Source organism: Streptomyces sp. CB09001 (genome assembly GCF_003369795.1).
Classification (GTDB): domain Bacteria; phylum Actinomycetota; class Actinomycetes; order Streptomycetales; family Streptomycetaceae; genus Streptomyces.
The window spans coordinates 6,623,928-6,681,183 of the sequence record NZ_CP026730.1; the positions used below are offsets into that span (position 1 = coordinate 6,623,928).

Here is a 57,256-nt window from a genome sequence, read left to right on the forward strand (position 1 = left end):
GGTCCGTCGTTCACGCTTTACCGCATGTCACCCGTCACGGCAACTGGTCGGCGGAGCGCCCACCACTTGCGCGATCGGAGGGCTAGGCTCAGCCTCTGTACGTCATTCGGGCGACTCGGGGAGGTAGCGGGATGACGGAGGTACGGCGGGCGGGCGCCGTCCCGGCCTCCCTCTGGGAGCGCGACGAGGAAGTCGCCACCATCACGCGTGCGGTGGACACCCTGTGCGCGGACCGCTCGTCCCCCGGCACCCTGCTGGAGGCCCGCGGGGAGGCCGGGGTCGGCAAGACGGCGCTGCTCGCCGAGACCCGCCGGATCGCCGAGGCCCGGGCCTGCACCGTCTGGTCGGCACGCGGCGGCGAGACCCTCAGGTCCGTCCCCTTCAACGTGGTGCGCCAACTGCTCCAGCCCGCCCTGGTGTCGATGCTCCCCGAGGAGGCCCGCGAGTACCTGGGCGACTGGTACGACATCGCGGGTCCCGCCCTCGGCATAGCGGACCCCGGCGAGCGGCAGGCCGACCCGCAGGGCGTGTGCGACGGACTGGTCGCCGCCGTACGCCGGCTCGCCCGCCGGGAGTGGCCGCTGGTGCTGCTGATCGACGACGCCCACTGGGCCGACCAGGAGACCCTGCGCTGGCTCGCCGCCCTCGCCGAACGGCTCGACGAGACCTCCGTCCTGGTCGTCATCGCCCGCCGTCCCGGCGACGTCAGCGGCGACAGCGCCCGTCACCTGGAGGCGGCCACCGCCGTCGGCCGGCCCCTCGCCCCGCTGAACGCCCTCACCCCGGAAGCGACGGCCGGACTCACCCGCGCCACGCTCGGCGCACACGCCGAGGCCGCGTTCTGCCGCGAGGTGTGGGCCGTCACCGGCGGCAACCCCTACGAGACCGTCGAACTCCTCGCGAAGGTCCAGGACAGCGAATTGCAACCCGTCGAGGCGGAGGCCGCCGAACTGCGTGCCCTGAACCGCTCCGCCCGCGGCGGCGGCCTCGTCGCCCGCCTGGAGCAACTCGGCGTCGACTCCACCCGGTTCGCCTGGGCCGCGGCCATCCTCGGCGGCGGCATCACCGTCGACATGGTGGCCAGGCTCGCCACCCTGGACCGCGCCGACGCCGCCCGCTGCGCCGAGTTGCTCCGGGGCGCCCGGATCCTGTCCGTACCCGACGCCACCGCCCGGCAACCGGGCGCGGGCGACCTGGAGTTCGTCCACCCACTGATCGCCACCGCCGTCTACAACTCCATCCCCGACGCGCTGCGCACGGCGATGCACGGCATAGCGGCCCAGCTCGTCGCCGACTCCGGGCTCGGCGCCGCGGCCGCCTCCCGTCACTTGCTCAAGGTGCACCCCGACGACGACCAGGAAGTCGTGGCCCAGCTGCGTGAGGCCGCCCGCGAGCACCTCGCCGTCGGAGCCCCCGACGCGGCCCGGCGCTGCCTGGAACGGGCGCTGCAGGAACCGCCGTTGCCGGAGTCCCACGCGCGCGTGCTGTTCGAACTGGGCTGCGCCACCCTCCTCACCGCGCCCGCCACCACCATCGGTCACCTGCGCACCGCGCTCGCCATGCCGGGGCTGGAGGGCGAACAGCGTGTGGACGCCGTCTTCCGGCTCTCCCAGGCGCTGCTCCACAACGACCAGTTGGAGGAGGCCGTCCGCACCGTGGAGGCGGAGGCCGCACGCAGCCCCGACCCCTCCGCGCGCCTGCGACTCCAGGCCGCCCAGTACATGTGGGAGGGCATCCACGCGGGCGAGACCTCCTCGCCGCACCGCTCCGCACGCCTGGCCGAACTCGCCGCCACCTGCACCGGCCGCGACAACGCCGAGCGCGCCCTGCTCATCCTGCGCGGCTTCGACGCCATGACCCACGGCGAGAGCGCCGAGGAGGTCGTCGAACTGTGCGACCGCGCCCTCGTCAACGGCCGGCTCGCGCCCGGACTCGGCTGGACCGACACCGAGTGGGGCCTGGAACTGCCGATGATGCTGGCCAGTTCCTATGCCTACGCCGACCGGCTCGACCGTGCCGAGGCACTGTTCACCGAGGCCCTGCGCGCCTACGAGAGTGCCGGCTGGAGCGGTGGCCACCTCTCCCTCGCGCACGCCTACGTCGGCCTCGGCCACCGCAGGAGGGGCCGCCTGAGGGAGGCCGAGCAGTCGCTGCGCGAGTCACTGCGCATCGCCGAGCGCGTCGGCCGCGGACTGCCGCTGTACTGGTCGGCGATCTGCAACCTGATCGACACCCTGCTCGCCCGCGGCCACGTCGAGGAGGCCAGGACCGTCGCCGACCAGTACGGCTTCGCACCGCCCTACCCGTCGACGATCGTGCTGCCCGATCCCCGCCCGGTGCGCGGCCGGCTGCTGCTCGCCACCGGCCGCACCAAGGAGGGCGTCAACGAACTGGAGGCCGCCGAGAAGGCGGCCGCCGCGCGTGGCCGGCACAACCCGGTGGTCGTCCCCTGGGCTACCGAACTGGCCCGGGCGCTGGCCGGCGAGGACCCCGGCCGCGCCGCCCGACTGGCCACCGACGCCCGCCGCCATGCCGAACGCTTCGGCACGGACACCGCGATAGGAGAGGCCCTGCGCTGCGCCGCCGCACTGGAGACCGGCCAGCGCGCGGTCCGGCTCGCCGCCCAGGCCGTCACCTACCTGGAGGCCTCGCCCTGCCAGTACGAGCACGCCGCCGCCCGCGTGGAGTACGGTCTCGCGGCCCGTTCGGCGGCCGAGCTCGACCGAGGACTGGCGCTGGCCGAATCCTGCGGCGCCGACGGCCTCGCGTCCCGCGCCCGCGAGGCCCTGGCGGTAGTGGGCCAAGCGGGCTGAGAGGCCGTCGGGACGAGCCGAGGGGCTTCACTCCGGCGGCGTGCCCCCGGCCTCCTCGGCCAGCACCCGCTGCGCCGTCGCGAACGCCGAGTTCGCCGCCGGCACCCCGCAGTACACCGCCGTCTGGAGCAGCACCGCCCCGATCTCTTCCGGCGTCAGCCCGTTGCGGCGCGCCGCCCGCACATGCATGGCGAGCTCCTCGTAGTGGCCGTGCGCGACCAGCGCCGTCAGCGTGACCATGCTGCGCTCGCGACGCGAGAGCGTCTCGTCGGTCCAGATCTCGCCCCACGCGTAGCGCGAGATGAAGTCCTGGAAGCGGGCGGTGAACGGCGTCTGCCGGGCCTGCGCCCGGTCCACGTGCGCGTCGCCCAGCACCTCGCGCCGCACCGCCATGCCCCGCCCGGCCGCACCGTCGAAGTGCGCCCGCAGCGCCGTCAGCACCGCTTCCGGGCGCTCGGCCGGCGCCAGGTGCGAGGCACCCGGAATCTCCGTCAGCGTCGCGCCCGGCACCGCGTCGGCGAGTTCCCGCAGGTGCGCGGGGGGAGTGGCCGGGTCCTCGCGCCCCGCGACCAGCAGTGTCGGCGCGGTGATCCCACCGACCCGGTCCCGCAGGTCGAAGGCGGCCAGCGCGTCGCAACAGGCCGCGTACGCACCGGGATCGGCCTCCCGGTGGTCCCGGACCAACCGTGGCACGGTGAATCCCGGCGTGAACCACCGCGCGTCCGCGCTGTCCGCGAGCCGTGCCAGCCCCTCCTCGCGCACCCGCGCGGCCCGCTCCTCCCACGGCTTGGCGCCGTTGAAGTGCGCCGACGAGCAGACGACCGCCAGGGACGACACCCGCTCCGGGTGGTGCACGGCCAGATGCAGGCCCACCGCGCCGCCCAGGGACACCCCGGCGTAGGCGAACCGCGCCACCCCGAGCGAGTCGGCGAGCGCCAGCACCAGATCGGCCAGGTCCCCGACGGTGGCGCCGGGCCCGATCAGGTCGGCCCGGGAACCTCCGTGCCCCGGCAGGTCCCAGCGGATCACCCGGTGCCGGACGGACAGTTCGGGCGCCACCGCGTCCCAGAGCGCGTACGACGTGCCCAGCGAGGGGCCGAGCAACAGCGGAGGAGCGGAGGCGGGGCCTTGGGACAGGTGGTTGAGCATGGTCGTCAACGTCGCTCCAGAGCACGGTCGGTAAGGGCGGCAGCCGCGCCCGTGTAACGAGCGGGGTCGGTGGCGGCGGTCAGGTCGAGTTCGCGCAACCCCGGCACCTCGGCAAGCAGTTCACCCAGGCCGCGGTCCTCGGCATAGGCACGCGACGCCAGTTCGGTGAGCAGTTCCCTGGCACGGGCCCGCCCGAGCACCGGCGCCAGTTCGGCCGAGAGCCGCTCCGAGACGATCAGCCCGTGGGTGAGGCCGAGGTGCGCCCGCATCACGTCCGGGCGCACCCGCAGCCCCTCGGCCAGCTCCGCGGCATCCCGCGCGGCGCCGCCGGTCAGCCGCAGCAGGTCCCGCAGCGGCTCCCACTCGGCGTGCCAGGCCCCGGCCGGACGCTCGTCCTCGGCGGCCAGCGAGCCGTACAGCGTGGCAGCGAGCTGCGGCGCGCGCCGGGCGGCCGCCGCGATCAGCGTGGACCGCACCGGATTGGCCTTGTGCGGCATCGCCGAGGAACCGCCCCCGCTGCCCTCGGCGACCTCGCCGATCTCGGTGCGGGACAGCGTCAGCACGTCCACGGCGATCTTCCCGAGCACCCCGGCGGCGAAGGCGAGGGCGCCGGCCAGATCGGCGACCGGAGTGCGCAGCGTGTGCCAGGGGAGTACGGGTGCCCGCAGCCCCAGTTCACGGGCGTAGGCGGCAGGCAGCGCGGTCGGGTCCGTCGAGCCGTACGCCTCGAAGGCGGCCAGGGTGCCCGCCGCGCCGCCGAGTTGGGCGGGCAGTGCGTCCCGCACCGTCGTGATCCGGTCCCGCGCGTCCAGCACCAGCGCGCGCCATCCGGCCGCCTTCAGTCCGAACGTCGTCGGCACGGCGTGCTGGGTGAGCGTCCGGCCCGGCATCGGCGTGTCCCGGTGCTCGGCGGCCAGCCGGGCCAGCGCCCGTTCCGTACGGGCGAGATCGGGCCGCAGCAGGTCCAGGGCGCGGGCGGCGACCAGCATCGTCGCCGTGTCCAGGATGTCCTGGCTGGTCGCGCCCCGGTGCACGTACGGTCCGTACGGCTCGCCGACCGCCTTCGTCAGCTCGGCCACCAGGGGAATGACCGGGTTCCCGCCGCCCCGCGCGCGCTCGGCGAGGGAGCGCGGGTCGAAGGCGGCCGGGTCGGCGGCGGCCGTGCTCACCGCGTCCGCCGCCTCCGCGGGGGCGAGCCCCAGCGCGGCCTGGGCGCGGGTCAGCGCCGCCTCCGCGTCGAGCAGGGCCCGCAGATAGGCGCGTTCGCCGGTCGTCGACGCGGCCGGCGAGCCCGCCCACCCCGGGGCGAGCAGGCTCGTGTCGGTGTCGGTGTCGCTCCCGGCGGGGTCGGGGAGGGCAGGTGATGTCACTGAAACTCCAGGAAGACCGTCTCGCCCTCGCCCTGAAGGCGGATGTCGAAACGGTACGTCCCGTGGCCCTCGTCCGCGGCGATCAGCGTGTCGCGGCGCTCGGCCGGCACCCGGTCCAGCAGCGGGTCGGCGGTGAGCGCAGCCGTGTCGCCCGGCAGGTAGATCCGGGTGAACAGGTGCACCAGCAGCCCGCGCGCGAACAGGCACACGCTGACGTACGGCGCACTGCGCCCCCGTGCGCCCGGTCGCAGCGTCCGCGCGTACCAGTGGCCGTTCGCGTCGGTCTGGATGCGCCCGAAGCCGGTGAACTCCACGCCGTTGCGGCCCAGGAAGCCGCCGGAGGCGGGGTCGCGCCGCATCGAGCCGTCGGCGGTGGGGACATGGCCCTCGGCGTCCGGGCCCCACAGCTCCAGGAGGGCGTCGGGCAGCGGGTCGCCCGCGCCGTCGTACACGTACCCGTGCACGGTGATCGTGTCGGGGTGCCCGGCGGGCGCGATGTCCTCACCGCCGCGGAAGGGCAGGGCGTACCCGTAGAAGGGGCCGACCGTGTGCGACGGGGTCGGCAGCACCTGCTCCGGGCTGCTGGTGTCGATCTTCGTCATCTCGGGTCAGCGTCCTTCTTCGATCCAGGTGGCGTTCGGGCCGTCGAGCACGATGTCCCAGTGGTAGCCGAGCGAGAACTCCGGCACGGACAGGCTGTGGTCGTACGTCGCGATCAGCCGCTGCCGCGCCGCGTCGTCCGTCACCGACTGCAGGATCGGGTCGTACGGGAACAGCGGGTCGTTAGGGAAGTACATCTGCGTGACCAGGCGCTGGGTGAACGCCGAGCCGAAGACGGAGAAGTGGATGTGGGCCGGGCGCCAGGCGTTGACGTGGTTGCGCCAGGGGTAGGGGCCGGGCTGGACGGTGGTGAAGCGGTAGAAGCCGTCGTCGTCGGAGAGGGCGCGGCCCACGCCGGTGAAGTTCGGGTCCAGCGGCGCGTCGTGCTGCTCGCGCCGGTGCGCGTACCGCCCGGCCGAGTTGGCCTGCCAGATCTCCACGAGCTGCCCGCGGACCGGTTTCCCGTCGCGGTCCAGGAGGCGGCCGGAGACGGTGATGCGCTCGCCGACCGGCTCACCGGTGTGCTGCCGGGTCAGGTCGTTGTCGATGTCGGTGATGTCCCGCTCCCCGAAGGCGGGCGAGGCCAGCTCCACCAGCTCCGGGTCCTTGGTGACGTCGATGGCGATCGGCGGCTGCTCGGGGTGGCGCAGCACCGAGGAGCGGTACGGAGCGTAGTCGCGGCGCGGGTGGTGCTCGACGGGTGCGCCGTCCGCGACCCGCTTCTCGTAGGCGGCGTGCTCGGCCGCTATCTCCGCGTCGATGTCGTGCTGGGTGAGAGTCATGGGTGAGTCCCTGGGGTGACTAGCGGTCGAGGACCAGGGCGAGGCCCTGGCCGACGCCGATGCAGAGGGTGGCGATGCCGGTGCCGCTCCCCTTGCGGGCGAGCTGGTGGGCGACGGTGCCGGCGAGGCGGGCGCCGGAGGCGCCGAGCGGGTGGCCGAGGGCGATGGCGCCGCCCCGCGGGTTGAGGACCGCGGGGTCGAACTCGGGCCACTCGGCGACGCAGCCCAGCACCTGGGCGGCGAAGGCCTCGTTGAGTTCGAGCACGTCCAGGTCGGCGAAGGTCCGGCCGGCCCTGGCCAGCGCGCGGTTCACCGCCTCCACGGGGGCGAGGCCGAAGTACTGCGGGTCGGTCGCCGAGACGCCGGTGGCCGAGACCCGGGCGAGCGGCTCGCGTCCGGTGGCCCGCAGGCCCTCCTCGTCGACCAGGAGCAGCGCGGCGGCGCCGTCGTTGAGCGGAGAGGCGTTCCCGGCGGTCACGCTTCCGCCGGTCTTCCGGAACGACGGCTTGAGCTTCGCCATCGCATCGAGGGAGGTGTCCGGGCGCACGCACTCGTCGGCGGTGAACTCCACCGGGTCGCCCTTGCGGCGCGGCACCGGCACGGGAGCCAGCTCGGCGTCGAAGAGGCCGTCGGCCTGGGCCCGGGCGGCCTTGTGGTGGGAGGCGAGGGCGTACTCGTCCTGCTGCTCACGGGTGATCCCGTGCTGGTCCGCGATCAGCTCCGCCGACTCGCCGAGCGGAATCGTCCACTGCGGGTCCATCGCCGGGTTGACCATGCGCCAGCCCAGGGTGGTCGAGTACATCTCGGTGTGCCCGGCCGGGAAGGGCCGGTCCGACTTGGGCAGCACGTACGGCGCCCGGGTCATCGACTCCACGCCGCCCGCCAGCGCGACCGACGCGTCGCCGACCGCGATGGTACGGGCGGCCTGGATCACCGCTTCGAGGCCGGACGCGCACAGCCGGTTCACCGTGACGCCGGGGACGGTGGTGGGCAGGCCGGCCAGGAGGGCGGCCATGCGGGCGACGTTGCGGTTCTCCTCGCCCGCGCCGTTGGCGTTGCCGAAGTACACGTCGTCGATCCGCGACGGGTCCAGGCCGGGGGTCCGGCCGAGGAGTTCGCGGATCGCGTGCGCGGCCAGGTCGTCCGGGCGTACGCCCGCCAGGCCTCCGTTGTACCTGCCGAACGGGGTGCGCACCGCGTCGACGATGTAGACGTCCCTCACTTCGGTCCCTCCGCGACGACGAGCTTGGCATCGGTCCGGGCGACGACCTCGTCGACGCCCACGCCCGGGGCGGTCTCCACCAGGACCAGGCCGTCGCCGGTGACGTCGAGGACGCCGAGGTCGGTGATGACCCGGTTCACGCAGCCCTTGCCGGTGAGCGGCAGGGCGCACTCCTCGAGGATCTTGGGGGAGCCGTCCTTGGCGGTATGGGTCATGACCACGATGACGGTGCGGGCGCCGTGGACGAGGTCCATCGCGCCGCCGATGCCGGTGATCATCTTTCCGGGGACGGCCCAGTTCGCGAGGTCACCGGAGGCGGAGACCTGCATCGCGCCGAGTACCGCCACGTCGATGTGCCCGCCCCGGATCATGCCGAAGGACAGGGCCGAGTCGAAGAAGGCGGCGCCCGGCCGGACCGTGACCGTCTCCTTGCCGGCGTTGATCAGATCGGGGTCCACCTCGGCCTCGGTGGGGTACCGGCCGGTGCCCAGGATGCCGTTCTCCGACTCCAGGGTGACCTCGACGCCCTCGGGGAGGTGGTTCGGGATCAGGGTGGGCAGACCGATGCCGAGGTTGACGTACTGGCCGTCGCGCAGCTCCAGCGCGGCCCGCGCGGCCATCTGTTCACGCGTCCAGGCCATCAGGAACTCACCGTCCGCTTCTCTATTCGCTTGTCGACGGCCTGCTCACGGGTGAGTGCCACCACCCGCTGGACGAAGATCCCCGGCAGGTGCACCGCGTCCGGGTCGATCCCGCCCGGCTCGACCAGCTCCTCCACCTCGGCGATCGTCACCCGTCCGGCCATCGCGGCCAGCGGGTTGAAGTTCCGGGAGGACTTGGCGAAGACCAGGTTGCCGTGCCGGTCGCCCTTCGCCGCGCGGACCAGCGCGAAGTCCGTGCGGATGCCGCGCTCAAGGACGTACTCCGTCCCGTCGAACTCGCGGACCTCCTTCGGCGGCGAGGTCAGCGCGACGCCGCCCGACCCGTCGTACCGCCACGGCAGCCCGCCGTCGGCGACCTGGGTGCCGACCCCGGCGGGCGTGTAGAAGGCGGGGATCCCGGCGCCGCCGGCGCGCAGCCGCTCGGCCAGGGTGCCCTGCGGGATCATCTCCACCTCCAGCTCCCCGCCGAGGTACTGGCGCGCGAACTCCTTGTTCGCGCCGATGTAGGACCCGGTCACCCGGGTGATGCGCCCGGCGGAGAGCAGGACGGCCAGCCCGGAGTCCATCGCCCCGCAGTTGTTGGAGACCACCGACAGCCCGCCGGTCCCGCGCTTGTACAGCGCCTGGATCAGCACGTTCGGCACACCGCTCAGCCCGAAGCCGCCCACCGCGAGCGACGCGCCGTCGGGCACGTCGGCCACCGCCTCACCGGCCGTGGCCACCACCTTGTCCATCCGAGGAGCCCCATCTCTTCCGCGCGCCCCGGGAGCAGATAGTCAGGGCACTGAGTATTTAAGCGAGGTTGGCCACACGCTGCCACCGGACGGCCGGGGCGTCAAGGCCCCCAAAGCGCGGGGTAGATCGTATGAGGTGTTCCCGGACGTCAGTACTCGGTGCCATGTATCGTCAGTGCACCTACGAAAGTGACCACGGGGAGCGCACATGGCAGCGGTCGATCTGGCCACCCACCCCGGGCATCTGGCCCGGCGGCTGCAGCAGGCGCACTACCTGCTGTGGAACACGATCGTCTCCGAGGAGACCACCTCGCCGCAGTACGCCGTCCTCAACGCCCTCGTCGCCGAGCCGGGACTCGACCAGCGCACCGTGGGGGAGCGGGTGGGCCTGGACCGGTCCACCATCGCGGAGGTGGTCAGCCGGCTCGGCCGCCGCGGGCTGCTCGACAAGGTCCGCGACCCGCAGGACGGCCGCCGGTCCCTGCTCCGGCTCACCGATGAAGGGCTGCGCGTCCACCGCAGGCTGGGCGTGCGCATCGCCCGGATGAACCAGGTGTTCCTGGCCCCGCTCGGCGCCGACGAGCAGGCGGTGTTCTTCGACCTGATCCGCCGGGTCGCGGACGCCGCGGAGGGGCTCCGCAACCCGGCCGAGCCGACGGTGGCACCCGGCTGACCGGGGACTTCCCCCGTCAGGAGCGCCCGGCTCAGGGGCGCCCGGCTCAGGAGTGCCCGGCGAAGACCACCCACACCTGGCCCTCGGCGAAGTTCAGCGGCTTGCCGTCCTCGGTGGTGAAGGTCGTGCCGTCCGCGGCCGCCCCGCGCTTCCAGGTCGCCTCGTACGCGCGCCCGTCGCGCAGCACCTCCGCCGCCCCCGAGCCCACCGACTCGACGTAGGGCGAGTTGCTGCCGCGGAAGTCGCGGAAGTCCGACTCGCGCACCTTCACGTGCTGCACGACGACCGTGGCCGGTGCCAGCCGCCCGCCGTCGGCCGTGCGGGCCGGGCTGCCGTCCATGGAGACCAGCCACCGGTCCCGGCTGCCGGACCAGGTGAAGGCGAAGCTCGCCGAGGGGTAGCGCACCGTGTGGGAGGACTCCGCCCGGCCGCCCGCGGGAGCCTTGCCGTAGGTGAACCCGGTGGTGAGGGCCCCGGCCCCGGAGGGCTCCTGGAGCAGTTTGCCCGGCCGCACGTAGAGGTTGTGCGGGGCCTGCCGGTCTCCGGCGCGGACGTAGGCGTCGGAGTCCTCGCCGGGCGGCTCCGCACGCAGCGGGGCCCGGTCGATGAGCGGCAGCAGCTTGCTCTGCGCGCCGGAGAACGCCAGCACCGGCCGGTCGAACTGCCCGAGCAGCTCCAGGTCGGACTCGCGGGCGCTGCGCACCGGCCCCACCGACTCCGGCAGCCGGGTGGCGTAGATCGCCATCAGCCGGCTCAGTCCCGCCTCCACCGGCTCGGCGTAGACGACGTCCGCGTCCGCCAGGCCGGTCTGCGGGCGGGCCGCCGCCACGTTGTCGACCTTGACGGCGAGCACCGGTCCCGAAGCGGGGGCGGCGCTGTGCGAGCGCTCCGGTTCCGGCGCCCGCCCGTCCTCCTTCGCGCCGGGTCCCGCCGTGCAGCCCGCTGCGGCCAGCGAGACCGCCACCGCCGCCGTCAGCAGCGCGGCATACCGCCCCCTGCGCTTCCCATGTCGCATCCCGGCCATCCGTCCACCCATCTCGTGTCATTGATTGTGCGCTTCTTAAAGCATTTAGTGCCATACCTGACCGAATCCGATACGGCACACGGAACGGGGCAGATAATCCGCTGTTCGGCCGAAAAGACCACCGGGTTCGGCGACGGGAGCCCCGGGGTACCCGGCCGCCACGCAGAACCGACGCGCACGGCGACGGAGGGAGCGCGGGGCGATGAAGGCAGTGACATGGCAGGGCAAGCGGGACGTACGGGTCGAGGAGGTGCCGGACCCCAGGATCGAGGAGCCCACCGACGCGGTCATCCGCGTCACCTCCTCCGGGCTGTGCGGCTCCGACCTGCACCTCTACGAAGTGCTCACGCCGTTCATGACACCGGGCGACATCCTCGGCCACGAGCCGATGGGCATCGTGGAGGAGGTCGGTCCCGAGGTGACGGGCCTGAAACCCGGCGACCGGGTCGTGGTCCCGTTCCAGATCGCGTGCGGACACTGCTACATGTGCGACACGGGGCTGCCGACCCAGTGCGAGACCACCCAGGTCACCGGCGAGGGCATGGGCGCCCCGCTGTTCGGCTACACCCGCCTGTACGGCGCGGTGCCCGGCGGCCAGGCCGAGTACCTGCGCGTGCCCCAGGCCCAGTACGGCCCGATCAAGGTGCCCGAGGGCCCGGCCGACGACCGCTTCGTCTACCTCTCCGACGTCCTGCCCACCGCCTGGCAGGCGTTCGCCTACGCCGGCGTCCCGCAGGGCGGCAGCGTCGCCGTGCTGGGACTCGGCCCGATCGGCGACATGGCGTGCCGGATCGCCCGGCTCAAAGGGGTCGAGAAGGTGTTCGGCGTGGACCTCGTGCCCGAACGGCTGGAGCGGGTCCGCGCACGGGGCGTGGAGACCTTCGACCTGCGGTCCTTCGACAACGAGAAGGAACTCGTCGCCGCGATCCAGGACCGGACGGACGGCCGCGGCCCCGACGCCGTGATCGACGCGGTCGGCACCGAGGCACACGGCGGCGCCGTGGCCAAGCTGGTGCAGCAGACCGCCGCGGTGATGCCCCGGGCCATCGGCGGACCCCTGGCGGAGCGGTTCAGCGTCGACCGGCTCGCCGCCCTGTACACCGCGATCGACCTGGTCCGCCGCGGCGGCACCATCTCGCTGTCCGGCGTGTACGGCGGCATGGCCGACCCGATGCCGATGCTCACCCTGTTCGACAAGCAGGTCCAGCTGCGGATGGGCCAGGCCAACGTACGCCGCTGGAGCGACGAGATCGTGCCGTACCTGACCGACCAGGACCCCCTCGGTGTCGACGGCTTCGCCACCCACCGGGTGGCGCTGGCGGACGCGCCGCACGCGTACGAGATGTTCCAGAAGAAGCAGGACGGCGCGGTCAAGGTGCTGATGAAGCCGTAGGCGCGGGAGCCGTGCGTCAGGGCCCGCCCAGGATCTCCGCCAGGTCGTAGCGGACCGGCTCCTCCAGCTGTGCGTAGGTGCAGCTCTCCGGGGTCCGGTCCGGGCGCCAGCGGCGGAAGCGGGCCGTGTGCCTGAAGCGCGCCCCGTTCTCCATGTGGTCGTACGCCACCTCGACGACCCGCTCGGGACGCAGCGGCACCCAGGACAGGTCCTTCTTGCCCGACCACCGGCTGGGCGCGCCGGGCAGCCGCGCCGACTCGTGGGCGGCCTCCTCGGCCCACTTGGCCCACGGATGGCCGCCCGCGTCGTCCATGCGCAGCGGTTCCAGCTCCTCCACCAACTCGGCCCGGCGCTTCATGGTGAACGCCGCGCTCACCCCGACGTGCTGGAGGACTCCCCGGTCGTCGTACAGCCCGAGCAGCAGCGAGCCGACCACCGGGCCACTCTTGTGGAGGCGGTACCCGGCGACGACGACGTCCGCCGTCCGCTCGTGCTTGATCTTGTACATGGCCCGCTCGTCCTGCCGGTAGCGCAGATCGAGCGGCTTGGCGACCACCCCGTCCAGACCGGCCCCCTCGTACTGCTCGAACCACTGCCGGGCCACCTCGATGTCGTCCGTCGCCGGCGCCACGTGCACCGGCGGGGTCACCCCGGACAGCGCCCGCACCAGCAGCGCCCGCCGGTCGGCCAGCCCCACGTCGAGCAGCGACTCGTCATCCAGCGCCAGCAGGTCGAAGGCCACCAGCGAGGCCGGTGTGCGCTCCGCGAGCGTCCGCACCCGGGAGTCGGCCGGATGGATCCGCTCGGTGAGCGCGTCGAAGTCCAGATGCCCGTCCCGCGCGATCACGATCTCTCCGTCCACCACGCACCGCTCGGGCAACCGCTCCCGCACCGCCCCCACCAGCTCCGGAAAATACCTGGTCAGCGGCTTGCCCGTGCGGCTTCCCAGCTCCACCTCGGCCCCGTCGCGAAACACGATCGCCCGAAAGCCGTCCCACTTCGCCTCGTAGTGCATCCCCGGCGGGATCTTCGCCACGGACTTGGCGAGCATCGGCTTCACGGGCGGCATGACGGGGAGGTCCATGCTCCGATTCTGTACGCCGCGGACGGCGTCCCGCCTGTCGAGCCGGACACCCGGAGGTCTCCGTCGGCAGGGCAGGGAGCGCGGCTCCTGGCCAGGTGGTCTGGACGCTCCTGGTCCTGCTGATCATCACCGTGGCCACCCACACCGCGCTCCTCGACGACGAAAGGATCAGCATCGGCAAGCAGGCGCCGGCGGCCGCGGCGGCCGCGCAGGCCGCGCAGGACCGAGGGACGCCCCTCCCGCCGCCCGATATGCGAAGCAGAGGCGCTGCGCCTACCGTGGCTCGCATGGCGGAAGCGGTGGAACTGGAGGCGGGCGGGCGGACCGTGCGGCTGTCCAGCCCGGGGAAGGTGTTCTTCCCGGAGCACGGGTACACCAAGCTGGACGTGGCCCGCTACTACCAGGCCGTCGCCCCCGGCATCCTGCGCGCCCTGCGGAACAGGCCCACCACGCTGCAGCGCTACCCGGACGGCATCACCGGCGAGTGGTTCTACCAGAAACGCGCGCCCAAGAGCATGCCCGACTGGATCCCGACCGCGCACATCACCTTCCCCAGCGGACGCAGCGCCGACGAGATGTGCCCCACCGAGGAGGCGGCCGTGCTGTGGGCCGCGCAGTACGGCACGCTCACCTTCCACCCCTGGCCGGTGCGCCGCGACGACGTCGACCACCCCGACGAACTGCGCATCGACCTCGATCCGCAGCCCGGCACCGACTACGACGACGCCGCCCGCGCCGCCCACGAACTGCGCGCGGTGCTGGAGGAGTTCGGTGGTCTGCGCGGCTGGCCCAAGACCTCCGGCGGGCGCGGCATCCACGTCTTCGTGCCGATCGAGCCGCACTGGACCTTCACCCAGGTGCGGCGCGCCGCCATCGCCGTCGGCCGCGAGATGGAACGGCGGATGCCCGAGCGGGTCACCATCAAGTGGTGGAAGGAGGAGCGCGGCGAGCGCATCTTCATCGACTACAACCAGACCGCCCGCGACCGCACCATCGCCTCCGCCTACTCCGTGCGGCCCCGCCCGAACGCCCCGGTCTCCGCCCCGCTGACCTGGGACGAGGTGGGCGTCGCGCACCCGCAGGACTTCGACATCACGACCATGCCCGCGCGCTTCGCCGAACTCGGCGACGTGCACGCGGGCATGGACGACACGAGGTACTCCCTCGACGCGCTGCTCGAACTGGCGACGAAGGACGAGCACGACCACGGGCTCGGTGATCTGCCGTACCCGCCCGAGTATCCGAAGATGCCGGGCGAGCCGAGCCGGGTCCAGCCCAGCCGGGCCAGGAAGAAGACTCCCGACCCGGACTGAGCCACGACGCGGACCCCTAGAGGTCCTTGATCCGGACGTCGCGGTACGAGATCACGTCCGACGTGCTGTGCACCTGCAGTCCGACGTAGCCGGAGGCGAACCGCCGCCCGTCCGTGCCCGGGTCGTCCGAGCGCTCGGGGTAGAAGGTCTGCCCGCCGAAGTTGTCGAACTCGTTGATCAGCACGCCGTTGCGGTAGATCGAGTAGTGCTGGTCCACCACCCGGATCTCGTAGTCGTTCCAGGTGCCCTTCTCGGTGACGCCCGCGCCGGCCAGGCCGACCCGGTCGAAGCCGTAGACGGAACCGGACTTGTACATGTCGCCGGTCGGGCTGTCGAACGCCTGGATCTCGTGCCCGTACTTGATGGCGACCCACTCCGGCCGCGACTCCTCCGGGTGGTCGTGCACCTGCGGGAAGCGCACGAAGACGCCGCCGTTGGTGTTCGCGGTGTCCGCCGCGTCGTCACGCCACTGGAGCTTCAGCGAGAAGTCGCCGTACTTGCGCTCGGGGAACCACAGCATGCCCATGCCGGGCGTGCTGGTGCTGGACGTGATCGACCCGTCCGGGTTCAGCCCGAACGAACCGCCGCCCACCTGCTCCCACTTGGCGAAGGACTCCTGGCTGCCGTCGAGGATGGTGCGGTAGCCCTCGGTCTGGCCGGGCTGACCGATCTTCGACTGCTTGGCGGCCTTGTTGATCGCCCGGTACTCCCGCTTGTCGACGACGCCCTCGTCCAGGAGGCCGTCCATGACCTCACGGACGTGCTTGAGGAACAGCGCCTGGGACGTCCACTCCTTCTCGTCCTCGATCATCTCGTTGATCCGGCACCGGTTGTTGGTCACCCGGTTGGGCACCCCCGAGTCGACCGTGCCGACGATCACCGTGAGGCGCTCGTCGTACTCCGGGCAGGGCGGCGGCGGCACCTGGCCCGCCACCACCGTGAAGCTCACGGTCAGCGGCTCGGAGGTGTTGCCCGCCTGGTCGCTGGCCCGGTACGCCACGGTGTGCCGGCCCACGCGGTCCACGACCACCGGGTCGGTGTACGCCAGGTAGGGCCCGGCGTCCAGGGAGTACTCCACACCGGCGACGCCGGAACCGCCCTCGTCCGCGGCGTTCACGGTCACCTTCGCGCTGCCGACGTAGGCGCCGTCGGAGTTCTTGGTGCCGTCCACGGTCGCGCCGGTGACCGGCGGGGTGGTGTCCTGCGGGGGAGCGGCGGCCACGGTGAAGGCGACGCTCTTCTCCGCGGCGGCGTTGCCCGCCTTGTCGGTGGCCCGGTAGCGCACGGTGTGCTCGCCGACCTCGTGCACCATGACCGGCGCCGTGTAGGCCGTCCAGGCGCCGTCGCCGACCGCGTACTCGATGGTGTTGACGCCGGAACCGGTGTCGGAGGCGGTGACGGTCACCGTCGCCATGTCGATGTAGGCGCCGTCCGCGTTCTTCTCACCGCTGACCGTCGCCGAGGTCTCCGGCGCGGTCGTGTCGTCGGTGTCCGGGGCGGCCACGGCGAACGTGACGCTCTTCTCCTCGGCGGCGTTGCCCGCCTTGTCGAACGCCCGGTAGCGCACCACGTGTTCACCGACCTGGTCGACGACGACCGGCGTGGTGTACGGCTGCCAGGCGCCGTCGGCACCGATCGCGTACTCGATGCGCTCCACGCCCGAGCCGCCCTCGTCGGTGGCGGCGATGCTCACGGTCGCGGAACCGACGTACGCGCCGTCGGAGTTCTGCGTGCCGCCCACGTCGGCCGAGGTCGCGGGGGCGGTGGTGTCCTCCCCGCCGCCGCCCTCGGTGACCACGAGCACGCCCGTCATCTGGCCGTGGCCCGGGATCGTGCAGTGGTACATGTACGTGCCGGGGGTGAGGGTGACCTCGGCGGTGTGCTTGCCGCCCTCGGCGTCGTTGGGGTTGGCCAGGATGTTCAGCTGGACGTCCTGGTTGTACGCGGGATCGCTGGTCATGAACGTCAGCGTGTGCGGCATACCGGTGGTGTTGCCGGTGGCCTCACTGTTCTCGAAGACGATCGTGGCCGGACCGGCCACCGCCGTCTCCGGCGCCGACGTGTACTTGGTGATGTCGTCACCGGCCGTCCAGGTGAGCACCTGGTCGGCGGCCGCCGCGGCGGGTGCCTCCGCCGGCTGCCCGGAGGCGGACGTCGCCTGCAGTCCGAGCACCAGCAGCAGGCCGGCCAGCAGCGCGGCCCACATTCTTCGTTGGCGTATCACTCGGTCCCCCTCGCCAGCTGTCCGGCGGCCGGCGTCGGGCCGCCGCCCTCGTAGGTGACCCGCCACAGGGCCGACTTGGAGTCCGAGGTGAAGAAGCCGCGGCCGTAGTCCAGGACGTACAGCGCGCCGTCCGGGCCGAACTTCCAGCCCATCAGGTTCTTGATGCCGTCGTTGCCGACCGGCACGATCTTCTTCAGGGACTCCGAGTGCACCGGCAGACCGCCGTCGCCCTGCGTCTTCGGGTCCATCAGCACCGCGTTGCGCGGCTGGTCGGCGTCGTAGAAGTCACCGACGAACCACTTGCCGTCCCAGTACGCGGGCCACTTGGTGTCACTGGTGCTGTCCGCGTCGTAGCGGTAGAGCGGGCCGTTCATCGCGGCCTGGCCGCCGCCCTTGAGCCAGGGCAGCCGGTAGGTGGCCTCGTCCTGCTCGTACGACGGGATGCCGTTCTCGTCGCGCGGGTAGTCGGGGCCGCCGCCCTGCGGCGAGTACCAGATGTTGTTGCCGGTCACCGGTGGCAGGTTCACCAGGCCGTCGTTGTTCGGCGACTCGTTCTTCGGGTGGTCGCAGTCGTACCAGCCCAGCGGCTTCGACGGGTCCGGCAGGTTCCGGTCCCGGTACGGCTGCTTGTTGCCCATGCAGTACGGCCAGCCGCGGTTGCTCGCCTTGGTGATGGTGGCGAACGTGTCGTACTTGGCCGGACCCCACGTCGGCGACGGAGCGCCGGCGTCCGGGCCGACCCAGCCCGCGTACAGGGTGTCGGTCTTCTTGTCGACGGAGATGCGCGCCGGGTTGCGCACACCCATCACGTAGATCTCGCCGCGCGTCTTGCCACCGCCCTCGGCGGTCTCCTTGCCGGTGAAGAGGTTGCCCTCGGGGAGCGTGTACGTCCCGTCCGGCTCCGGGTGGATGCGCAGGATCTTGCCGTTGAGGTTGTTGGTGTTGCCGGCGGTGCGGCGCGCGTCCGCGAAGGACACGCCCTTGAAGTTGGGCTGCGGGTTGTTGCCGGAGTAACCGTCGCTGAAGCCGCTGGAGTTGTTGTCACCGGTGGCGATGTACAGGTTCCCCTTGGAGTCCCAGGCCATCCCGCCGCCGGCGTGGCAGCAGCTGTGGATCTGCACCGGCCACTTGAGCAGCACCTTCTCGCTGCCCATGTCCAGCTTGTTGGTGGCCGGGTCGAGGGTGAAGCGGGAGACCCGGCGCTCGGCCATGTGGGTGTCCCGGTTGATCTGGGAGTGCGGGGTGTAGTGCAGGTACACCCACCCGTTCTCCTCGAACGCCGGGTCCAGCTCGATGCCGAGCAGGCCCTCCTCGACCTTGGTCAGTTCGTCGCCGCCGCCCTTGTTGCCGAAGACGGTCAGCGCGCCCGCGAGGGTGACCTTGTCGGTCTTCGGGTCCCAGACGTGGATCTCGCCCGTGCCCTTGCCGACGTTCGGGTCGTTCCAGTCGGTCACCACGGGGTGGGAGGAGTCCGTGCCGCCGCGGCCGATGTAGAAGACGCGGCCGTCGGGGGCGGTGACCAGGCCGTGCGGTTCGCCGATCTGGTCGTTCTGGCCGGGCTGGTTGGGGTCGGTGAGCCGCTCGGCCTTGTAGTTGGCGTTGATGGTCGCCTTGCAGTCGGCCTGCGACAGCCGGGTCGTCCACAGCAGGGCGCCGCGCAGATGGGTGCGGAAGTCGGTCTCGTCGTACGACGACACCGTGCCGCCCATGCCGGTGTAGAACGACCGGCCGCCGTCGTAGTCCCGGCACCAGCTGACCGGGTGGTCCGCCCCGTTGGCGCTCGTCCCGGGCGCGTACGTCGACTCGCGCACCCGGGCCACCGTGTGGACCTCACCGGACGGGTTCTTCTGCCAGTTCAGCCACTCGTCCGGGCGCTTCCACTCCAGCGGCAGGTCCTTGGTGGCCGGATGCCGCCGGTCACCGACCTCGACCGTGGCCCGCTGGACCTTGGTGGGACTGCCGGCGGCCGGGCGGGCGCCGACCAGACCGGTGAACCAGTCCGAGTACGGCTCCGCGCGGGCCGCGTCGTGGACGCCGACGAACCCGCCGCCGGCCTCCATGTACGCCTCCAGACCCGCTTCCTGAGCGGGTGTCAGGACGTCGCCGCCGCCGGTCAGGAACACGACCGCGTTGAAGCGGCCGAGCTTCTTCTCGTTGGTGAAGACGTTGGCGTTGTCCGTGGCCTCGACCCTGAACTGCTCCTTGGCAGGCCCGGAGAGACCGATCCGCTCGATGGCCGCGATACCGGCGTTCACGACCGGTGACTCGTCCCCGGCCGCGGCGGAACCGTAGAAGATCAGCACCCGTACATTGGCGCCGCCGGGCGGCGACTTGATCGACATCGTTGTCAGGGATGGGTCCGGCGCCGGACGTGCACTGGCGGCAGGGCCGGCCAGCAGTCCCGCGGCGACGAAAGCGGCGGTGGCGCACGCCGCCCAGCCTCTTCTTCTCGCGCTCAACCCTCTCAAGGGCATGGGCACCTCCTCGGTCACGGCAGCAGCGCCAAGGAAGCTAGACCTCTTTGCGCGGTACGCCAATAGGTATGACCGGGATCGAACGAACTTTGTCCTGACTGTGGATAAACGCAGCGGCAACCGGTACGGTCCCACAGGCTCATCACAGCCAATCAGGTCCTGGGTCTGCGCACATTCCGTATCGGCGTGGGGAGTTCGGCATGGACAGGCGAGGCTTCAACCGACGCGTACTGCTGGGCGGCGCGGCCGCCGCGACATCGTTGTCCATCGCTCCGGAGGCCGTGGGCGCCGCCCCCGCGGCCAAGGGGATCACCGCGAGGACGGCACCGGCCGGGGGCGAGGTGAGACACCTCAAGATGTACGCCGAGAAGCTGGCGGACGGTCAGATGGGCTACGGCTTCGAGAAGGGCAAGGCGTCGGTCCCCGGCCCGCTGATCGAGGTCAACGAGGGCGACACGCTGCACATCGAGTTCACCAACACGATGGACGTACGGGCCAGCCTGCACGTGCACGGCCTGGACTACGAGATCTCCAGCGACGGCACCGCGATGAACAAGAGCGACGTCGAGCCCGGCGGCACCCGCACCTACACCTGGCGCACCCACAGGCCCGGCCGCCGCGACGACGGCACCTGGCGGCCGGGCAGCGCGGGCTACTGGCACTACCACGACCACGTGGTCGGCACCGAGCACGGCACGGGGGGCATCCGCAACGGCCTGTACGGCCCGGTGATCGTGCGCCGCAAGGGCGACGTGCTGCCGGACGCCACGCACACGATCGTCTTCAACGACATGACCATCAACAACCGCAAGCCGCACACCGGCCCCGACTTCGAGGCCACCGTCGGCGACCGCGTGGAGATCGTCATGATCACGCACGGCGAGTACTACCACACCTTCCACATGCACGGTCACCGCTGGGCGGACAACCGCACCGGCCTGCTCACCGGCCCCGACGACCCGTCCCGGGTCATCGACAACAAGATCACCGGACCGGCCGACTCCTTCGGCTTCCAGATCGTCGCGGGGGAGGGAGTGGGCGCCGGGGCGTGGATGTACCACTGCCATGTCCAGAGCCACTCCGACATGGGAATGGTGGGGCTGTTCCTGGTGAAGAAGCCGGACGGCACGATCCCGGGGTACGAACCGCACGAGCACGGCGGGGCGACCGCGAAGAGCGGCGAGAGCGGCGAGTCGACGGGGGAGGCAGCCGCGCACGAACACGAGCACTGAGCCGAGGCCGGCGCCGCCACCGGCGCCGCCGGTCAGCTGTCGTGGACCGTTCTTCTGTACATGCGCCCATGCTGACGCCCGCACCGGCCCCCGCACAAGAACGTTTTCGGTCCCCGGAGCGCCCCCTCCCGCGCCGCGGCCTGCCGCTATCCTGAGCCGCAGCCGCCGAGGAGGAGCCGCACGTGACCGAGACCGGGCCGCGCCCCACGCTCGAGGCCGTGGCCGAGCGCGCCGGGGTCTCGCGGGCCACCGTGTCCCGCGTGGTCAACGGCGCCCACGGGGTGCGGGACGAGCTGGCCGAGCGGGTCCGGCGCGCGGTGGAGGAACTCGGCTACGTGCCCAACCAGGCCGCCCGCTCCCTGGTGACCCGGCGGCACCAGGCCGTCGCCGTCGTCGCCGCGGAACCGGAGACCCGGGTGTTCGCCGACCCCTACTTCGCCCAGCAACTGCGCGGCATCAGCAAGGAGCTGACGGCCCACGACAACCAGCTCGTGCTGCTGCTCACCGAGGGCCGCGAGGACCACGCCCGCGTCGGGCGCTACCTGGCCGGCGGGCACGTCGACGGCGCCCTCGTCTTCTCCCTGCACCTGCACGACCCACTGCCCGGCCTGGTCCGCAGCGCCGGGGTACCGACCGTCTTCGGGGGGCGCCCCGACTGGGACGACGGGCGGGGCGACGTGGTCTACGTGGACAGCGACAACCGCGGCGGCGCCCGCTCGGCCGTCCACCACCTGGCCGGGCTCGGCCGCACCCGCATCGCGCACATCACCGGCCCGCTCGACCAGACCTCGGCCGCCGACCGGCTCGCGGGCTTCCGCGACGTCCGGGCCGACGCCGACCCGGCACTGGTCGCGCGGGGGGACTTCACCTCGGGCGGCGGGGAGCGCGCGATGCGGGAACTGCTCGACCGGTGCCCCGGCCTGGACGCCGTGTTCGCGGCCAACGACCTCACCGCGGCGGGCGCCCTGCGGGTGCTGCGCGAACGCGGGCGTCGGGTGCCGGACGACGTGGCCGTGGTCGGCTTCGACGACATGCTGCCCGTCGCCGAACAGACCGACCCGCCGCTGACCACCGTCCGCCAGGACATCGAGGGGATGGGCCGGCTGATGGCCCGCCTGCTCCTGCGCGGCCTGGACCGTGGGACCGCCGACTCCGACTCCGCCGACTCCGACTCCGACGCCCCGGAGACACCGACGGCGGCCCTGCCCGGCGTGGTCCTGCCGACGACCCTGGTCCACCGCGCCACGGCGTGAGGCGCCTGCGGCGCCACGTCGCCCCGGACGGCGTCCGAGTCGGCCGCGGGACACCCCGCCCGAGCGGGATACCGGACGCCATCGCGTGAACGCGGCCCCCGGACCGGGCGCGCGGGTGCCCTTCGGCGGGCACCTGGGCGGTCGGGCCGCGTCGTCGGGCGGGGCCGGGATGCGGGTCGGGCGGTGCGGGCCCGGGCACGGGAGCGGACACTGTCGCGACGGGACGTGCGCGATCCCCGGCTGCCGGGTGCCGTGTGCCTCTGCGAACGGGGGCAGCCGGACACACCGGCCTCCTTTCCGGCCGCGTGGCAGGCCGGACCGGTCCGGCCGTGTCGAGGGGTCAAGCGGGATGGGGGATGCCGGGTGACCGGTGCGAACCCGGGTGCCGGACCTCGACCTGACGGCGAGCGCCTGACAGGCCCCCGTGCCTACCCCTGGCGCGGGGCCGGCCTGAGTACCGCGAACCGGGCGCCGTACGGGTCGGCCAGGCGGGCGACGCGGCCGACACCCTCGATGTCCGTCGCCGGCATCCGCACCGTGCCGCCCAGCTCCGTGGTCCGGGCGACCGCGGTGTCCGCGTCGTCCACCGCGAAGTACGGCAGCCATCCGGCGTCCGAGTCCGTGTCCGCCGGATCCTCGGCGAGCGGGACGAGACCGCCGAACATGGCGTCCTCGCCCTCTCCGGCCGGGTTGACGCAGGTGTAGGAGCCGCCGGGGAAGGAGACGCCGGAGGTCTCCAGACCCAGCACCGCACGGTAGTACGCGGCGGCTGCCGCGATGTCCGCGGTGTGCAGCTCGACCCAGCACAGCGCGCCGGTCTCGCCGGTCACGTCCAGGCCGGCGCGCTGCCCCGGCTGCCAGATGCCGAACGGCACCCCGGCCCGGTCGGCGAGGATCGCCATGGTGCCCTGGTCCATGACGTCCATCGGCTGCACGAGGACACCGCCGTGCGCCTGCCCGGAGGCCTGGGCGGCGGCACGGGCGTCCGGGGCCTGGAAGTACACGGTCCACGACGGCGGGCCCTGCTCCTCGGTCGTGCCCATGCCACCGGCCACGATCCGGCCGTCCAGTTCGAAGAAGCCGTAGCCGCCGGCCTCCGGCCCCGCCGACCGGAACCGCCAGCCGAAGAGGCCGCCGTAGAAGGACGTGGCGCCGTCGAGGTCGGAGGTGCCGACGTCGAGCCAGTTCGGAGCGCCGGTGACGAAACGGGTCGTGAGCATGATTCGCCCTCCTCGGAAGGGTCCCGTTGTCTGCACTGACGAGTCTTCCACCGACCAGCGGTGACCGCTCCCGCGCGCCGCCGTGCGCCGCCGTGCGCGGCGGAGGACCATCTGATCTGCTGGGGGAGCCGGATACGCGGCGTTGATGCCGCGTTGATCGAACGTTTTTCGCTTCCCGGCAGGCTGCTGCCCATGCACATCGAGACGACCGCGGCGCCCGACCTGAGCTGGCAGGAGGAGGCGTTGTGCGCGCAGACCGGGGGAGACTTCTTCTTCCCCGAGCCCGGCAGCTCCGTACGGGACGCGAAGCGCATCTGCGCCCTGTGCCCGATCCGCTCGGCCTGCCTGGAGTTCGCGCTGAGCAACGACGAGCGCTTCGGCGTCTGGGGAGGCCTGTCGGAGAAGGAACGGCTGGCGCTGCGGCGCACCATCCCCTGACCGGAGCCCGGTAATTCGCTGTGCCGCACCCGTCGCGCCGGGCAGAATCCCGGCATGTCCCGAACCGCCGCACAGCACGAGGCCGAGAGCCTGCTGCACGCCCTCGATCCGCTCGCCCACCCGCGGCGCATGCGGGAACTCGTGGCACGCGCAAGGGAGTCGGCCGACCCGAGGTCCCTCCTCACCGAGCTCGAACGGCACGGAACATACGGACGCAGGCTCGCCGTCGTCGCCGCGTCCGCCGTCCGCGACACCGAGTGGATCGCGGACCGGATCGCCGACCCCGACCCGTACGTGCGCGGCCACGCCCTGCGGGTGGCCGACACGCTGGGCGTGCCCGACGCCGCCTTCGAGGCGGGTCTCGCCGACGCCCCCGAGACGGTCCGCCGGAGCCTGCTGCGCGCCGTCGCCGCCGGCGGCCGCACCGCCCTCGCCGACCGGCTGGTGGACGGGGTGCGCCGCGACTGGGGCGACACCGAGGCGACCCGTCTGCTGCCGGGCTGCACCACACAGGAGGTCGGCCGGCTGCTGCCCGGGCTGCTGTACGCCGTCCGGTCCTGGAACCCGCTCGCCAGGCGGCACCGCGCGACACTGTCCGCCGTGCTGGAGGCGGAGCTGGACGCCCGGCCCGAGGGCCTGCGCGACGACTGGTGGCGCCGGTACGCGCCCGCGGTGGCCACGCTCGCGCCCGCCGAGCCCGCGCGCGTACTGCGGATGCTGGAGGAGCGGGGACCGAGCGGGCTGCCCTACGAACTGCGGAGCCACCTTCCCGCGTTCGCCGGCGCCGACCCGCGGCGCGTCCTGCGCCTGCTGCTCACCCCCGCGTGGGCGTCCGCCGTCGGCGTCCACCGGCTGGGGCGCACGGTGCTGTACCGGCTGACCCGCACCGACTCGCCCGAACTCGTCGCCTACGCCCGGGCCCTGCTGCCCCTCGGCGGCCTCCCGAGGCTGCTGAAGGCGCTTCCGCCCGCCCGGCGCCACGCACTGTGGACGGCCGTGAGCCAGGGGCGGGGAAACGGCGGCACGGTCGTCGTCGACGAGGAACTCCTCGAGGTGCTGCCGCGCCGCCACGCCGCGGACGAGGCCCGGGAAGCCGCCGCACGCGCGCGGGAGGCGGGCGCGTCCGAGAACATGGTCCTCCTCGCCGAGTCCTTCCTCCCGGTGGCCGAGGCGCACGACCGGCTGCTGGCCGCCACCCGGCGTCCCGACGCCGACGACCGCGCCCGGGCCTGGCCGCTGCTGATCCACAACGCCGCCCGCTCGCGCGACCCGGCCGCCGTCACCGCCGTACTGGAGGACATGGCGCGGCTGCGCAACGAGCAGGATCCGGTGCGGGGCGCCGCGCTGCGGGCGGTGCGCGGCATCCCGGCCGCGCTGTTCACCGAGGAGGCCGCCGAGCATCTGGCCCGTCTCGCCACGGACGCGGTCGAAGCGCGCGACTCCTCGCCCCAGACCCGCCGGGCGCTGGGCGAACTGGCCCTGGCCGTGCTGTGCGAGCACGCGGCGGGCGGCACCCGCACGCTGGTGAACTGGGCCCTGCGCACCCTCGTGCGGATATCCGGCACCACCGGCGGCGCCGACCTCGGCCGCCTCGACCGCACCCTGCGGCGCGGCCAGGAGCACCAGGTGTACGAGGCGCTGCGCCCGTGGATCGAGGCGGGCGCCGAGAAGGCCGACTACGGCCTCGCCTTCGCGCTGGCCCGTGCCGTGGGCCCGCGCGCCTGCGGCATGCCCGAACTCCAGGACCAGCTGTGGCAGGCCGTCCGCTACGGCAACGACACCACCGCTCGCACCGCGATCGGCCTGTGGCTCGAACCGTCCGCCACCCGCGACGAACGGGCGGCCCGCGTCCTCGCCCGGGAACCCTCGGCGGCCGCACTGGAGCCGGTGCGTGCGGTGATCGTGACGCGCCGCACCGACCTGCTCGACCCGCTGCTCGCCGAGACCCCGCCCTACGGCCGCTTCCTGACCAAGGGCACCCCCTGGTCCGTGCCCGTGACCGCGCACGAGGTGAGCCGGTGGGTGCCGCGCCAGCAGGCCGCGCTGCTGAGCCGGTGCGCCGCCCTGGCCGCCGACGCCGGACTGCCGCTGCACGCGCGCGCGAGCGCCGTCACGCGGGCGGCCACCGTGCCCGACGGCGGCGCCGACCTCGTACGCCGCTGGACCGGGTCGCCGGACGTCGTCCTCGCCGAGGCCGCGCTCGCCGCCCTGGCGCGCACCGACCGGGCCGCCGAGGCGCTGCCCGAGCTGCTGGCGCACGCCGGCGGCGACCGGGCCCGCGTCGCCGTGTACGCGGCCACCCAGGCGTCCCGGCAGACGCCGCCGTCCCGGCTCGCGGGCGCCCTGCGGGACGTACTGGGGGCGCCGGACGCCAAGGTGACCAGCCGCAAGGAAGCGGTCCGGCTCGCCGCGGTCCGCCTTCCCGTGCCGGACGCCGCGGCCCTGGTCACCGAGGTCTGCGCCCGCCCGGGGACCCACCCCGACGTACGCGCCGCCGGTGTCGCCTTCGCCGCCGGGCTGCTCGCCCGGGAGGAGGTCTGGGACCTGCTGCGCGACGCCGCGGGCGGTGCGCCGGTGCTGCGGGCCGCCCTGCTGCGGACGGCGCCGCGGGACCTGCCCGAGGCGCACCGCGGCCGGTACGCCCGCCTGGTCCGCGACGTGGCCGCCACCGACGACGACCCCGCCACCGCGCTCCTCGCCCTCCACGCCCTGGGCCGGTGGATCCCCTGGGCGGAGGACGGCGCCCGGGTACTGGCCGGGGCCGTCACGGACCTGACCAACCGCGCGACCTGGCACGCGGCGGCGAACGCGCTGATCGGCGCCGCGTCGGGCGCTGCGCAGGGCCGGTCCGGCCTGCTGGAGGCCCTGCGCGCGCTGGCCGGAGCGGAAGCCGGCGGGGACGACGACGCGGGGGAGCGGCGGGACCGGCCGGCCCGGCAGCGCGTCGAGTACCTCGTCACCGGGCTCCGGGCGAGCGCCTTCCGCCCGGAGGCGGCGGTCCGCCCGGTCGCCCGTGCCGCCGCCGAACTGCTCCACGGGTACGACGCCCATGTGGCGCAGGCCGCCGAACTCGCGGCCGGTCACGTCGACCTCACCGCCGTACCGCCACGCCTGGACCGGCTGGCCGCCCTGGTCGGCACCGACCGGCCTGCGCTCGCCGCGCGGATCGCCGACAAGATCGGCGAACGCCTCCGGGGCCGGGAACAGCCGGGCGACGCCACGGTGCTGCTGGGCGAGGCCGGCGCGCTGGCCGAGCACGGCGGACACGCCCAGGGGCTCATGGCCGTCGCCGTCACCGGGGCGCTCGGCGAGCGCGAGGACTGGCCCGCGCCGTGGCGGGAACTGCTGCGCGCCCTGCGCCGCCACCCGGTCCCCGACGTGCGCGACGCGGCGCTGGAGGAGACCACGGCCCACGAGTGACGCCCGGTCGGCGCGCGCGGCCGGGGAGGCCGGGCCGTGGGCGGTCAGCCCGCCGCGCGGGCCGCCATCCGGGCCTTGCGCGCCGCCAGCTTCTCGTCGAACTTGGCGGCCTCGGCGTCAAGACCGCCCATGTACAGCCCCAGTTCCTCCTGGGCCGCCTGCCCCTCGGGACCGAGGCCGTCGATCTCCATGATCTTCAGGAAGCGCAGCACGGGCTGGATCACGTCGTCGTGGTGGATGCGCAGGTTGTAGACCTCGCCGATGGCCATCTGCGCGGCGGCCCGCTCGAAGCCGGGCATGCCGTGACCGGGCATCCGGAAGTTGACGACCACGTCGCGGACCGCCTGCATCGTCAGGTCCGGAGCCAGTTCGAAGGCCGCCTTCAGCAGGTTCCGGTAGAAGACCATGTGCAGGTTCTCGTCGGTCGCGATGCGGGCCAGCATGCGGTCGCAGACCGGGTCGCCGGACTGGTGGCCCGTGTTGCGGTGCGAGATGCGGGTGGCCAGCTCCTGGAAGGCCACGTACGCCACCGAGTGCAGCATCGAGTGCCGGTTGTCCGACTCGAAGCCCTCACTCATGTGGGCCATGCGGAACTGCTCCAGCTGGTCCGGGTCGACGGCGCGCGAGGCGAGCAGGTAGTCGCGCATCACGATGCCGTGCCGGCCCTCCTCGGCGGTCCAGCGGTGCACCCAGGTGCCCCAGGCGCCGTCGCGGCCGAAGAGGCTGGCGATCTCGTGGTGGTAGCTGGGGAGGTTGTCCTCCGTCAGCAGGTTCACCACCAGGGCGATCCGGCCGATCTCGGTGACCTTGGACTGCCCCTTCTCCCAGGCCTCGCCGTCCTCGAAGATCCCCGGGAAGTTCCGCGCCTCGGTCCACGGCACGTACTCGTGCGGCATCCAGTCCTTGGCGACCTTCAGATGCCGGTTGAGTTCCTGCTCGACCACTTCCTCCAGCGCGTACAGCAGCCGGGCGTCGGTCCATTCTGCGGAAGTGCCGAGGTGCGGGGAGACGATCGTCACGAATAACTCCATGGGGACGTACGACAGTGCGGTGCGGCCGGCGAGCGGTGCCGGGAACCTACGGGATCGTAGGCTACGAAACCGTAGGTTACGAGAGCGTAGGTTAAACGCACTGTAAAGGTCGCTGATCAGCCACCGTCCGGCGGTACCCGCGAGGGCCCCGAGACCCGCAGGTCCGGGGCCGGGCGAACGCCCTGCGCGCCGTGCTCAGTCGTACAGCTCCCGCAGCCTGACCGAGAGGCAGGTCACACAGCCCTCCAGTTTCTCGAACTCCCCGATGTCGACGAGCACCGGCTCGTGACCGAGATCGGCGAGCAGCTCCGCCGTCTTCGGCGCGCTCGCCGCCATCAGCAGCCTGCTGCCGCCGAGCAGCACCACATGCGCCCCCGACTCCTCCGGCACCGGCAGGAAACGGGGGAACAGCGAGGGCACGTCCGTCAGCGGGATGTGTCCGATCACCGTCCCGTCCGGCAGCGCGGTGACCGCCGACTTCAGGTGCAGCACCTTGCTCACGGGCACGGCGACGACCCGGGCGCCCAGCGGCTCGAACGCCGCCCGCAGCTGCTGGACACCGGCCGCGTTGGTCCGGCCGCCGCGTCCCACGTAGATCGTGTCGCCGATCTTCAGGACGTCGCCGCCGTCCAGGGTGCCCGGCTCCCACACCCAGTTCACCGAGCAGCCGAGCCGGGCCACGGCCTCCTCGACGCCGGCCGTCTCCGCGCGCCGCGACTCGGCGCCGGGCCGCGTGATCAGCGCGACGTTGCGGAACATGACGACGGCGTCCTCGACGAAGACCGAGTCCGGACAGTCGTCGGCCGGGTCCACCTCCAGCGTCTCCCAGCCGTGCGATCCGAGGGCCTCGACGTAGGCGTCCCACTGTTCGAGGGCCAGGCCGTGATCGACCTTCTCCCGCTCGACGTGGGTCACCAGTCCTTCGGCGAGCCTGGGGCTGGGGCGGCGGACGAGGGCCTTCTTGCTGGGCACGCGGGACCTTCCCTGTCGGCGCGGATCGGCGGGTGTCGACGTCGGCTGCCCGGCGCCGTGACGCGGCGCCGGTGCGCGCCATCATGCAGCGCGGACCTGCGCCGACGGAACCCCCGTCAGCCCCTCGTAGCCCTCCTGAGATGCTCGGCGGTGCTGGAGCCGCGGGCCGCGAGCAGTTCGCGCGGGGTGCCCTCGAAGATCACCCGGCCGCCGTCCCGCCCCCCGTCCGGGCCGAGGTCGATCACCCGGTCGGCGTGCGCCACCACGTCCAGGTTGTGCTCGACGACCACGACCGTGTTGCCGGCGTCCACGAGCCGGTCCAGCAGGGCGAGCAGACCCTCGACGTCCGACATGTGCAGACCGGTGGTCGGCTCGTCCAGGACGTAGACCGCGCCGGTACGGTGCAGCCGGGTCGCCAGCTTGATCCTCTGCCGCTCGCCGCCGGAGAGCGTGGACAGCGGCTGCCCGAGGGTGAGGTAGGTGAGGCCGACCTCGCGCAGGGCGCGCAGCCTGCGGCGTACGCCGGTGTCGGCGAAGAAGCCCAGGGCCTGGTCGGCGGTCATCGCGAGCACGTCGGCGACGGACCGGCCGTCCACCGTCAGCCGCAGCACCTCCTCCCGGAAGCGCCGCCCCTCGCAGTCGTGGCAGGCGGTCGTGACCGGGTCCATGAAGGCGAGGTCGGTGTGGATGGTCCCGCGCCCCTCGCAGGTCCCGCACGCCCCCGCCGAGTTGAAACTGAAGAAGCCCGGCTCGGCGCCGGTCTCCCGTGCGAAGACCTTCCGCACCGTGTCCATGATCCCGAGGTACGTCGCCGGGGTGGAGCGGGCCGAGACGCCGATGGCCGACTGGTCGACGACCACGGCGTCCGGGTGGGCGGCGGTCAGCTCCGCGACCAGCGTGCTCTTGCCCGACCCGGCGACCCCGGTGACCGCGGTGAGCACCCCGGTCGCGAACCCCACCGTCACCTCCCGCAGGTTGTGCCGCTCGGCGCCCTTGACCCACAGCTCACCGGTCGCCGTGCGGACCGTGTCCTTCAGCGCCGTACGCCGCCCCAGGCACCGCCCGGTGAGGGTGTCCGACGCGGCCAGGGAGGCCGGCGTCCCCTCGAACACCACCCGGCCGCCGTCGGCACCGGCGCGCGGGCCCATGTCGACGACGTGGTCGGCCAGCGCGATGACGTCCGGGTCGTGCTCGACCACCAGCACGGTGTTGCCCTTGTCGCGCAGCCGCAGCAGCAGGTCGCCGAGGCGCCCGACGTCACGGGGATGCAGCCCGACGCTGGGCTCGTCGAAGATGTACGTCATCCCGGTCAGGCTGGACCCGAGGTGCCGCACGGTCTTCAGCCGCTGCCCCTCGCCGCCGGACAGGGTGGCGGTCTCCCGGTCCAGGCTGAGGTAGCCGAGGCCGATCGCCTCCACCCGCTCCAGCGCGGCCACCGCGGCAGCGGCGACGGGCAGGGCCACCGGGTCGTCGATCTCCCGCAGTACGGCGATCAGGTCGGTGATCTGCATCCGCGAGCAGTCGGCGATGGAGCGCCCGTCGATCCGGGCCGCGAGCGCCGCCGCGTTCAGCCGGGCCCCGCCGCAGTCGGGGCAGCGGGCCTCGGCCAGGAAGCCGCGCACGAGGTCCCGGGTCTTCTCGCTCATGCCGGACAGGTCCCGCTTGAGGTACAGCCGTTCGAACCGGTCGGCGAGTCCCTCGTACTCGGTGCTCCACGTCCCGCCCGAACCGCTGACGGTGACCTTGCTGCCGGGCCGCCCGCGCATCAGGAAGGCGCGCTCGGCCGCCGTGAAGTCACCGACCGGCTTGCCGGTGTCCAGCTCCTCGGTGTTGGTGTAGGTCTGTCCCTGCCAGGTCCCGGCGGCGAACGGCGGGAAGCGCACCGCCCCGTCGGCCAGCGACCTGGCCGGGTCCAGGATCCGGTCCCAGTCGGGCTGCACCCTGCGGCCCAGGCCGTCGCAGCCGGGGCACATGCCCGACGGGTCGTTGAACGAGTATGCCGTCGCCCCTCCGGCGCTGGGGGTGCCGTGCCGGGAGAACAGCACCCGCAGCACCGAGTGGATGTCGGTCATCGTGCCGACCGTGGAGCGGGAGTGGCCGCCGACCGGCCGCTGGTCGACGACGATCGCGGGGGTCAGGTCCTCCAGGGCGTCCGCGTGCGGCCGCTCGTACTTGGGCAGCCGGTTGCGGACGAACCAGGTGAACGTCTCGTTCAGCTGGCGCTGCGACTCGACCGCGATCGTGTCGAACATGACCGACGACTTCCCCGACCCCGAAACGCCGGTGAACACGGTCAGCCGGCCCTTCGGGATGCGGAGCGTGACGTCCCGGAGGTTGTTCTCCCTGGCCCCGGTGATGCTGATGAACTCGCTCATCCAGCGGACGCTAGACGGAATACCCGACAGCTTCCGGCGTGATTTCCTTCAGTTCTCCCTCCTCCAGCAGCAGCCAGTGCGTGATGCCGAGCGACTCCAGGAACGGCAGGTCGTGGCTGGCCACGAGCAGCGCCCCCTCGTACGCCTCCAGCGCGCTGGTGAGCTGCCGCACGCTCGCCATGTCCAGGTTGTTGGTCGGCTCGTCCAGCATCAGCAGCTGCGGCGCGGGCTCGGCCAGCATCAGCGCCGCCAGCGCCGCCCGGAAGCGTTCGCCGCCGGACAGCGTCGCCGCCTGCTGGTCGGCACGGGCACCCCGGAACAGGAAGCGTGCCAGCCGCGCCCGGATCCGGTTGTTGGTGGCGCCCGGCGCGAACCGGGCCACGTTCTCCGCGACGCTCAGCGCGTCGTCGAGGACGTCCAGGCGCTGCGGCAGGAACCGCAGCGGCACGTGCGCCGTCGCCTCGCCCGCCACCGGCGCCAGCTCCCCGGCGACGGTGCGCAGCAGCGTGGTCTTGCCCGCGCCGTTGCGCCCGACCAGCGCGATCCGCTCGGGACCGTGCAGATCGAGACCGCCCGCCACCCGGGCGCCGTACGCCATCTCCAGCGCCCGCAGGGTCAGCACGGTCCGGCCCGGCGGTACGGCCGTGTACGGCAGGTCGACGCGGATCTCGTCGTCGTCCCGCACGGCCTCCACCGCGTCGTCGAGCCGCTCCTTCGCCCCGGCGAGCTTCTCCTCGTGCATGATCCGGTACTTGCCCGCGGACTGCTGGGCCGTCCGGGCCCGCAGCTTCATCACCGCACGGGGCTCGCGCTTGGTGTCGTACATCTTCTGCCCGTAGCGCCTGCGCCGGGCCAGGACGACCTGGGCGTCGGCCAGTTCACGCTTCTGCCTGCGCAGGTCCGACTCGGCGACCCGGACCATCCGCTCGGCCGCCTCCTGCTCCACGGCGAGCGCCTCCTCGTAGGCTGTGAGGTTGCCGCCGTACCAGGTGACCGATCCGGAACGCAGGTCGGCGATCTGGTCGACCCGTTCCAGCAGCTCACGGTCGTGGCTGACCACGACCATCACCCCCGGCCAGGACTCGACGGCCGCGTACAGCCGCCTGCGGGCGTACACGTCGAGGTTGTTGGTCGGCTCGTCCAGGAGCAGCACGTCGGGCCGGCGCAGCAGCAGCGCGGCCAGCCGCAGCAGCACCGACTCGCCGCCCGACACCTCGCCGACGGTGCGGTCCAGGCCGATGTGGCCCAGGCCCAGCTCGCCGAGCGTGGCCAGCGCGCGCTCCTCGACGTCCCAGTCGTCGCCGACGGTCTCGAAGTGCTCCTCGCTCACGTCACCCGCCTCGATGGCGTGCAGCGCGGCCCGCCGGCCGTCGATGCCGAGCGCCTCGTCGACCCGCAGCGCGGTGTCGAGCGTGACGTTCTGCGGCAGGTAGCCCACCTCGCCGGCCACCCGGACGGTGCCGTCGGCCGGGGTGAGCCGCCCGGCGATCAGCTTCAACAGGGTGGACTTCCCGGCGCCGTTGAGGCCGACGAGGCCGGTCCTGCCGGGGCCGAAGGCGACGTCCAGCCCGTCGAAGACGGCGGTGCCGTCGGGCCAGGCGAAGGACAGGGACGTACAGGAGAGAGAAGTGGGGGAAGTAGACATACGGGTCTCCGCGGTTGCTCGAAGCGGTCAGGGGCAAACGCGTATCGAGACACCGGAAGCGGGCGGCCGCCGTCGGACGGGGGAGGGCAGGAAGGAAGCCCTGCTCCGTCAGGAGGCTGGGACGGCTCGAACGCCGAGGTCGCACGCGGCGTACACACGTGAGATACGTGTGACGCGGTGTCTCAGGACCTCAGACGAGCAACGTCCTTCTCCAATCGGCGGCAACAGAAGCGGTACCGAACCTAAAGAAGACCCGGTTGGCCTGTCAACGCATTTACGCGGACCCCGAGGAGGCCCCCGTGCCCAACGGCTCGCTCTCACTGCCGGCCCGGCTCTGCCTGCTGGCCTGGGACCCCGCGCGGTCCTCGGCGGCCGAGACCGCCCGCGTCCACCACCTGGTGCGCGCCGGTGCGCTCACCGAACTGGCCCAGCGCGGTCTGCTCACCGACGACGAGGGCATCGCCACCCCCGCCGACCTGGACTCCCGCACCGGGGACGCCGTCCTCGACGGCCTCCTCGAACTCGTCCGCGAGTCGCTGCCGCACCGGTGGCGCACCTGGGTGCGGCTGCATGCCCGGGTCACCTTCGACGCCGTGCGGGAGCAGTTGGTGGCCGAGGGGTACCTGCGGGCCGAGAAGAAGCGGGTGCTCGGGGTGTTCCCGTCCGTGGAGTACGTGCTCGCGCGGGCAGTCGCCGCGCGGGCGCTGCGGGAGGAGGCGCGACACCTGCTGGAAGGGCCGCTGCCGGCCGGGGAGGTCTCCGAACGGGACGCGGCCCTGGCCGCGCTGGCGGCCGCCGCCGGACTGGGCGGGCCCGGGCGCACGGCGGGCGGGGTCCGCGGACGGGACCGGATCACGGAACTGACCCGGCGGTGCGCGAGCGCGGCACCCGGCATGCGGAAGATCGTGGGCGAGGTGTGGGACGAGGTGAGCGACGAGACGGCCCGGGCACCGGTGTCCGCGCGCGGCTGAGCGCCGTCCGGCGCCGCGGGAGCCGGGAGCGGGTCACCAGCTCCCGCGCATCAGCTCCGCCAGGTCGTGGTCCAGGTCCAGCTGGAGGTGCTCAAGACCCACCGGCACCAGCTCGCCGGCCGCGTGCAGGAACCGGCGCAGCTCGCCCGAGCGGACATGGATCACGGCGGTGCCCTCGGGCGCGTGGAACTCCAGGACGGTGCGGTCGTACCCGTACGGGCGCACCCGGACGTCGCCGTGGCCGTTCGGCTCCTGCATCCCGGCGATGAGCAGTTCGCGGGAGAAGGTCCAGCAGACCTCCACGCCCTCAAGGGTCGCCGGGGCCGGGAAGGTCATGCGGACGGCGAACGGGTCGGCGCGGTCGTAGTGCAGGGTGGCGGGGATGTTCGGCATGCGCGGCGCGGCGGCGACGAGACGCGCCTCGACGGGCTGATCGATGACGGTGGACAACGCCTTGCTCCCTCGTGACGGCTGGACGGGCTTCGCGGGTGGTGCGGGCCGGGCACTGGAAGAGACGTCGGAATCAGCCCATCCGTGCACACGACGAGCGAGTGACCTCTGTCACCGCGTTCATGCCCGGCGGCGCCCAGGAGTGACACGCCTCTCCTCCCCTGCCCCGAAGGGCACTTGCGGCCCGCCCGCACCACACGTGTGCGCGGTCGCGGCCCCCTGAACGGCGCGCGGGCCGTGGGCCGGCTTCGCCCGCCATGAGGCGCTTGGGAAGCAGGCGACGCACGGTACGGTCCGTTCGAGCCGGCGGCAGGCGTACGGGGGCGGGTGGCGCTCGCGGGGCCGCACGCGCGCGCGTGCTGCACTCCGCCGACCGGGGGCGCACCTGGACGGCCGACGACGCCCCCATCCCGGCCGGCGACCCGGCCCGCGGCGTCTTCGCCCTCGCCTTCCGCGACCGCGCCCACGGCCTCGCCACGGGCGGCGACCACCGCCCCGAGCAGGCATCGCCGCGGGCCGCCGCCCGGACCGCCGACGCCGGCCGCCGCCCGGACCGCCGACGCCGGCCGCCGCCCGGACCGCCGACGCCGGCCGCCGCCCGGACCGCCGACGCCGGCCGCACCTGGCGGCCCGCCGACCGGCCCCCGCCCTCCCCCAGTGCTCAACGCCTGGGGACCCCCATCCGCTCCGGCGTCGCCCGGCTCCCGCACAGCCGCACCGCGGCCCTCGCCGTCGGCCCCACCGGCACCGGCCTCACCACGGACGGCGGCCACACCTGGCGGACGGTCGACACCGGCTCCTACGACACCGTGGACTGCACCCCGGACCTGGGCTGTTGGGCCGCGGGCGAGCAGGGCCGGGTGGCCCGGCCGGAGCGCTGACGCCGGGCGGGCCGGGGTGTTTGTCCGTAACGTGGGTAACCGTTCGCCGAACGCGAGAGGAAGTGAGCGGACATGCCGAGCGGTTCGAGCCCCAAACGGGAGCGGCAGTACGAGCACATCAAGAAGAGCGCGAAGGACCGTGGCGAGGGCACCGGCCGCGCCAAGGAGATCGCGGCGCGGACGGTGAACAAGGAGCGCGCGCAGTCCGGCGAGTCCAGGACCGCCAGCCGTACGTCGACGCAGGACAAGTCGCCGAGCAAGCGCGGCGGCCAGCGGTCCGGGAACCGGCAGGGCCCCCAGGGGCCCACCTACGACCAGCTGTACCAGGAGGCCAAGCGGCGTGACGTCCACGGCCGTTCGAACATGAACAAGGGTGAGCTGCGCCAAGCGCTCGGCAAGTGAGCCGCGGCTCCTAGCGAAGCTCCTCCCGGTAGCGCTCCAGCGCGGGCGCCGTCTTCGTGGCGACGAACTCGGTGACGCGGTACGCGCACACACCGGCCCTGACGAACGGGTCGCCCGCGGTGATCTCCTCGATTTGCGCACGGTCCTCCGCGACGGCGAGGATCACCCCGCCCTCGCGGGGTTCCTTGCGTCCGGACGCCAGGAACACGCCCTGCTCGTACAGCCCGTCGAGCCAGGCCACGTGGTCGGGCAGCAGGGCGTCGACGGTTTCGAGCGGGGCGGTGTAGGAGAGCTCCAGTACGAACATGATCGCGAGCCTACTCGGGCTCCCGTAGGCTTGCGGCCACCATGACGACCGTGAGTGTGCAGACCCCCGCCGGCTGGCCCACGACCGAGGAACGGGCCCGGGCGGTCCAGGACGAACTGCGCGCCCGCGTGGTGCTCGACGAGCCAGGCCCGCCCCCCGGCACCGGCCGGGTGACCGGCGTGGACGTCGCCTACGACGACGAACGCGACGTCGTCGCCGCGGCGGCCGTCGTGCTGGACGCCGCGACCCTCGCCGTCGTCGCCGAGGCCACGGCCGTCGGCCGGATCTCCTTCCCCTACGTGCCCGGCCTGCTCGCCTTCCGGGAGATCCCGACCGTGCTCGCCGCCCTGGAGGCGCTGACCTGCCCGCCCGGCCTGGTCGTGTGCGACGGGTACGGCCTGGCCCACCCGCGCCGCTTCGGCCTCGCGAGCCACCTGGGCGTCCTCACCGGCCTGCCCACGATCGGCGTGGCCAAGAACCCCTTCACCTTCACCCACGACGACCCCGACACCCCGCGCGGCAGCACGTCCCCGCTGCTCGCCGGTGCCGAGGAGGTCGGGCGCGCGGTGCGCACCCGCGACGGCGTGAAGCCGGTCTTCGTCTCGGTCGGGCACCGGGTGGGCCTCGGCAACGCCTGCGCCCACACCCTGGCCCTGACACCCGCCTACCGGCTGCCGGAGACCACCCGCAGGGCCGACGCCCTGTGCCGCGCGGCCCTGCGGGACGCCGCCTACCCGGCCTGATCCTGGACGCTCCAGCGGCCCACCTCCCGGTACGCCGAGTCGTAGATCTCCGAGCCGTCGCCGGGCCGCAGCGCGTAGTGCTTCAGGTTGCCGCCCCAGTACCGCAGGATCCGCTGCAACTCGGCCGTGGGGTCCTCGGCGAGCGCGCCCTCGTCCATGGTGACTTCGAGAAGGAACTTCATGCCTTCAAGGCTTTCATTGAACTCCTGTTTGGCACTTTGCCGCACATGATGCCCGGTGGCCCGGAGAACGGTGCCGTGAAAGTCTCAAATCGGCGGATCCGAGCACCCCGAGTGATCTGAGTATCCGTACGGATGTGCCACCGGCCGCGGTCCCGGCAGGGTGGACGGCATGACGCCACAGCGTGCACCCAAGTACCCGGCCCGGTCCGGCCGCCCCGTCGAGCGGTCCGTGGTCGCGGGTCTGGTGCTGGCGGTGGGCGCGGGTCTGGCCTGGATCGGCGGGATGATCTACACGATCGCCGGGTGGTCCGGGTAGGCCCCGGCCACCCGGAGCGGCCCACGGCGGCCCACGGCGGCCCACGGCGGCCCACGGCGGCCCACGGCGTCCCGGGGCGCCCCACGGCGTCCCGGGGCGTCCCGGGACGGCCCGTCAGCGGGTCGCGGCCACCCGGAAGCCGATGCCCGCCGCCCGCAGCCGCCCGGTCAGCGCGTCGCCCATCGCCACGGTCGTCGTGACCTGCCCGGCCGTCGGCGGCAGGGCGTCGAGGGCGAGACAGAGCGCCGCCTCGGCGAACATCTTGGCCGTCTCGTCGTACCCGGGGTCGCCGCCCGCGACCTCGGTGAACACCTTCCGGCCGCCGCCCTCGCCCACGAAGCGGACCGAGAACCAGCTCCTCGCCCGCCGCTCGGCGCTCGGTCCCGCGCCCGGCGCGAGCCTGGCCGACAGCCTGCGCCGTGCGGGCGGCACCTGGGCCGCCGCCACCAGCGCACCCACGGCCGCCGCCCCGCCCAGCGCGACGGGCAGCCGCCGTACGGCCGCGTAGTGGCGGTAACGGAAGTCCGGGCCGTAGCGGTCCAGGGCCTTCGCGGACCGGCGCACGATCTGCGCGTCCACGGTCGGCAGCGGCAGCGCCCACGCCCCCACCTCCCCGGCGAACCGGGGCGCCCCGATCGGCGTCGCCACGCGGCGGCCGACCAGGCGCGGCTCGTGCCGCCGGCGGTCCAGCGCCGCGGCCCGCAGTTCGCGGCCGCGCGCGAACTGGCCCAGCGCGGAGGCGAACGTACCGCCCGAGAACGTGGCGCTGACGGTCACGAAGCCGTCCACGGTCAGCGGCACGCCCTCCGGCAGCTGCCGCACGGTGAAGTACACGCCGAGGTCGTGCGGGACGGAGTCGAAACCGCAGGCGTGCACCAGGCGGGCCCCGGTCTCCCGCGCGCGGGCGTCGTGGCGGACGTAGGCCAGGTCCACGAACTCGGGCTCCCCGGTGAGGTCGAGGTAGTCCGTGCCGGTGTCCGCGCAGGCGGCGACCAGCGCGTCGCCGTGACGGACGTAGGGCCCGACCGTCGTGGCCACCACGCGCGCGTGCCCGGCGAGTTCGCGCAGCGAGTCCGGATCGGACACGTCAGCGAGCAGCACGCCGACCTCGGCCGCGGTGTCCGCCGCGCCGGTCAGCCGCTCGCGCAGGCGGCGCAGCCGCTCCTCGTCGCGGCCCGCGATCGCCCAGCGCAGCCCGTCCGGCGCGTGTGCGGCGAGGTACTCCGCGGTCAGTTCACCGACGAACCCCGTCGCCCCGAACAGCACGATGTCGTACGGCCGGTCGGCCGTCTTCAGCCTGTTCATGACATCCCTCCGTCACCCGTCGGCAACCCCTGGGTCCGCAGCACGCGCCGTTGCCGGTGGCTGAGGCTAGCGTGAGGATCGCGCGGCCCGGAGAGGAGCCTGCACCATAATTGGCTAAGCGCTTGCTCGCCCGGGTCTTGTGCGCAGTGGAACACGTTCTTAGCATCACTGGTGTTACATCGGTTGTGTCACAGAGCTGGGGGCTGGATGCCGGAAGTGAGGACGCCGACGCGGAGCCCGGGCGCCGAGGGCCCGCTCGCCGGTGTGCGCGTGGTCGAGCTGGCCGGTATCGGCCCCGGACCCTTCGCCGCCATGCTCCTGGCCGACCTGGGCGCCGACGTCGTACGCGTCGACCGTCCCGGCGGGCCCGGCCTCGGGATCGACCCCGCCCACGACGTCACCAACCGCAACAAGCGCTCCGTGCTCGTCGACCTCAAGGCACCGGACGGCCCGGCCCGGGTCCTCGACCTCGCCGAACGCGCCGACGTCCTGATCGAGGGCTACCGACCCGGCGTCGCGGAACGGCTCGGCGTCGGCCCCGGGGACTGCCACGCCCGCAACCCGCGCCTCGTCTACGGCCGGATGACCGGCTGGGGCCAGGAGGGCCCACTCGCCCGGCACGCCGGACACGACATCGGGTACATCGCGCTCACCGGCACCCTCGGCATGACCGGCGCCCCCGACGAGCCCCCGGCCGCCCCCGCCAACCTCCTCGGCGACTACGCGGGCGGCTCCCTCTACCTGGTCGTCGGCCTCCTCGCCGCCCTGCACCACGCGCGGGAGCACGGCACCGGGCAGGTCGTGGACGCCGCCATCGTCGACGGCACCGCCCACCTCTCCGCGATGATCCACGGCATGCTGGCCGCCGGCGCCTGGCAGGACCGGCGGGGCGCCAACCTCCTGGACGGCGGCTGCCCCTTCTACGGCACCTACGAGACCGCCGACGGCCGGTACATGGCGGTCGGAGCCCTGGAGCCGCGGTTCTACGCCGAGTTCACGCGGCTGCTCGGCCTCCCCGACCCGGCACCGCGCGACGACATGTCCCGCTGGCCCGAGCTGCGCGCGGCCGTCGCCGCCCGCTTCAAGTCCCGTACCCGCGACGAGTGGACGGCCGTCTTCACCGACACGGACGCCTGTACGGCCCCCGTCCTGTCGCTGCGCGAGGCCCCGCACCACCCGCACCTCGCCGCCCGCGGCACCTTCACCGACCACGACGGCATCACCCAGCCGGCCCCCGCACCCCGCTTCTCCGCGACCCCCACCGCCGTCCGCACCGGCCCCGCCCTGCCCGGCGCCGACACCGAGACCGTGGTCCGCGACTGGGGGCTGGCCCCCGACTGGGTGCCGCCCCCGGCCTCCCGCCCCGATCCCGCAGTGCACAACCCTCAGTGAAAGGCCTGCCAGTGAGCACCGAAGCGTACGTGTACGACGCGATCCGCACCCCGCGCGGACGCGGCAAGGCGAACGGCGCCCTGCACGGCACGAAGCCCGTCGACCTGGTCGTCGGCCTCATCCACGAGATCCGCGCCCGCTTCCCCGGCCTCGACCCGGCCGCCGTGGACGATGTCGTGCTCGGTGTCGTCGGCCCGGTCGGTGACCAGGGCTCCGACATCGCGCGGATCGCGGCGATCGCGGCCGGACTGCCGGACACGGTGGCCGGTGTGCAGGAGAACCGCTTCTGTGCCTCGGGCCTGGAGGCGGTCAACATGGCCGCCATGAAGGTGCGCTCCGGCTGGGAGGACCTGGTCCTCGCGGGCGGCGTCGAGTCCATGTCCCGCGTGCCGATGGCCTCGGACGGCGGCGCCTGGTTCAACGACCCGATGACGAACCTCGCCACCAACTTCGTCCCGCAGGGCATCGGCGCCGACCTGATCGCCACCATCGAGGGCTTCTCGCGCCGCGACGTGGACGAGTACGCGGCGCTCTCCCAGGAGCGCGCGGCCACCGCCTGGAAGGAGGGCCGCTTCGAGCGCTCCGTCGTGCCGGTGAAGGACCGCGCCGGTCTCACCGTCCTCGACCACGACGAGCACCCGCGCCCCGGCACCACCGCGGACTCCCTCGGGAAGCTCAAGCCGTCCTTCGCCGACATCGGCGAGCTGGGCGGTTTCGACGCCGTGGCGCTGCAGAAGTACCACTGGGTGGAGAAGATCGACCACGTCCACCACGCGGGCAACTCCTCCGGCATCGTGGACGGCGCGTCCCTGGTCGCCGTCGGCTCCAAGGAGGCCGGCGACCGCCACGGTCTGCGGCCGCGCGCCCGGATCGTCTCCGCCGCGGTCTCCGGATCCGAGCCCACCATCATGCTCACCGGCCCCGCACCGGCCACCCGCAAGGCCCTGGCCAAGGCCGGGTTGACCATCGACGACATCGACCTGGTCGAGATCAACGAGGCGTTCGCGGCGGTCGTCCTGCGCTTCGTGAAGGACATGGGTCTGTCCCTGGACAAGGTCAACGTCAACGGCGGCGCCATCGCGCTCGGCCACCCGCTCGGCGCCACCGGAGCCATGATCCTCGGCACCCTCGTCGACGAACTGGAACGCCAGGACAAGCGCTACGGCCTCGCCACCCTGTGCGTGGGCGGCGGCATGGGCATCGCCACCATCGTCGAGCGCATCTGACCCCCTCCCGACGGATACGGCGGCCACGACCGCCGCGACGGCCACGACGGATCACCTGGAGCACACCCTCATGAGCACCGAGCCCACCACCATCCGCTGGGAGCAGGACGACACCGGTGTCGTCACCCTCGTCCTCGACGACCCCGACCAGTCCGCGAACACCATGAACCAGGCGTTCCGCGACTCACTGGCGGCGGTCACCGACCGCCTGGAGGCCGAGCAGGACTCCATCCGCGGCGTCGTCGTCACCTCCGCCAAGAAGACCTTCTTCGCCGGCGGCGACCTGCGCGACCTCATCCGCGTCACCCCCGAGACCGCCCAGGACCTCTTCGACGGCGGCATGGCCATCAAGCGCAACCTGCGCCGCATCGAGACCCTCGGCAAGCCCGTCGTCGCCGCCATGAACGGCGCGGCCCTCGGCGGCGGCTACGAGATCGCCCTGGCCTGCCACCACCGCGTCGCCCTGGACGCGCCCGGCTCCAAGATCGGCTGTCCCGAGGTCACCCTCGGCCTGCTCCCCGGAGGCGGCGGCGTCGTCCGCACCGTCCGGATGCTCGGCATCACCGACGCCCTCCTGAAGGTCCTCCTCCAGGGCACCCAGTACAACCCGCGCCGCGCCCAGGAGAACGGCCTGGTCGACGAGGTCGCCGACAGCCGAGAGGACATGCTCGCCAAGGCCCGCGCCTTCATCGACGCCCACCCGGAGTCCGCCCAGCCCTGGGACCGGCCCGGCTACCGCATCCCCGGCGGCACCCCCGCCCACCCGAAGTTCGCGGCCAACCTGCCCGCCTTCCCCGCCAACCTGCGCAAGCAGACGAACGGCGCCCCCTACCCGGCGCCGCGCAACATCATGGCCGCCGCCGTCGAGGGCTCCCAGGTCGACTTCGAGACCGCGCAGGTCATCGAGGCCCGCTACTTCGTCGAGCTGGCCGCCGGGCAGACCTCGAAGAACATGATCCAGGCGTTCTTCTTCGATCTCCAGGCGGTCAACTCCGGTGCCAACCGCCCGAAGGGTGTCGAGGCCCGGAAGGTCACCAAGGTGGCCGTGCTGGGTGCGGGGATGATGGGTGCGGGCATCGCGTACTCGTGTGCCCGCGCGGGTATCGAGGTGGTGTTGAAGGACGTCTCCCTGGAGTCGGCCGTCAAGGGGAAGGCGTACTCGGAGAAGCTGTGCGCCAAGGCCGTCGCGCGGGGCCGTACGAGCCGGGAGAAGGCCGACGCCCTGCTCGCGCGGATCACGCCGACCGCCGAGGTGGGAGACCTCGCCGGCTGCGACGCGGTGATCGAGGCGGTGTTCGAGGACACCTCGCTCAAGCACAAGGTGTTCCAGGAGATCGAGCACGTCGTCGCCCCCGACGCCCTCCTGTGCTCCAACACCTCCACGCTGCCGATCACCGCCCTGGCCGAGGGCGTCGAGCGCCAGGGCGACTTCATCGGGCTGCACTTCTTCTCTCCTGTGGACAAGATGCCGCTGGTGGAGATCATCAAGGGCGAGCGGACCGGCGACGAGACGCTGGCGCGGGCGTTCGACCTGGTCCGGCAGATCGGCAAGACACCGATCGTGGTGAACGACTCGCGGGGCTTCTTCACCTCCCGGGTCATCGGCCACTTCATCAACGAGGGCGTCGCGATGGTCGGCGAGGGCATCGAGCCCGCCTCCGTCGAACAGGCGGCGGCGCAGGCGGGGTACCCGGCCAAGGTGCTGTCCCTGATGGACGAACTGACCCTCACCCTCCCCCGCAAGATCCGCAACGAGACGAAGCGGGCGGTGGAGGAGGCGGGCGGCACCTGGACCGCGCACCCCGCCGAGGCGCTCATCGACCGCATGGTCGACGAGTTCGGCCGCCCGGGACGCTCCGGCGGTGCCGGGTTCTACGAGTACGGGGAGGACGGAAAGCGGGCCGGGCTGTGGCCGGGGCTGCGTGAGCACTTCACCAAGCCCGGGTACGAGATCCCGTTCGCCGACATGCAGGAGCGGATGCTCTTCGCCGAGGCGCTGGACACCGTCAGGCTCCTGGAGGAGGGCGTGCTGACCTCCGTCGCCGACGCCAACATCGGCTCGATCTTCGGCATCGGCTTCCCCGGCTGGACCGGCGGCATCCTCCAGTACGTCAACGGCTACGAGGGAGGTCTGCCGGGCTTCGTCGCCCGCGCCCGCGAACTGGCCGACCGCTACGGCGAGCGCTTCACCCCACCCGCCCTGCTGGTGGAGAAGGCGGACAACGGGGAGGTCTTCACGGACGGCCGCTGAGCCGCCGGATCATTCACCGGCCTCCTTGTCGAGCCACTCCCGCAGCTCCTCGCGCAGCGACCGCTGGAACGTGGTCAGCAGCGCCTGCACCACCAGCGGGTGCATGTGGGCGGACAGCGACCGCACCTCCGGCGCCTCCCGTTCGGCGACCGCGTCGCGCAGCAGCCGCGACAGGTCGCGCGCGGCGGCGCGGGAGTGCTCCAGGAGGGCCGTGCGGGCGGCGAGTACCGTCTCCGGGGAGAAGGGCACGTCGAGCAGCTCGACGCCGAGCCGGAGCAGCCCGACGTCCACCCGGTAGGCGTCGCGGTCGGGCAGCACGACGTCCATCGCCCCCAGCCGGTCCACCTCCTCGTCGGTGAGCGGCCGTCCCGCCCGCCTGCCCAGCTCCTCGCGGGTGACCCGCTCCACCGTCTCCGGCGCCCAGGAGGCCACCACCGCGCGGTGGAGCGCCAGGTCGTGGGGGCTCAGGTCGTCCGGCAGCCGCTTGAGATACCGCTCGATGGCGGCCAGCGTCATGCCCTGGTGCTGCAACTCCTCGATCAGCGCCAGTCGCGCCAGGTGCTCCCGGCCGTAGTGCCCCACCCGGCGGGGACCGAGCACCGGCGGCGGCAGCAGTCCTCTGGTGCCGTAGAAGCGGACCGTGCGGACCGTGACGCCGGCCCGCGCGGCCAGCTCGTCGATCGTGAGGGTCGGCTCCGCGGTGTCGGTGGTCGTCATGTGCAGCAGTATCGCTGTCTCACCAGTGCTGTGAAACCTCTCGCGCACCTGTCGCACGCCTCTTGCCCGACCTGTGCGGGCCATCGGTGGATCTTGTGAGAAGTCACGCTGTGTGACCTGAACCACCGCATGCCCACGCAGCGTCGTGGGAAGGTGCCGTCTTGGTCTGTGCCGCGCCATTGGGTGGTGCGGGCCCGAGACACACGTACGGACGACTCGGGCGCACCCCGCCCGAGCGCACCAGAGAGTGGAACCACCCGTGAGCAAGGACGCCGTCGACACGGCACAGGTCGCCGCCCATCCCCAGGCGACCGGGACCATCCCCGCGGACGCGGGCGACGCCGGTTACAGCAAGGACCTCAAGGCCCGCCACGTCAACATGATCGCCATCGGCGGCGCGATCGGCACCGGCCTCTTCCTCGGCGCCGGGGGGCGCCTGCGCGACGCCGGACCGGCGCTCGCCATCGCCTACCTCGTCGCCGGCGTGTTCGCCTTCTTCGTCGTCAAGGCACTCGGTGAGCTGGTGCTCTACCGGCCCTCGTCCGGATCCTTCGTGTCGTACGCGCGCGAGTTCCTCGGTGAGAAGGGCGCCTACGTCGCCGGCTGGATGTACTTCCTGAACTGGTCGACGACCGGTATCGCGGACATCACCGCGATCGCGCTGTACACGCACTACTGGAGCATGTTCACGAGCATCCCCCAATGGCTGCTCGCGCTGGTCGCCCTCGCGGTGGTCCTGGCCGTGAACCTCATCTCGGTGAAGATCTTCGGCGAGATGGAGTTCTGGTTCGCGATCGTCAAGGTCGCCACCCTCGTCGGCTTCATGCTGATCGGCATCTTCCTGCTCGCCACCCGGCACGAGGTGAGCGGGCAGACCCCGGGCGTGGGCATGATCACCGACCACGGCGGCATCCTCCCGCACGGCGTGATGCCCGTGGTCCTCGTCATGCAGGGCGTGATCTTCTCCTACGCGGCCCTGGAGCTGGTCGGCGTCGCCGCCGGCGAGACCGCCGAGCCGCACAGGATCGTGCCCCGCGCGGTGAACTCGATCATGTGGCGGGTGGCCCTGTTCTACGTCGGCTCGGTCGTGCTCCTGGCCCTGCTGCTGCCGAGTTCGCTCTACTCGGGAGACGAGAGCCCCTTCGTCACGGTGCTGTCGGGGATCGGGGTGCCGGCCGCCGGTGACGTGATGAACCTCGTCGTCCTCACCGCCGCGATGTCGTCGCTGAACTCCGGTCTGTACTCCACCGGCCGCATCCTGCGCTCCATGGCGATGGCGGGCTCCGCGCCCAGGTTCACCGGCGTGATGAGCCGCAGCCAGGTCCCCTACGGCGGCATCCTGCTGACCTGCGCGGTCTGCGTCCTCGGCGTCGGGCTGAACTTCCTGGTGCCGAACAAGGCCTTCGAGATCGTCCTGAACGTCGCCTCCCTGGGCATCATCAGCACGTGGGTGATCATCATGATCTGCCACCTGGTGTTCGTCCGCCGGGCGCGTGCGGGCCTGGTCGAACGGCCGCGGTTCCGGCTGCCCGGCAGCCCCGGCACGGAGATCGTCACGATCGCCTTCCTGCTGGCGGTCATCGGCCTGATGTGGAACGACGAGGAGGTCGGCCGCAGGACCGTGCTGCTCGTGCCCGTGATCGCGGTGCTGCTGGTGGCCGGCTGGTTCGGCGTCCGGCGCCGGGTGGCGCGACAGGCCGAGCGGGACCTGTCGGCGCCGAGGGAGTAGCGGCCCGGGGCCACTGTCAGTGGCGTCCCCTACGGTGGCGTCATGTCGGAGATCAGCTATGTCCGGGGTGACGCCACCGCGCCGTCGGTCAAGGGCGTCAAGGTGATCGCCCACGTGTGCAACGACCTCGGCGGCTGGGGCAAGGGCTTCGTCCTGGCCGTCTCCCGCCGCTGGCCGCAGCCGGAGGCGGCCTACCGCGCCTGGCACCGCGACCGCGCGGCCAACGACTTCGGTCTCGGCGCGGTCCAGTTCGTCCAGGTCGAGCCGTACGTGTGGGTGGCCAACATGATCGGCCAGCGCGGCACGAGGACCGGCAGCAAGGGCGTACCCGTGCGCTACGAGGCCATCGGCACCGCGCTCGGCAGCGTCGCCGACAAGGCGGCGGAGCTGGACGCGTCCGTGCACATGCCCCGCATAGGCTGCGGCCTGGCCGGCGGCAAGTGGTCGCGCGTGGAGCCGCTCATATCCGACCGCCTCGCCCGGCGCGGCATCCCCGTGACCGTCTACGACCACGGGGACGCCGTCTAGTCAGGTCCCCGGGCTCAGTGCTCGTGCACGTCGTTCGTCGCGGCGATCTTCTGCCAGGAACGGGGCTGCACGGGCGCCGCGGGGGTCTTCGCGAGGGACCGGGCGCGCGCCGCCGGGGCGTCCGGCTTCGACGACTGGAACAGCCAGGTGTCGAACAGCGCGGCCAGCGGCCTGCCCGACACCTCCTCGGCGTACCGCTGGAAGTCGGCGACGGACGCGTTGCCGTGGGCGTACTTCGCGGGCCAGCCCCTCAGCACGGTGAAGAAGGCGTCGTCCCCGATCTCGTTGCGCAGCACCTGCACGGCCAGCGCGCCCCGGTCGTAGACGGCGCCGTCGAACTGGTTCTCCGGACCCGGGTCACCGGGCTTCACCGTCCAGAACGCGTCGTCGGCCGGGTGCGAGGCGTACGTGTAGTCGGCCAGTTCCTGCGCCGTGCCCTCGCCCTCGTGCTCGGACCACAGCCACTGGGCGTACCGCGCGAAACCCTCGTTGATCCAGATGTCCTTCCAGCCGCGCACCGAGACCAGGTCGCCGTACCACTGGTGGGCCAGCTCGTGCACGACGACGGACACGTTCGACCCGTTCGCGAACTGCCGCGGGCTGTAGAAGGGCCGGGTCTGCGTCTCCAGGGCGTACCCGGTGGTGGTGTTCGGCACGTACCCGCCGAGCGCGTTGAACGGATACGGCCCGAAGTACTCGCTCAGCCAGTCCGCGACCTCCCCGGTCCGCTCCACGCTGGCCCGCGCCGCGCCGCCGTTCGCGCCCAGGTCCCTGCTGTAGGCGTTGACGACCGGGATGCCGCCCTCGGTGGTGCCGGTGGTGAGGTCGAACTTCCCCACCGCCAGCGTGGCGAGGTAGGTGGCCTGCGGCTGGTCCGAGCGCCAGTTCCAGCGCGTCCAGCCAAGCCGTGAACTCGTCGACTGGAGGGTGCCGTTGGAGATCGCCTGGGTGCCGTCCGGTACCTGCACCGACACGTCGTAGGTGGCCTTGTCGAGCGGATGGTCGTTGCTGGGGAACCACCAGGCCGCGGCCTCGGGCTCGTTCGCGGCGATTCCGCCGTCCGGGGTGCGGTGCCAGCTGGTGAAGCCGAACGCCTGCTTCGAGGACGGCACACCGCTGTAGCGGACGACGACGGTGAGGGGCGCGCCCTTGTCCAGCGGCTTGTTCGGGGTGATCTCCAGTTCCTGCTCGCCCGAGGTCGTGAACGAGGCCTTCGCGCCGTTCACCCGCACCTCGCCGACGTCCAGGAGGAAGTCGAGGTTGAACCGCGACAGGTCCTGGGTGGTGCGGGCCAGGATCGTCGCCGTCCCCTCCAGCCGGTCCGTGGCCGGCTGGTACTTCAGGCGCAGGTCGTAGTGCGAGACGTCGTATCCGCCGTTGCCATAGGCCGGGTAGTAGGGGTCGCCGATGCCCGGAGCGCCGGGGGAGTGGGCCGCCGCCGACGCCGGGATCGCCAGCATGAGGGAAGCGGCGCCCAGTGCGCCCGGCACGATGAATCTGCGGTGCACGAAAGCTCCAAGTCGTAGGGACACGAGATCCGTTCGGAATCCGTTCGGAGCCTATTCAGCCCCTGTGCGCACCGTCATGTCCACGGCCACTCCTGTCACACGATCGCCATCCGGCCGTCATGGGCCACCCCCGGCCCTCTTATGCGGGGGAGTGGACCGATGTACCGTCCGCGCATGCCGATACGCATGCGCCTCACCCTCCGGAGACCGCTCGCGACGGCGGCCCCGGCCCACCTGTCCGCCGAGCGCGCCGACCGGACCCCCCTCGGCCCCTGGGCCGACACGCCGACACCCACCTTGGACCGCTCCCGCACGTCGGCCCGCGTACCGTTCGTCGGCGGTACCCACGCGTTCACCAGGGCCGTCGCCGGTACGAGCAGCGCCTGTCCGGCACCCGCGCCGCACCCCACGCACCGCGTCCCGAAGGGAGGCCGATGAACCGCCCGCGCACCCTCACCGCGACCACCGCGGCCCTCGCCGCGTCCCTCCTGGTCCCGTCCCTCCTCACCGCGTCCGCCCATGCCGACGGCTCCGCACCCCGTCCGCCCCGCACCGGCTTCGAACGCACCCACGGCGCCCGCTGGACCACCCAGCCGGAGGAACAGGCCCTCCTGTCCGCCGTCGACCGGGCGAGCGACCGTGTCACCCTCGACCGCATCGGCACCACGAAGCAGAACCGTCCCCTACAGCTCGTGACGATCGGCAGGCCCTCCGCCGCCAACAAGGTCCTCCTCGTGTGCAGCCAGCACGGCGACGAACCCTCCGGCCGCGAGGCCTGCCTGACCACCGTGCGGGACCTCGCGTACGCCACCGACCGCGCGACCCGGCGGTTCCTGGACCGCACCGCCGTGCTGGTGCTGCCCACCGCCAACCCCGACGGCCGGGCCGCCGACACCCGCGGCAACGGAGACGGTGTCGACGTCAACCGCGACCACCTCGCGCTGGCGACGGCCGAGGCCCGCGCCCTGGCCGCCGTCGTCCGTGACGAGCGCCCCGACGTCATCTACGACCTGCACGAGTACGGCGCCACACCCCCGTACTACGACAAGGACCTCTTCGACCTCTGGCCCCGCAACCTCAACACCCGCACGCCGGTTCACGACGAGGCCCGAACCCTGTCCGGCGCGTACGTCCGCCCCGCCGCGGAGCGCGCCGGGTACTCGACGGGCACGTACGGCATCTGGACCGATCCCGAAACCGGCGACCCCGTCAAGCAGACCGCGGGCGACGGCCAGGAACGCATCCTGCGCAACATGTCCGGCGTGAAACACGCGGTCGGCCTGCTCATCGAGAGCCGCGTCGACGCCCTCACGGACGCCGAGCGCGAGGACCCGGCCCGCAACCACCGGCGCCGGGTGGACTCCCAGCTCGCCGCCCTGGACGGTCTGTTCCGCTTCGCGGACGAGCGGCGTGGCCGCGTCGAGGCGGCCACGGGCACCGCCCGCCGGGCGGGCCGGTCCGATTCCGGACCCGTCTACCTGGGCGGCGCGGACAACGACCCGGCCGAGGCCTCCGAGGTGATCCAGGACCCGCCCTGCGGCTACCGGCTGACCCCCGCCCAGTACCGGGACGTCGGGGACGAACTCGCCCTGCACGGTGTACAGGCGCGCCCGACCGGGGAGAAGGGCGCCTACGTACCGCTGCGCCAGTCACAGCGTGCCCTGGTGCCGCTGCTCCTGGACGAGCGCGCGACGTACCACGTGACGGCGGGCGAACCGGACACCCGCTGCTGAGGAGGTGAGTTCCGCGTCTTACGTGGTAAGGGCGTAGCGGAGGAGTATTTTCGGCCTGATCGACTTGAAAGGTGCCGCCTGTGACGCAGGACCGACCAAGCGACAAGGAAGAGCACGACAGAGGCACGCTTCCGGGTTCGGAAACGGGCCTGCCGGGGCGCGAGCACAGGCCCCGGACCGACCGCGTCGTCTTCGGCGTCACGGCCGTCCTGACCCTGGCGTTCGTCGTCTGGGGCGCCGCCGCCACCGACTCGCTGGAGGACGTCTCCAGCAGCATGCTCGGCGGCCTGCTGCACAACGGCGGCTGGGCGTTCACACTGGCCGCCTCCGGCTTCGTGGTCTTCGCCCTCTGGCTCGCGGCCAGCCGCTACGGCCGCATCCACCTGGGGGCCGAGGGCGAGGAACCCGAGTTCCGGACCGTGTCCTGGGTCGCCATGATGTTCAGCGCGGGCATGGGCATCGGTCTGATGTTCTACGGCGTCAGCGAGCCGCTGGCGCACTACACCACGCCCCCGCCCGGCACCAGCCCGGCCGACTCCGGCGACCGCATGGCCACGGCCATGGCCACCACCCTGTTCCACTGGACCCTCCACCCGTGGGCGATCTACGCGGTGGTCGGCCTCGGCATCGCCTACAGCACCTTCCGCAGGCGCCGCAGGCAGACCATAAGTGCGGTGTTCACCCCGCTCATCGGCGAGAAGCACGCCAACGGCGCGGGCGGCCGGGTCATCGACATCCTGGCCATCATCGCGACGATCTTCGGTTCCGCGGCCTCGCTCGGCCTCGGGGCGCTCCAGATCGGCTCCGGCATGGAGAAGCTCGACTGGATGGACAAGGTCAGCACCGGCCTCCTCGTCGGCATCATCGCGGTGCTGACGGTGGCGTTCGTGGCCTCCGCGATCTCCGGCGTCGAGAAGGGCATCCAGTGGCTGTCCAACACCAACATGGTGCTGGCGCTGCTGCTCGCCGTCTTCGTGTTTATCGCGGGTCCGACCATCCTCATCCTCGACCTGCTGCCGACCTCGGTCTTCGCCTATCTCGGCGACCTGCCCCAGATGGCCGGCCGCACCGAGATCAGCGGCGGCAAGGGCGTCGCGGACTGGCTGGGCAGCTGGACCGTCTTCTACTGGGCGTGGTGGATCTCCTGGACGCCCTTCGTCGGCATGTTCATCGCCCGCATCAGCCGCGGCCGGACGATCCGTCAGTTCATCGGCGGCGTCATCCTGGTGCCCAGCACGGTCAGCCTGGTCTGGTTCGCCATCTTCGGCGGCTCGGCGATGCGGCTGCAGGAGCAGAACCGGCTCGGCGACGACTCGACCCCCGAGGGCCAGCTCTTCGGCGTGCTCCAGGAGTACCCGATCGCGACCGCCACCAGCCTGCTGGTGATGATCCTCGTCGGCATCTTCTTCGTCTCGGGCGCCGACGCGGCCTCCATCGTGATGGGCACGCTCTCGCAGAAGGGCGCGCTCGAACCCAGCCGCTGGGTGGTCGTCGTCTGGGGCGTGGTGACCGGCGCCGTCGCGGCCATCATGCTGCTGATCGGCAGCGGCGAGGCGGACGCGCTCACGGGTCTGCAGAACCTCACGATCCTCGCGGCGGCGCCGTTCGTCATCGTGATGATCTTCATGTGCGTCGCGCTCATGCGCGACCTGCGCCGCGACCCGCTCATGGTGCGCGGCGAGATGGCCAACGAGGCCGTCGAACTGGCCGTCATCGAGGGTCACAAGCAGTACGAGGGCGAGTTCGAGATCCGGATCGGTCCCGGCCCCGGCACGGAGGTGGAGGGCGACCCGATCGGCAAGCACCACAAGGACTGACCCCCGAGGGGCCCGCCGACCGGAACACGTGCGTCAGGAGGCGAGCCGGGCCGCCTCCTGCGCGCACCCCCAGGCCACGGTGACGCCCGCGCCGCCGTGACCGTAGTTGTGCACCAGCCGCCGCCCGTCCGGCAGCTTGTCGCGCTCCAGCCGGACCGCGTCCCGGGCCGGCCGCAGCCCCACCAGGTGCGCGAGCACCCTCGCCCCGGCGATCTCGGGACGCAGGGCCGCGCACCGCCGCACGATGGCCTCCGCGACCGCCGGGTCCGGCTCGGTCGACCAGGCGTCCTCCTCGGCCGTCCCGCCCAGCAGGAGCCGCCCCGGCTGCGGAAGGAAGTACGTCGTCTCCCCGGAGTCCGCGTCGGCCGAGACCAGCCAGTTGCCGATGCCGGGGTTCTCCACGACGACCAGCTGCCCGCGCACCGGCCGCACCGCCGGGTCCGGCACCAGCTCACGGGCGCCCAGGCCGGTGCAGTTGACCACCACCGGCGCGTCCGCCTCGGCCAGATCGGTCACCGCGCGGTCCTCCACCGTGCCGCCCGCGGCCACCAGCCGCTCCCGCAGCCACGGCAGATGGGTCGACATGTCGATGAGCGGCAGTCGCGCCCACAACCCCGTCCCGGCGTACTCGGCGGCGCTCGCCGCGCGCAGCCCCGGGAGCCGGGCCGCGGCCCACCCGTCCACCTCGTCCAGGCCGGTCTCGCCGAGCACCCCTTCGAGCATGCGTACGCCGGTCTGCTCGGGCCGGTCCGCCAGTTCCTCGTACACGTCCAGGGAACGCAGCGCCCAGGCCTGTGCCAGCGCGACCGGCTCGATCCGGTACGGCCACCACAGCCCGCCCGCGACCACCGAGGTGGTCCGCTCCGCGGGCTCCCGGGTCCACAGCCGCACTCGTCTGCCCCGCTCGGCGAGGACGACGGCCGTCGTCAGCCCGATCACCCCGCCGCCGACCACGACGACTTCACCGGCCCGCTCGCCATCCAGTTCGGTTTCCACACCAGGACGTTAACCGAACGCCCGACGGCGTGCTCCAAGCGGTCCGGCCGAGGGAATACTCACCGCATGGCTGCCGAGTACGCGACCTTCGGTCTGGCCCCGGCGACGCGCGCCGGCGGAGTCCACGCCGACGGCGACTTCCAGGTGCACCGCGACTTCATGGACTTCGTCGTCGACGGACGCCCCCTCCTGTTCCGGCTCTCCGATCTGGACGCCGTCTCACCGCTCGCCTCCGACGTACCGCCCGCCATCTTCACCGCGCAGGTCCGCGGCCTGCTCCTGGAGGCCGACGCGCCCCTGCCCGGCGGCCGGTACGTCATCTACGGCTGCCCCGAGTGCGCCGACCTGGCCTGCGGCGCGGTGACCGCCGTGATCCTGCGGGACGGCGACGACTTCGTCTGGCGGGACTTCGCCTGGCAGACCGCCGAACACGCCGACCTGGAGCTGAACGCCTACCACGGCATCGGCCCGTACCGCTTCTCCGGCGCCGAGTACCGCGCGGCCCTCGCCACCCTGCTCGACGGCTCCGCGCACCCCGGCCGCCGGGTCCTGCTCATCGGCGCCCGCGTCGCCCTGCTCGCCAGGCTCGCCGCGGCGCTGCGCACCATCGGCATCGGCGCCGACATCACCCAGGACGCCCGCGACGTGCCGGCCGACGAACTGCGGACCTACGACGCCGTCGCCTTCGGCCGCGCGGTCACCGGGGAACAGCGCACCTCCGTACGCCGCGCCTTCGCGGACGCCGGGGTGGACGTGGCCCACGTCGACGGCCTGGCCCCGATCGTCCCGGTCCTGGTCGCCCAGATCGAGCACGCCCTGGCCCGGGGCCCGGCCGGAGGCCGCCGCCTGACCCGCCTCACCGCGAGCGCCGCCGGCGCCGACGTCGAGGTCACCTCGCCCTGCCGGGTACGCCTCACCGCGTACCGCCTCGACCGCCTCCACCGCACGCACGTCCGCGAGGTCTTCGACGGCGTACTCGAACCGGGCGCCCACCGCGTCGCCCTGGACGCGGGCGCGGTGAAGGGGGAGGCCTTCGTGGTGGCGCGGACGCCGGGAAGCGTGCTGGTGACGGCGGTGACCCGGGGCGCGCCGGGCCGCGGCTAAAATCTACGGTCTGATGACTGCCACCCTCGTCGCCAAGAACCTCGCCGCCGGCCACGGCGACCGCGCCCTGTTCACCGGGCTCGACCTCGTCGTCGCACCCGGCGACGTCATCGGTCTGGTCGGAGCCAACGGCGCGGGGAAGTCCACCCTCCTGCGGATGCTCGCCGGGCTGACCAACCCGGAGGAGGGGGAGCTGCGCCTGTCGCCGCCCACCGCCACCGTCGGCCACCTCCCGCAGGAGCCGGAGCGCCGCCCCGGCGAGAGCGTGCGGGAGTTCCTGGCCCGCCGCACCGGCGTCACCGACGCCCAGCGCGCCATGGACGAGGCCACCCGGGCGCTGGTCGACGGCGCTCCCGGCGCCGACGACGCCTACGCGACCGCACTGGAGCGCTGGCTGGGCCTCGGCGGCGCCGACCTCGACGACCGCGCGGAGGAGACCACCGACGCGCTGGGTCTGACCGTCGACCTGGACCAGCCGATGACGTCCCTGTCCGGCGGCCAGGCGGCCCGCGCCGGTCTCGCCTCCCTCCTCCTGTCCCGCTACGACGTCTTCCTGCTCGACGAGCCGACCAACGACCTCGACCTCGACGGCCTGGAGCGCCTCGAACGCTTCGTGACCGGCCTGCGGGCCGGCACCGTCGTCGTCAGCCACGACCGCGAGTTCCTCACCCGCACCGTCACCAAGGTCCTCGAACTCGACCTCGCCCAGCGGCAGATCAACCTCTACGGCGGCGGCTACGAGGCGTACCTGGAGGAGCGCGAGGTGGCCCGCCGGCACGCCCGCGACGAGTACGAGGAGTACGCCGACAAGCGGGCCTCCCTCCAGGACCGGGCCCAGACGCAGCGCGCCTGGATGGACAAGGGCGTCAAGAACGCCCGGCGCAAGGCGGGCAACGACAACGACAAGATCGGCCGCAAGTTCCGCAGCGAGGCCAGCGAGAAGCAGGCGGCCAAGGCCCGCCAGACCCAGCGCATGATCGAACGCCTGGACGTCGTCGAGGAACCGCGCAAGGAATGGGACCTGCGCATGGAGATCGCCTCGGCGCCCCGCTCGGGCGCGGTCGTGGCCACCCTGCGCGACGCCGAGGTGCGGCGCGGCGACTTCGTGCTCGGTCCCGTCACCCTCCAGATCGACTGGGCGGACCGGGTGGCGGTGACGGGAGCCAACGGCGCGGGCAAGTCCACGCTCCTCGGCGCCCTCCTGGGCCGCGTCCCCCTCGACGCGGGGCACGCGGCGCTCGGCTCCGGCGTCCTGATCGGCGAGGTCGACCAGGCCCGCAAGCTGTTCCACGGCCCCGAGACCCTGCTCGACGCCTTCCGTGCGGCTGTCCCGGACATGGAACCGGCGGAGATCCGCACCCTCCTGGCCAAATTCGCCCTGAAGGCCGGCCACGTCGTCCGCCCGGCGTCGACCCTCTCACCGGGCGAACGCACCAGGGCCGCCCTCGCGCTCCTCCAGGGCCGCGGCGTCAACCTCCTGGTCCTGGACGAGCCGACCAACCACCTCGACCTCCCCGCCATCGAACAGCTCGAATCGGCCCTGGACGCCTACGAGGGCACCCTCCTCCTGATCACCCACGACCGCCGCATGCTCAACGCGGTAAGGACGACCCGCCGCCTGGAGGTAACAAACGGCAAGGTGGTGGAACGCACGTAGCCGCTCCCCCTCCCCCGCAGCTGCGGGCAGTCGTGCCTCCCCCAGTGCCTGAACGGCCTGGGAGGTCCCCCCAGGCGGCACGGGTGGGCGCAGCGGCACCCCGCACCGCCGGGCTGCGCACCCCCTCGCCCCGCCCCCAGCGCCGGAGGCCTACGCCAACCCGGCCCGCCGCAACGCGTCCGCCATCGCCCCGTTGGACGCGGCAGGCGCCGACGAAGGCCGACCCTTACCGCCACCGCCGGAGGCACCCCGCTGCTGCCTCTGCCGAGGCGGCTTCCCGCCCCGCTCCCGCTTCGGCTCCCCCTGCGGAGCAGCCTCGTCGTCCAACCGCAGCGTCAACGAGATCCGCTTCCGCGGAATGTCGACGTCCATCACCTTCACCTTCACGATGTCCCCGGGCTTCACCACGTCCCGCGGATCCTTCACGAACGTCCTCGACATCGCGGACACGTGCACGAGCCCGTCCTGATGCACACCGACGTCCACGAACGCCCCGAACGCGGCGACGTTCGTGACGACACCCTCCAGCACCATCCCGGACGACAGGTCGGAGATCTTCTCCACGCCCTCCTTGAAGGTGGCCGTCTTGAAGGCGGGCCGAGGATCGCGCCCCGGCTTCTCCAGCTCCCGCAGAATGTCGGTGACCGTCGGCAGACCGAACGTCTCGTCCACGAACCGGTCCGGCTTCAGCGACCGCAGCACCGACGTGTTGCCGATCAGCCCGGTCACCTCCTGCCCCGCGGTCTTCCCCATCCGCCGCACCACGGGGTACGCCTCGGGGTGCACGCTGGACGCGTCCAGCGGGTCGTCGCCGCCCCGGATCCGCAGGAAGCCCGCGCACTGCTCGTACGCCTTGGGGCCGAGCCGGGACACCTTCTTCAGCGCGGTCCGCGAGGAGAACGGCCCGTTCGCGTCGCGGTGCGCCACGATGTTCTCCGCGAGCCCGGAGGTGATGCCGGAGACCCGGGCGAGCAGCGGCGCGGAGGCCGTGTTGACGTCCACGCCCACGCCGTTCACACAGTCCTCGACCACCGCGTCCAGTGAGCGGGACAGCTTCACCTCGGAGAGGTCGTGCTGGTACTGGCCGACGCCGATCGACTTCGGGTCGATCTTCACCAGCTCGGCCAGCGGGTCCTGCAGCCGCCGGGCGATCGACACCGCGCCACGCAGCGAGACGTCCATGTCCGGCAGCTCCTGGGAGGCGAAGGCGGAGGCCGAGTACACGGAGGCGCCCGCCTCGGACACCATCACCTTGGTGAGCTTCAACTCCGGGTGCTTGGAGATGAGTTCACCGGCGAGCTTGTCGGTTTCGCGGGAGGCCGTGCCGTTGCCGATGGCGATCAGGTCGACCGTGTGCTCCTTCGCCAGCCGCGCGAGCTTGGCGATCGCCTCGTCCCACCGGTTGGCCGGGACATGCGGGTGGATCACGTCCGTGGCCACGACCTTGCCGGTCGCGTCGACCACGGCGACCTTCACGCCGGTACGGAAACCGGGGTCGAGGCCGAGCGTCGCCCGGGTGCCCGCCGGGGCGGCCAGCAGCAGGTCGCGCAGATTGGCGGCGAACACGTCGACCGCCTCGTCCTCCGCGGCGGTGCGCAGGCGCAGCCTGAGGTCGATGCCCAGGTGCACCAGGATGCGGGTGCGCCAGGCCCAGCGGACGGTGTCGCCCAGCCACTTGTCCGCGGGCCGGCCGCGATCGGCGATCCCGAACCGGCTCGCGACGATCGCCTCGTACGACGAAGGCCCCTCGGTGGGCTCCTCGGGCTCCAGGACCAGGTCGAGCACGTCCTCCTTCTCACCGCGCAGCATCGCGAGCACACGGTGCGAGGGCAGGTCGGTGAACGGCTCGGCGAAGTCGAAGTAGTCGGCGAACTTGGCGCCGGCCTCCTCCTTGCCGTCCTTGACCCTGGCGGCGAGCCGCCCGCGCGTCCACATCCG

Annotated in this window: 46 protein-coding genes and 1 pseudogene (1 of these 47 running past the window's edge); 23 read left to right on the forward strand and 24 right to left on the reverse strand. The window is 72.8% G+C overall.

Annotation, left to right across the window (positions count from 1 at the left end):
* The first annotated feature begins 131 nt into the window (after positions 1–131).
* Positions 132–2,813: an AAA family ATPase gene (locus tag C4J65_RS30520; RefSeq protein WP_115745318.1), complete on the forward strand. Its 2,682-nt coding sequence runs from the start codon at positions 132–134 to the stop codon at positions 2,811–2,813.
* Between the two features lie 27 nt (positions 2,814–2,840).
* Here the strand turns inward: C4J65_RS30520 and pcaD are convergent, their stop codons facing one another.
* The 7 genes from pcaD to C4J65_RS30555 are packed head-to-tail and all read right to left on the reverse strand — an operon-like array spanning position 2,841 to position 9,332.
* A complete protein-coding gene (gene pcaD / locus C4J65_RS30525; protein ID WP_162833645.1) occupies positions 2,841–3,962 on the reverse strand; it encodes a 3-oxoadipate enol-lactonase in 1,122 nt (373 codons plus the stop codon).
* A gap of 5 nt (positions 3,963–3,967) precedes the next feature.
* Positions 3,968–5,332, reverse strand: coding sequence for a 3-carboxy-cis,cis-muconate cycloisomerase (gene pcaB, locus C4J65_RS30530; RefSeq protein WP_115745320.1), 1,365 nt, complete (start codon positions 5,330–5,332; stop codon positions 3,968–3,970).
* Entirely contained in the window at positions 5,329–5,934 is a 606-nt protein-coding gene (gene pcaG / locus C4J65_RS30535) for a protocatechuate 3,4-dioxygenase subunit alpha (RefSeq protein ID WP_115745321.1), read from the reverse strand. Before pcaG ends, pcaB begins: the two co-directional genes overlap by 4 nt.
* Positions 5,935–5,940: 6 nt before the next feature.
* Complete coding sequence (gene pcaH / locus C4J65_RS30540; protein ID WP_115745322.1) at positions 5,941–6,714, reverse strand: protocatechuate 3,4-dioxygenase subunit beta; 774 nt, start codon at positions 6,712–6,714, stop codon at positions 5,941–5,943.
* Positions 6,715–6,733: 19 nt separating this feature from the next.
* Positions 6,734–7,936 (reverse strand): thiolase family protein, encoded by a 1,203-nt coding sequence (locus C4J65_RS30545; RefSeq protein ID WP_115745323.1) that lies wholly within the window; start codon positions 7,934–7,936, stop codon positions 6,734–6,736.
* The gene (locus C4J65_RS30550; protein WP_115745324.1) at positions 7,933–8,577 is read right to left on the reverse strand and encodes a CoA transferase subunit B; all 645 of its coding nucleotides are present in this window, start codon (positions 8,575–8,577) and stop codon (positions 7,933–7,935) included. Before C4J65_RS30550 ends, C4J65_RS30545 begins: the two co-directional genes overlap by 4 nt.
* Complete coding sequence (locus C4J65_RS30555; RefSeq protein ID WP_115745325.1) at positions 8,577–9,332, reverse strand: CoA transferase subunit A; 756 nt, start codon at positions 9,330–9,332, stop codon at positions 8,577–8,579. The genes C4J65_RS30550 and C4J65_RS30555 overlap by 1 nt, the downstream gene beginning before the upstream one ends.
* 208 nt (positions 9,333–9,540) lie before the next feature.
* Here C4J65_RS30555 and C4J65_RS30560 point away from each other — a divergent pair, with 208 nt between their 5' ends.
* Positions 9,541–10,005 (forward strand): MarR family transcriptional regulator, encoded by a 465-nt coding sequence (locus C4J65_RS30560; RefSeq protein WP_115745326.1) that lies wholly within the window; start codon positions 9,541–9,543, stop codon positions 10,003–10,005.
* Between the two features lie 46 nt (positions 10,006–10,051).
* Here the strand turns inward: C4J65_RS30560 and C4J65_RS30565 are convergent, their stop codons facing one another.
* Positions 10,052–11,020 carry a DUF3048 domain-containing protein gene (locus C4J65_RS30565; RefSeq protein WP_115746706.1) on the reverse strand — a complete coding sequence of 323 codons (969 nt, stop codon included), beginning with the start codon at positions 11,018–11,020 and terminating at the stop codon, positions 10,052–10,054.
* Between the two features lie 211 nt (positions 11,021–11,231).
* On the opposite strand from C4J65_RS30565, the gene C4J65_RS30570 reads away from it, so the two are divergent.
* A complete protein-coding gene (locus tag C4J65_RS30570) occupies positions 11,232–12,422 on the forward strand; it encodes a zinc-dependent alcohol dehydrogenase (protein ID WP_115745327.1) in 1,191 nt (396 codons plus the stop codon).
* A 16-nt stretch (positions 12,423–12,438) separates the two neighbouring features.
* On the opposite strand, the gene C4J65_RS30575 is transcribed toward C4J65_RS30570, so the two are convergent.
* Positions 12,439–13,506, reverse strand: a complete 1,068-nt coding sequence (locus C4J65_RS30575) for an ATP-dependent DNA ligase (protein WP_115745328.1) — start codon at positions 13,504–13,506, stop codon at positions 12,439–12,441.
* A gap of 287 nt (positions 13,507–13,793) precedes the next feature.
* Between C4J65_RS30575 and ligD the strand changes: the two genes are divergently transcribed.
* Positions 13,794–14,819, forward strand: a complete 1,026-nt coding sequence (gene ligD / locus C4J65_RS30580; protein WP_115746707.1) for a non-homologous end-joining DNA ligase — start codon at positions 13,794–13,796, stop codon at positions 14,817–14,819.
* A gap of 16 nt (positions 14,820–14,835) precedes the next feature.
* Here the strand turns inward: ligD and C4J65_RS30585 are convergent, their stop codons facing one another.
* Both C4J65_RS30585 and C4J65_RS30590 read right to left on the reverse strand, forming a co-directional pair.
* Positions 14,836–17,025, reverse strand: coding sequence for a family 16 glycoside hydrolase (locus C4J65_RS30585; protein ID WP_115745329.1), 2,190 nt, complete (start codon positions 17,023–17,025; stop codon positions 14,836–14,838).
* A gap of 14 nt (positions 17,026–17,039) precedes the next feature.
* The gene (locus tag C4J65_RS30590) at positions 17,040–19,385 is read right to left on the reverse strand and encodes a ThuA domain-containing protein (protein ID WP_115745330.1); all 2,346 of its coding nucleotides are present in this window, start codon (positions 19,383–19,385) and stop codon (positions 17,040–17,042) included.
* Between the two features lie 332 nt (positions 19,386–19,717).
* On the opposite strand from C4J65_RS30590, the gene C4J65_RS30595 reads away from it, so the two are divergent.
* Positions 19,718–20,749, forward strand: a complete 1,032-nt coding sequence (locus C4J65_RS30595) for a multicopper oxidase domain-containing protein (RefSeq protein WP_115745331.1) — start codon at positions 19,718–19,720, stop codon at positions 20,747–20,749.
* 182 nt (positions 20,750–20,931) lie between these two features.
* Positions 20,932–22,002 carry a LacI family DNA-binding transcriptional regulator gene (locus C4J65_RS30600; RefSeq protein WP_115745332.1) on the forward strand — a complete coding sequence of 357 codons (1,071 nt, stop codon included), beginning with the start codon at positions 20,932–20,934 and terminating at the stop codon, positions 22,000–22,002.
* Between the two features lie 428 nt (positions 22,003–22,430).
* Here the strand turns inward: C4J65_RS30600 and C4J65_RS30605 are convergent, their stop codons facing one another.
* On the reverse strand, positions 22,431–23,222 hold the full coding sequence (locus C4J65_RS30605) for a VOC family protein (protein WP_115745333.1): 792 nt from the start codon (positions 23,220–23,222) through the stop codon (positions 22,431–22,433).
* A 192-nt stretch (positions 23,223–23,414) separates the two neighbouring features.
* Between C4J65_RS30605 and C4J65_RS30610 the strand changes: the two genes are divergently transcribed.
* Positions 23,415–23,660, forward strand: a complete 246-nt coding sequence (locus C4J65_RS30610; protein ID WP_115745334.1) for a WhiB family transcriptional regulator — start codon at positions 23,415–23,417, stop codon at positions 23,658–23,660.
* 54 nt (positions 23,661–23,714) lie between these two features.
* Positions 23,715–27,080 carry a hypothetical protein gene (locus C4J65_RS36225; protein WP_162833423.1) on the forward strand — a complete coding sequence of 1,122 codons (3,366 nt, stop codon included), beginning with the start codon at positions 23,715–23,717 and terminating at the stop codon, positions 27,078–27,080.
* Between the two features lie 44 nt (positions 27,081–27,124).
* Here the strand turns inward: C4J65_RS36225 and C4J65_RS30620 are convergent, their stop codons facing one another.
* The 4 genes from C4J65_RS30620 to C4J65_RS30635 form a co-directional block, all read right to left on the reverse strand.
* Positions 27,125–28,099 carry an acyl-ACP desaturase gene (locus tag C4J65_RS30620; RefSeq protein WP_162833424.1) on the reverse strand — a complete coding sequence of 325 codons (975 nt, stop codon included), beginning with the start codon at positions 28,097–28,099 and terminating at the stop codon, positions 27,125–27,127.
* Between the two features lie 207 nt (positions 28,100–28,306).
* Positions 28,307–29,083 carry a dimethylargininase gene (gene ddaH / locus C4J65_RS30625; RefSeq protein WP_115745336.1) on the reverse strand — a complete coding sequence of 259 codons (777 nt, stop codon included), beginning with the start codon at positions 29,081–29,083 and terminating at the stop codon, positions 28,307–28,309.
* Between the two features lie 116 nt (positions 29,084–29,199).
* Positions 29,200–31,458 (reverse strand): excinuclease ABC subunit UvrA, encoded by a 2,259-nt coding sequence (locus tag C4J65_RS30630; RefSeq protein WP_115745337.1) that lies wholly within the window; start codon positions 31,456–31,458, stop codon positions 29,200–29,202.
* Positions 31,459–31,468: 10 nt separating this feature from the next.
* Positions 31,469–33,103, reverse strand: a complete 1,635-nt coding sequence (locus tag C4J65_RS30635; RefSeq protein WP_115745338.1) for an ATP-binding cassette domain-containing protein — start codon at positions 33,101–33,103, stop codon at positions 31,469–31,471.
* Between the two features lie 299 nt (positions 33,104–33,402).
* On the opposite strand from C4J65_RS30635, the gene C4J65_RS30640 reads away from it, so the two are divergent.
* Complete coding sequence (locus C4J65_RS30640) at positions 33,403–34,074, forward strand: GPP34 family phosphoprotein (protein WP_115745339.1); 672 nt, start codon at positions 33,403–33,405, stop codon at positions 34,072–34,074.
* Positions 34,075–34,107: 33 nt separating this feature from the next.
* On the opposite strand, the gene C4J65_RS30645 is transcribed toward C4J65_RS30640, so the two are convergent.
* On the reverse strand, positions 34,108–34,524 hold the full coding sequence (locus C4J65_RS30645; RefSeq protein WP_115745340.1) for an SsgA family sporulation/cell division regulator: 417 nt from the start codon (positions 34,522–34,524) through the stop codon (positions 34,108–34,110).
* 338 nt (positions 34,525–34,862) lie between these two features.
* Here C4J65_RS30645 and C4J65_RS30650 point away from each other — a divergent pair.
* Both C4J65_RS30650 and C4J65_RS30655 read left to right on the forward strand, forming a co-directional pair.
* Positions 34,863–35,405, forward strand: a pseudogene (locus tag C4J65_RS30650) (hypothetical protein); the annotation flags it as partial.
* A 72-nt stretch (positions 35,406–35,477) separates the two neighbouring features.
* Positions 35,478–35,807, forward strand: a complete 330-nt coding sequence (locus C4J65_RS30655) for a plasmid stabilization protein (protein WP_115745341.1) — start codon at positions 35,478–35,480, stop codon at positions 35,805–35,807.
* Positions 35,808–35,817: 10 nt separating this feature from the next.
* Here the strand turns inward: C4J65_RS30655 and C4J65_RS30660 are convergent, their stop codons facing one another.
* On the reverse strand, positions 35,818–36,114 hold the full coding sequence (locus tag C4J65_RS30660; protein ID WP_115745342.1) for a YciI family protein: 297 nt from the start codon (positions 36,112–36,114) through the stop codon (positions 35,818–35,820).
* A 41-nt stretch (positions 36,115–36,155) separates the two neighbouring features.
* On the opposite strand from C4J65_RS30660, the gene C4J65_RS30665 reads away from it, so the two are divergent.
* Positions 36,156–36,857 carry an endonuclease V gene (locus C4J65_RS30665; RefSeq protein WP_115745343.1) on the forward strand — a complete coding sequence of 234 codons (702 nt, stop codon included), beginning with the start codon at positions 36,156–36,158 and terminating at the stop codon, positions 36,855–36,857.
* Here the strand turns inward: C4J65_RS30665 and C4J65_RS30670 are convergent.
* On the reverse strand, positions 36,845–37,039 hold the full coding sequence (locus C4J65_RS30670; RefSeq protein ID WP_115745344.1) for a hypothetical protein: 195 nt from the start codon (positions 37,037–37,039) through the stop codon (positions 36,845–36,847). The two genes, C4J65_RS30665 and C4J65_RS30670, sit on opposite strands and share 13 nt — an antisense overlap.
* Before the next feature lie 169 nt (positions 37,040–37,208).
* Here C4J65_RS30670 and C4J65_RS36435 point away from each other — a divergent pair, with 169 nt between their 5' ends.
* Positions 37,209–37,355, forward strand: a complete 147-nt coding sequence (locus C4J65_RS36435) for a hypothetical protein (protein ID WP_115746709.1) — start codon at positions 37,209–37,211, stop codon at positions 37,353–37,355.
* 114 nt (positions 37,356–37,469) lie between these two features.
* Here the strand turns inward: C4J65_RS36435 and C4J65_RS30680 are convergent, their stop codons facing one another.
* The gene (locus tag C4J65_RS30680) at positions 37,470–38,660 is read right to left on the reverse strand and encodes a saccharopine dehydrogenase NADP-binding domain-containing protein (protein WP_115745345.1); all 1,191 of its coding nucleotides are present in this window, start codon (positions 38,658–38,660) and stop codon (positions 37,470–37,472) included.
* Positions 38,661–38,867: 207 nt separating this feature from the next.
* Here C4J65_RS30680 and C4J65_RS30685 point away from each other — a divergent pair, with 207 nt between their 5' ends.
* The 3 genes from C4J65_RS30685 to C4J65_RS30695 all read left to right on the forward strand — a co-directional run bounded on the left by C4J65_RS30685 (position 38,868) and on the right by C4J65_RS30695 (position 43,529).
* A complete protein-coding gene (locus tag C4J65_RS30685; protein WP_115745346.1) occupies positions 38,868–40,052 on the forward strand; it encodes a CaiB/BaiF CoA-transferase family protein in 1,185 nt (394 codons plus the stop codon).
* Positions 40,053–40,063: 11 nt separating this feature from the next.
* The gene (locus tag C4J65_RS30690; RefSeq protein WP_115745347.1) at positions 40,064–41,278 is read left to right on the forward strand and encodes an acetyl-CoA C-acetyltransferase; all 1,215 of its coding nucleotides are present in this window, start codon (positions 40,064–40,066) and stop codon (positions 41,276–41,278) included.
* Positions 41,279–41,348: 70 nt separating this feature from the next.
* Positions 41,349–43,529 carry a 3-hydroxyacyl-CoA dehydrogenase NAD-binding domain-containing protein gene (locus C4J65_RS30695; protein WP_115745348.1) on the forward strand — a complete coding sequence of 727 codons (2,181 nt, stop codon included), beginning with the start codon at positions 41,349–41,351 and terminating at the stop codon, positions 43,527–43,529.
* A gap of 9 nt (positions 43,530–43,538) precedes the next feature.
* Here C4J65_RS30695 and C4J65_RS30700 read toward each other — a convergent pair whose 3' ends face one another.
* Positions 43,539–44,246, reverse strand: a complete 708-nt coding sequence (locus tag C4J65_RS30700) for a MerR family transcriptional regulator (RefSeq protein ID WP_205351092.1) — start codon at positions 44,244–44,246, stop codon at positions 43,539–43,541.
* 259 nt (positions 44,247–44,505) lie between these two features.
* Between C4J65_RS30700 and C4J65_RS30705 the strand changes: the two genes are divergently transcribed.
* Entirely contained in the window at positions 44,506–45,975 is a 1,470-nt protein-coding gene (locus tag C4J65_RS30705) for an amino acid permease (protein ID WP_115745349.1), read from the forward strand.
* A gap of 42 nt (positions 45,976–46,017) precedes the next feature.
* Positions 46,018–46,503 carry a macro domain-containing protein gene (locus tag C4J65_RS30710; RefSeq protein ID WP_115745350.1) on the forward strand — a complete coding sequence of 162 codons (486 nt, stop codon included), beginning with the start codon at positions 46,018–46,020 and terminating at the stop codon, positions 46,501–46,503.
* Positions 46,504–46,517: 14 nt separating this feature from the next.
* Here C4J65_RS30710 and C4J65_RS30715 read toward each other — a convergent pair whose 3' ends face one another.
* The gene (locus tag C4J65_RS30715) at positions 46,518–48,011 is read right to left on the reverse strand and encodes a M1 family metallopeptidase (protein WP_205351093.1); all 1,494 of its coding nucleotides are present in this window, start codon (positions 48,009–48,011) and stop codon (positions 46,518–46,520) included.
* Between the two features lie 174 nt (positions 48,012–48,185).
* On the opposite strand from C4J65_RS30715, the gene C4J65_RS30720 reads away from it, so the two are divergent.
* The 3 genes from C4J65_RS30720 (at position 48,186) to C4J65_RS30730 (ending at position 51,561) form a co-directional block, all read left to right on the forward strand.
* Positions 48,186–48,449 carry a hypothetical protein gene (locus tag C4J65_RS30720; protein ID WP_240330557.1) on the forward strand — a complete coding sequence of 88 codons (264 nt, stop codon included), beginning with the start codon at positions 48,186–48,188 and terminating at the stop codon, positions 48,447–48,449.
* Positions 48,446–49,744 (forward strand): M14 family zinc carboxypeptidase, encoded by a 1,299-nt coding sequence (locus C4J65_RS30725; protein ID WP_115745353.1) that lies wholly within the window; start codon positions 48,446–48,448, stop codon positions 49,742–49,744. Before C4J65_RS30720 ends, C4J65_RS30725 begins: the two co-directional genes overlap by 4 nt.
* Positions 49,745–49,824: 80 nt before the next feature.
* Positions 49,825–51,561, forward strand: coding sequence for a BCCT family transporter (locus C4J65_RS30730; protein WP_115745354.1), 1,737 nt, complete (start codon positions 49,825–49,827; stop codon positions 51,559–51,561).
* Between the two features lie 33 nt (positions 51,562–51,594).
* Here the strand turns inward: C4J65_RS30730 and C4J65_RS30735 are convergent, their stop codons facing one another.
* Positions 51,595–52,557 carry an FAD-dependent oxidoreductase gene (locus C4J65_RS30735; RefSeq protein ID WP_115745355.1) on the reverse strand — a complete coding sequence of 321 codons (963 nt, stop codon included), beginning with the start codon at positions 52,555–52,557 and terminating at the stop codon, positions 51,595–51,597.
* Between the two features lie 66 nt (positions 52,558–52,623).
* Between C4J65_RS30735 and C4J65_RS30740 the strand changes: the two genes are divergently transcribed.
* Positions 52,624–53,661 (forward strand): oxidoreductase, encoded by a 1,038-nt coding sequence (locus tag C4J65_RS30740; protein ID WP_115745356.1) that lies wholly within the window; start codon positions 52,624–52,626, stop codon positions 53,659–53,661.
* A 13-nt stretch (positions 53,662–53,674) separates the two neighbouring features.
* Complete coding sequence (locus C4J65_RS30745) at positions 53,675–55,318, forward strand: ABC-F family ATP-binding cassette domain-containing protein (protein WP_115745357.1); 1,644 nt, start codon at positions 53,675–53,677, stop codon at positions 55,316–55,318.
* Between the two features lie 150 nt (positions 55,319–55,468).
* On the opposite strand, the gene C4J65_RS30750 is transcribed toward C4J65_RS30745, so the two are convergent.
* Positions 55,469–57,256 carry the 3' portion of a Tex family protein gene (locus tag C4J65_RS30750; protein ID WP_115745358.1) on the reverse strand. Its footprint extends 555 nt past the window's final position, so 1,788 of the gene's 2,343 nt are visible here — the last part of the coding sequence; the start codon falls outside the window, past its right edge; it ends in the stop codon at positions 55,469–55,471.

What these genes read in the sequence shown, in the direction of transcription:
- pcaH (WP_115745322.1), bottom strand. Translation starts at nt 6,714, where the DNA reads ATGACTCTCACCCAGCACGACATCGACGCGGAGATAGCGGCCGAGCAC.
- pcaG (WP_115745321.1), bottom strand. Translation starts at nt 5,934, where the DNA reads ATGACGAAGATCGACACCAGCAGCCCGGAGCAGGTGCTGCCGACCCCG.
- C4J65_RS30670 (WP_115745344.1), bottom strand. Translation starts at nt 37,039, where the DNA reads ATGAAGTTCCTTCTCGAAGTCACCATGGACGAGGGCGCGCTCGCCGAG.
- C4J65_RS30550 (WP_115745324.1), bottom strand. Translation starts at nt 8,577, where the DNA reads ATGGCCTGGACGCGTGAACAGATGGCCGCGCGGGCCGCGCTGGAGCTG.
- ligD (WP_115746707.1), top strand. Translation starts at nt 13,794, where the DNA reads ATGGCGGAAGCGGTGGAACTGGAGGCGGGCGGGCGGACCGTGCGGCTG.
- C4J65_RS30740 (WP_115745356.1), top strand. Translation starts at nt 52,624, where the DNA reads ATGGCTGCCGAGTACGCGACCTTCGGTCTGGCCCCGGCGACGCGCGCC.
- C4J65_RS30630 (WP_115745337.1), bottom strand. Translation starts at nt 31,458, where the DNA reads ATGAGCGAGTTCATCAGCATCACCGGGGCCAGGGAGAACAACCTCCGG.
- C4J65_RS30565 (WP_115746706.1), bottom strand. Translation starts at nt 11,020, where the DNA reads ATGCGACATGGGAAGCGCAGGGGGCGGTATGCCGCGCTGCTGACGGCG.
- C4J65_RS30595 (WP_115745331.1), top strand. Translation starts at nt 19,718, where the DNA reads ATGGACAGGCGAGGCTTCAACCGACGCGTACTGCTGGGCGGCGCGGCC.
- C4J65_RS36225 (WP_162833423.1), top strand. Translation starts at nt 23,715, where the DNA reads ATGTCCCGAACCGCCGCACAGCACGAGGCCGAGAGCCTGCTGCACGCC.
- C4J65_RS30660 (WP_115745342.1), bottom strand. Translation starts at nt 36,114, where the DNA reads ATGTTCGTACTGGAGCTCTCCTACACCGCCCCGCTCGAAACCGTCGAC.
- C4J65_RS30665 (WP_115745343.1), top strand. Translation starts at nt 36,156, where the DNA reads ATGACGACCGTGAGTGTGCAGACCCCCGCCGGCTGGCCCACGACCGAG.
- C4J65_RS30605 (WP_115745333.1), bottom strand. Translation starts at nt 23,222, where the DNA reads ATGCTCACGACCCGTTTCGTCACCGGCGCTCCGAACTGGCTCGACGTC.
- C4J65_RS30570 (WP_115745327.1), top strand. Translation starts at nt 11,232, where the DNA reads ATGAAGGCAGTGACATGGCAGGGCAAGCGGGACGTACGGGTCGAGGAG.
- C4J65_RS30700 (WP_205351092.1), bottom strand. Translation starts at nt 44,246, where the DNA reads ATGACGACCACCGACACCGCGGAGCCGACCCTCACGATCGACGAGCTG.
- C4J65_RS30610 (WP_115745334.1), top strand. Translation starts at nt 23,415, where the DNA reads ATGCACATCGAGACGACCGCGGCGCCCGACCTGAGCTGGCAGGAGGAG.
- C4J65_RS30590 (WP_115745330.1), bottom strand. Translation starts at nt 19,385, where the DNA reads ATGTCGATCAAGTCGCCGCCCGGCGGCGCCAATGTACGGGTGCTGATC.
- C4J65_RS30685 (WP_115745346.1), top strand. Translation starts at nt 38,868, where the DNA reads ATGCCGGAAGTGAGGACGCCGACGCGGAGCCCGGGCGCCGAGGGCCCG.
- pcaD (WP_162833645.1), bottom strand. Translation starts at nt 3,962, where the DNA reads ATGCTCAACCACCTGTCCCAAGGCCCCGCCTCCGCTCCTCCGCTGTTG.
- C4J65_RS30725 (WP_115745353.1), top strand. Translation starts at nt 48,446, where the DNA reads ATGAACCGCCCGCGCACCCTCACCGCGACCACCGCGGCCCTCGCCGCG.
- C4J65_RS30655 (WP_115745341.1), top strand. Translation starts at nt 35,478, where the DNA reads ATGCCGAGCGGTTCGAGCCCCAAACGGGAGCGGCAGTACGAGCACATC.
- C4J65_RS30520 (WP_115745318.1), top strand. Translation starts at nt 132, where the DNA reads ATGACGGAGGTACGGCGGGCGGGCGCCGTCCCGGCCTCCCTCTGGGAG.
- C4J65_RS30555 (WP_115745325.1), bottom strand. Translation starts at nt 9,332, where the DNA reads ATGGACAAGGTGGTGGCCACGGCCGGTGAGGCGGTGGCCGACGTGCCC.
- C4J65_RS30710 (WP_115745350.1), top strand. Translation starts at nt 46,018, where the DNA reads ATGTCGGAGATCAGCTATGTCCGGGGTGACGCCACCGCGCCGTCGGTC.
- C4J65_RS36435 (WP_115746709.1), top strand. Translation starts at nt 37,209, where the DNA reads ATGACGCCACAGCGTGCACCCAAGTACCCGGCCCGGTCCGGCCGCCCC.
- C4J65_RS30560 (WP_115745326.1), top strand. Translation starts at nt 9,541, where the DNA reads ATGGCAGCGGTCGATCTGGCCACCCACCCCGGGCATCTGGCCCGGCGG.
- C4J65_RS30635 (WP_115745338.1), bottom strand. Translation starts at nt 33,103, where the DNA reads ATGTCTACTTCCCCCACTTCTCTCTCCTGTACGTCCCTGTCCTTCGCC.
- C4J65_RS30695 (WP_115745348.1), top strand. Translation starts at nt 41,349, where the DNA reads ATGAGCACCGAGCCCACCACCATCCGCTGGGAGCAGGACGACACCGGT.
- C4J65_RS30680 (WP_115745345.1), bottom strand. Translation starts at nt 38,660, where the DNA reads ATGAACAGGCTGAAGACGGCCGACCGGCCGTACGACATCGTGCTGTTC.
- C4J65_RS30575 (WP_115745328.1), bottom strand. Translation starts at nt 13,506, where the DNA reads ATGGACCTCCCCGTCATGCCGCCCGTGAAGCCGATGCTCGCCAAGTCC.
- C4J65_RS30585 (WP_115745329.1), bottom strand. Translation starts at nt 17,025, where the DNA reads ATGTGGGCCGCGCTGCTGGCCGGCCTGCTGCTGGTGCTCGGACTGCAG.
- C4J65_RS30720 (WP_240330557.1), top strand. Translation starts at nt 48,186, where the DNA reads ATGCCGATACGCATGCGCCTCACCCTCCGGAGACCGCTCGCGACGGCG.
- C4J65_RS30745 (WP_115745357.1), top strand. Translation starts at nt 53,675, where the DNA reads ATGACTGCCACCCTCGTCGCCAAGAACCTCGCCGCCGGCCACGGCGAC.